The following is a 55,905-nucleotide window of genomic DNA, read 5'->3' as shown; positions in this document are numbered from 1 at the left end:
CCAGTTCGTGATCGCGACAAGCCATTCCTGATGCCAATTGAAGACGTCTTCACCATCACCGGTCGCGGTACCGTTGTAACCGGTCGCGCCGAGCGTGGCACCCTGAAGATCAACTCGGAGGTCGAGATCGTCGGCATCCGTCCGATCCAGAAGACCACCGTTACCGGTATCGAGATGTTCCACAAGCAGCTTGACGAAGCATGGGCCGGCGAGAACTGTGGCCTGCTGCTTCGCGGTCTGAAGCGCGACGATGTTGAGCGTGGACAGGTTGTCGTAGCCCCAGGCTCGATCACCCCACACACCGGCTTCGAAGCTAACGTCTACATCCTGTCGAAGGACGAAGGCGGACGTCACAACCCGTTCTACTCGAACTACCGTCCGCAGTTCTACTTCCGCACCACCGACGTCACCGGCGTCATCACGTTGCCAGAAGGCACCGAGATGGTTATGCCTGGCGACAACACCGAAATGTCGGTTGAGCTGATTCAGCCAATCGCCATGGAAGATGGCCTCGGCTTCGCTATCCGCGAAGGCGGCCGCACCGTTGGTTCGGGCAAGGTCACCAAGATCACCAAGTAGTTCGCTACTAATGATCTAGACCGACTGGTCTGACATAAAAGATCTCCACTACTTCTTTGCGAAGTAGTGGAGATCTTTTTGCTTAACCACGCGTGTAACCTCGCAAGTATATCTAGACAGTGGTCTAATTGGAGGAGTGGATATCCCGTGGTGGGCTCAACTAGTTAAGGGCGAAGTATGTTCTGGTTCATCGTAGTGATGTTGCTCTTGGCGTTGAGCTTTTTCATCGGATATCGAGTCGGTGAAAAGAAGCAGTCCACTGATGCCCAAGCAAAACGCCAGGCCTGGCAAGAGGGCTATAACGCAGCCACCAGCTACGCCGCACGCGAAGCCAAACAAGCGGCGCCGGCAACTGGGCAGGTGCAGCAGCCTGTCAGTAATGCACCGCCAACTACTGGGCCACTCACCGAGTGGACACCGAATGACCAGCTGCAAAGTACGCACGCAGGAGCTTATGCGCAGCCACCGGTTAAGCCTGCTGCTCCGCTAGCGCCAGCGCGTCCGGTCAAGGTGCTCACTGCACGCGAACGCGAACTACGCAATATCAACGTCACCTTGTATGTGGCGGCGCTGCTCATCGTGGCCGCCGCCGCCCTCTTCCTCAGCTTCGCGTTACCACCGCTTCCTAAACTCATCGCCCTGTTTGTGCTCGCCGCAGTGTTTTACGGCGGTGGCCTCTACGTGCATGCGGCAAAGAAAAACCTCAAGCCTGCCGCGAGCGCATTCGCCGGAACCGGTCTGGCCTTACTTCCGCTATCGGGAATCGCCACTTATCAGACGCTGTCGCTCTCTGCCCCGGTCCTCTGGCTGATCTTCTCGGTCATTGGCACGCTCGCCGTAGGTTTTGCCACGGTTCGATTACGTTCGCGGGTGCTCGCGTGGATTGCAGTTTTCGTCTTGGTCTCCACCACCATGGCCTGCGCAGCCACGGTGCAACGAGGCATCTTGTTCTACCTGCTCTTCTTGCTGGTGCTTTCGGTGGTTTTACTCGTGCTGGCCGTACGCAGCGAAAAGGTTCGCTCCTCACTGTTCTATTCGGCAGTTTTTGCCACCGGGCAACTTCTGCCGTTGCTAGTGCTCGGCTTAGCACTGGTCATGTATACCTCGTTGAACCCACGCGATCTGCTCTGGGTCTTCTTCCTGGTGACCGCTCACCTGCTACTCACGATTCGGCTCATAAAGCAGTTCCGGTTCTACCGGCTCTACGCGGCACGAGTGACCTTCATGCTGCTGATTTTTGCTACCGGCAATTACTTAGCGTTGGAAGCACAAACTACCTGGGCCATCAGCGCTGCGCTCTGGGCCGGACAAGCCTTAGCCGTCACATACTTCGCCCGAGGCTACCGCCAGCTCTTCTCGGTCCCCGCCAGCTGGTGGCGAACCGAACGCATTGCACTGTGGGTGCTGGTCGCCGGCTCACTGCTGGTGGCGTTGGCGCAGGTTACCGGACCAGTGGTGCCGTGGGGCTATGCCGTGCTACTGATTCCGTTGCTGCAGGTATTCTCGCTGTCTGCGCTGCATCATCGCGGAAAAATTGAGGCCGTCGCCATCGTGCTGCTGGCGGTGTTAGCCGTAGTAGCCAGCGACCTATTTGCTTGGCGAGTACTGCCAGCGTTGGCAGTAGCTATCCTTGGGCTGACCCTTGCGTTCCGCAACGAAACACAGCGTCAATGGCACCTTGTCTTGGATCTGACCCGCTGGCTTGGCGTACTTGTCTTCGGTGGTTTTGTGGGCCGAGCCCTGCAACAGCTGCTGACCGGGTTTGAGCAACCAACGGGCATTGCACAAGGCTACGGCCGAGATGCAGCGGTGTTCGAATCCTTGAACTTAGCATGGGTGGTGGGTTTATGGTTGCCGCTCTTTGCGCTGTGGTTGATCTCGACCCTTCGTAGCAGACGTCAGCTTCCGCCCACACGAGAACACCTCATTCATTTTGGTGCTTCGGTAATGCTCGCGGTGCTTACGCTGAGCTATGTCCTGTCGCTGCACAACACGGTGACTTCAATTGGGGAAGCGAGCTTCCTGACGCTGAGTGTAGGAACTTGGCTCGCCTTGGGGATCATCCTCGCGCTAGTCAATGTGATACTGGCAGGCTGGCGTCTGGATAACCATGGACAGCAACGAGATGCGCAAATACTGCGCATCATGGTGTTGGTAGCCAGTGCCGCACTGTTGATCTTTAGTTTCCAAAGTTTAGTGCTCATCGTGGCGGTTGTCGCACTGGCAAATCTAAGCTTCTATCTACTCAATGCCCGCAGGGTCCAGGCGCCGCAATGGAAAACGGTTTACGCCGCTGCCGCGCAACTGACCTTCAGCCTGAGTATTTGGTGGTTCGCGAACTACCTAGACGTCGACTTCTCCGGACGCTTTGCGCTGCTGATAGTTTCGGTGATGCTTCCGCAACTGGTCCGCTTGTTCCTGGTGATGCGCGCAAAGCGTGCACTGAGTCGGGAAATGCGTTGGATTACCGTGGGTCTTGTCGCCCTGCTGCCGTTGGTCTTGCTCGTCGGCGACTTCGGCTTCGGGCTATAAGACCGTGGCACCATGCTGTTAGGGATCAGCCTTTGGATTATTCACTCGGTGAAGGGATTCTACGCACTGAGGAAACAAACGACGCATGCAGAGTTCCTGTTATTCGCTACGGTAATTGGGCTGTGCGGGCTGGTCTATATTCAAGGTGTTCAGAGTTTCGAGGCGACTGGGTGGATTCACGGGCCTTGGTGGTCTGTGCAGGTGGCACAAATCCTGCTGCTCGCCGTGGCGCTACTGGCGCTTGCCACGCAATGGCCCTTGCGGAATTCACAAACGCTGCGCTTTGCCCCAGTTTTTGGAACACTCTTTGCGCTGTTCGTCATCACCTTGGTTACCACCGGTGCGGGCTGGACCGCGTTGGTCCTGCTGGTTACCTCGGTACAACTAGCGCTTTTGGTGCATACCAAAAAGATTGCTTGGTTGGCGGCCGGATCCAGTGTGGCACTGTTCGCTGCCATTGGCCAAGGTATTGCCTACTGGCGTGAAGGCACTACCTTTAGCCTGCAGTCGTGGATGGATCTAACTTGGCAACTACTGCTCACCGCGATTCTGTTACTGGTCACTTCGCTACTGCATGGCAGGTTCGCGGACCCTGCGCCGCGCTACCCACGGGACGTGCGCTCTTCCCAAGCCGCTGCTGGACAAGCCGCTCGTATTTATTTTGCTGCAACGATTCTCAGCACGGGGGTCGCTGGCTTACTGGTGCACTATAACGATCCGCGCACCGCGTGGATTATCGCCGGCGCTGTACTGATCTTTGCCGCCGGCGCCTTGACCAGGTACTTCGAATTGCCCACACGCTGGCAGCTGTGGGGGACTGACGCGCTGATAGTGCTCGGCGCATTCTTGGCCTTCAGCAGTTACGTTCAGATACGCCAGATGCCTGTAGCCAGTATCTACTTCCTCTACTTCACGATGATTACGATTATTCTGTCTGCGCGGCACTTCGTGGGCAAACGAGGTCCTGTTGCCCATCGGTATGTGATCATGAGCGCGGTCTTAGCCTCGCTGACCCAGATCAGTACCCTGATAGACGGTAATGGAGTAGCGCAGGTCTTTAGCCTGTTCTTCTTTGCCGCCTTGATTGTCCTGGGGCTCAAGCTTGGACGGAAACGCTACATCTGGTGGGGTGCGATTGCCATTACCGCGGCCGTATTGTGGTTCTTGCGTTATCTGGCCTTCCTCTGGCTGGTACTTGCCGGGATTGGCTTGATCGTGGCCGCGGTGCTGAAGCTGGTCCGGGTGGAACGCAAACCACGCACCGATGAGCAGCGAGGCGAAACCCACGCTGAGTTCGGTCAGGATGAAAATTCACGGCCAGATCAGAAGAATTTGAACTCGTGAGGTCAAGATCACGGCGCCAAATCAGTCCAAAAGATTTGCGCGAGGGCGGTCGACCTGTCAGACTAGATAAGTTGCTTGATTGCAACCCGATCCCCGCGAGGGGTAATCGGAATTGGTTTGTTCGACAGGGATCGACTCTCACGCAGGATAATGCCTGGGGTTCGGGATCGATACAACGGTGACAAACAAAAAGATCTTCGCACAAGGTGAAAACTATGTCGGAATTGTCGTGACTGAAAATTTCACGACACGCCCGACCGCGGGGGTCGGAGCCACCTGCGGGTGAGGAACCCGGATCTCATCCGGATTCAGTCGCAGCGTAAGGCGTGCCGGTTCGCAAGAACCCGTATATAGGCACAGTAATTTTTGATAGTGCTAACAGGAAGAGGCATGACGCCATGGCGGGACAGAAAATCCGCATCCGGCTGAAGTCGTATGACCACGAGGTCATTGACGTTTCGGCCCGGAAGATCGTTGAGACGGTCACGCGCGCAGGCGCAACCGTAGTCGGCCCAGTGCCGCTGCCAACGGAAAAGAACGTGTACTGCGTTATCCGTTCGCCACACAAGTACAAAGACAGCCGTGAGCACTTCGAAATGCGCACGCACAAGCGTCTGATCGACATTGTTGATCCGACCCCGAAGGCCGTAGATTCGCTGATGCGTCTCGATCTGCCAGCGGATGTCAACATCGAAATCAAGCTTTAAGGGGAGGTGGCGAGAAAACTATGACCGCAACCCGCAATGTAAAGGGCCTGTTGGGCACGAAGCTCGGCATGACCCAGGTTTGGGATGAAAACAACATTCTGATCCCAGTCACCGTCGTGCAGGCTGACAGCAACGTTGTCACCAAGCTAGTCAATGCAGAACGTGACGGCTACACCGCAGTTCAGATCGGCTACGGCCAGATCGACCCACGCAAGGTCACCAAGCCACTGGCTGGTCACTTTGAAGCTGCCGGCGTGACCCCACGTCGTCACCTGGTGGAACTGCGTACCGAAGACGTCGCAGAGTACACCGCAGGACAGGAACTATCCGTAGAGCTGTTCAACGCTGGCCAGAAGGTCGATGTTGTTGGCACCTCGAAGGGTAAGGGTTTCGCTGGCGTTATGAAGCGCCACGGATTCCACGGTGCTCCTGCATCCCACGGTGCTCACAAGAACCACCGTAAGCCAGGTTCCATCGGCGGCGCATCGACCCCAGGTCGCGTCTTCCGTGGACAGAAGATGGCTGGTCGTATGGGTGCTGAGCGCGTAACCACTCAGAACCTGACCATTCACGCCATCGACGCTGAGAAGAACCTCCTGCTGATCAAGGGTGCCGTTCCAGGCGCTCGCGGTCGCGTCGTTCTCGTACGCACCGCCGTGAAGGGAGCATAAGTAAATGACTAAGGCACTTAACGTCGAACTGCCAGAGAGCATCTTCGCCGTACAGACCAACGTCCCACTGTTGCACCAGGTTGTTGTTGCACAGTTGGCTGCTGCCCGTCAGGGTACCCACAAGACCAAGGACCGCTCGGAAGTTTCCGGCGCCGGTCGTAAGCCGTTCAAGCAGAAGGGTACCGGCCGCGCCCGTCAGGGTTCGATCCGTGCTCCACACATGACCGGCGGTGGCATTGTCCACGGTCCAACCCCACGCGACTACTCGCAGCGTACCCCGAAGAAGATGAAGGCTGCTGCACTGCGCGGCGCTTTGTCTGATCGTGCACGCTTCGATCGTGTTCACGTGATCGAGAACCTGGTTTCTGGCGAAACGCCATCGACCAAGGAAGCTCTGGCTACCTTGCGTTCGTTGACCGAACGTAAGAACCTGCTCGTCGTCATTGATCGCGCAAACGATGTTGCTGCCCTTTCGGTACGCAACCTTGATTCTGTGCACGTTCTATACGTCGACCAGTTGAACACCTACGATGTTCTGGTTTCGGATGACGTAGTCTTCACCAAGGCTGCCTTCGAAGCACTGGTCCAGAAGGAGGAAGCCAAGTAATGAGCATCTTCTCAAAGGCTCCGCACGACGTGGTCATCGCACCAGTCGTTTCGGAAAAGAGCTACGGCCTAATCGATGAAGGTCAGTACACCTTCTTGGTTGACCCACGTTCAAACAAAGCGGAAATCAAGAATGCCGTTGAAGCTATCTTCAACGTCAAGGTTGAGTCCGTAAACACCATGAATCGAACCGGTAAGCGCAAGCGCACCAAATTCGGGTGGGGTGCACGCAAGGATACCAAGCGTGCAATCATCACTTTGAAAGAAGGATCGATTGACATCTTCGGCGGTCCGCTTTCCTAAGCGGAGACCACTTTAACGAGGAATATAAATAATGGGAATTCGTAAGTACAAGCCAACTACCCCGGGCCTTCGCGGCTCGTCGGTAGCTGACTTCGCAGAAATCACCCGATCGACTCCGGAAAAGTCACTGGTTCGTCCACTCACCAAGACTGGCGGCCGTAACAACTCCGGTAAGATCACCACCCGACACAAGGGTGGCGGACACAAGCGTGCCTACCGCGTCATCGACTTCCGTCGTCATGACAAAGATGGCGTTCCGGCAACCGTTGCTCACATCGAGTACGATCCGAACCGCACCGCACGTATCGCTTTGCTCCACTACATTGATGGAACCAAGCGCTACATCGTGGCACCGAACAACCTCAAGCAGGGCGACAAGGTCGAGGCCGGCCCAGCAGCGGATATCAAGCCAGGTAACAACCTGCCGCTTCGTAACATCCCTGTTGGTTCAGTTATCCACGCTGTCGAGTTGCGCCCAGGCGGTGGCGCCAAAATGGCTCGCTCCGCTGGCTCATCGATCCAGCTTGTAGCTCGTGAAGGCCGCTTCGCGCAGTTGCGTCTGCCATCCGGCGAAATCCGCAACGTTGATGTGCGCTGCCGCGCAACCATCGGCGAAGTTGGTAACGCTGAGCAGATCAACATCAACTGGGGTAAGGCTGGCCGTATGCGCTGGAAGGGCGTTCGCCCAACCGTGCGTGGCGTTGCCATGAACCCAATTGATCACCCGCACGGTGGTGGCGAGGGTAAGACGTCCGGTGGACGTCACCCAGTCAACCCGAACGGTAAGCGCGAGGGTCGTACTCGTCGTCCAAATAAGGAAAGCGACAAGCTCATTGTGCGTCGTCGCAAGACCGGCAAGAACAAGCGATAGGAGCCTGGAAACATGCCACGCAGCCTGAAGAAAGGCCCCTTCGTCGATCAGCACCTCTTCCTCAAGGTCGAAGCTGAGAACGAAAAGGGCACCAAGAACGTCATCAAGACGTGGTCCCGCCGTTCGATGATCATCCCGGACATGCTGGGACACACCATCGCCGTGCACGACGGTCGTAAGCACATTCCTGTGTTTGTTACCGAATCAATGGTCGGTCACAAGCTCGGAGAGTTTGCATTGACCCGCACGTTCCGTGGCCACGTGAAGGACGACAAGAAGGGCAAGCGTCGCTAGGTCCCGCAAGGGATCTAGAGATGCTTAGCACTTCTTCGAAAGACGAGAGAAGGAAAGCAATGGAAGCCAAGGCAATTGCGCGCCATATTCGCGTGACGCCTATGAAGGCCCGGCGCGTCGTCAACCTTGTTCGTGGTCTACAGACGAACGAAGCGCTGGCTATCTTGAAGTTTGCCCCACAGGCAGCTTCGGAGCCAGTGTACAAGGTTGTCGCATCGGCAGTGGCTAACGCCCGTGCCGCCGCGGACCGCGCAGGTGAAGCATTCAATGAGGACGAGCTGATCATCAGCGAAGCGTTTGTTGACGAGGGACCGACCATGAAGCGGTTCCAGCCGCGAGCTCAGGGTCGCGCATTCCAGATCAAGAAGCGCACCAGCCACGTCACCGTGGTTGTTTCAACCCCGGAGAAGGGTGGGGAGAACTAAATGGGACAGAAGGTAAACCCGAACGGTTTCCGTCTCGGCATCACCACTGACCACGTTTCGCACTGGTTCGCCGATAGCAGCAAGCCAGGACAGCGCTACGCAGATTACGTAAAAGAAGACGTAAAAATCCGCGCATTGCTGTCTACCGGAATGGATCGTGCAGGCATTGCCCGCGTAGAGATCGAGCGTACTCGTGACCGTGTTCGTGTGGATATCCACACCGCACGTCCGGGCATCGTTATCGGTCGCCGCGGCGCCGAAGCAGATCGCATCCGTGGCGCACTGGAGAAGATGACAGCTAAGCAGGTTCAGCTGAACATCCTCGAGGTCAAGAACCCTGACATGGAGGCCCAGTTGGTCGCCCAGGGCATCGCCGAGCAGCTTGCTTCACGTGTGGCTTTCCGCCGCGCGATGAAGAAGGCAATGCAGTCGGCAATGCGCGCTGGTGCCAAGGGCATCCGCGTTCAGTGCTCGGGTCGACTTGGCGGTGCAGAAATGTCCCGCAAGGAGTTCTACCGCGAAGGTCGTGTGCCACTGCACACCCTGCGTGCGAACATCGACTTTGGTAAGTTCGAAGCCAAGACCACCTTCGGCCGTATCGGCGTAAAGGTTTGGATCTACAAGGGTGACGTAACCGCCAAGGAACTTGCTGCACAGCAGGCCGCTGCCGCTCCGGCACGCGGTGGCCGTGGTGGCGCTGGCAACGATCGTCCACGTGGTGGCGAGCGTCGTCGACGTCCAGAACGTAGCAAGGGCGCTGCAGCTCCGGCTGCGGAAGGAGGACAGGCTTAAATGCTTATCCCACGTCGAGTAAAGTTCCGTAAGCAGCACCACCCAAAGCGCTCCGGCGCTGCCAAGGGCGGAACCACTGTTTCATTCGGTGAATACGGCATTCAGGCTCTTACTCCTGCTTACGTGACCAACCGTCAGATCGAGGCAGCTCGTATCGCGATGACCCGTCACATCAAGCGTGGCGGTAAGGTCTGGATCAATATTTACCCAGACCGTCCACTAACCAAGAAGCCAGCCGAAACCCGCATGGGTTCCGGTAAGGGTTCACCGGAGTGGTGGGTTGCCAACGTAAAGCCAGGACGCATCTTGTTTGAACTTGATGGCGTCTCCGAAGAGGTAGCTAAAGAGGCATTGCGCCTAGCAATCCACAAGCTGCCATTGAAGGCACGTATCGTGCGTCGTGAGGGTGGTGAATAGGGATGGCTATTGGTTCTAAGGATCTAAGCGTCGAGTCCCTGGACGGCTTCGATAATGCTCGTTTGAACGAGGAATTGAAGAAGGCCAAGGCAGAACTGTTCAACCTGCGTTTCCAGTCGGCTACCGGCCAGCTAGAGACTCACGGCAACTTGAAGTCCATTAAGCGCGATATCGCACGCATTTACACTGTAATGCGTGAGCGTGAACTGGGTCTTCGTCAGGAAGTCGTTGTCCCGGTTGAAGAGACCAAGAAGGGCAAGGAAACCAAGTAATGAGCGAGAAGGATAACGTCGTGGATGCAGCTGTAGAGCGCAACGACCGCAAGACCCTCCGTGGTTACGTGGTTTCCGACAAAATGCAGAAGACCATCGTCGTTGACGTTGAGGACCGTGTTAAGCACGCCCTTTACGGCAAGGTCATGCGTCGCAACAAGAACGTGAAGGCTCACGACGAGAACAACGAAGCCGGCATTGGCGACTTGGTTGTAATCGCAGAGACTCGCCCATTGTCAGCAGACAAGAACTGGCGTCTCGTTGAGATCGTTGAGAAGGCTAAGTAAGCTTTCTTAGTGATTTCACGGATTACGTGATTATCTGAAAACGCCCCGAACACTTCGCAAGAAGAGTTCGGGGCGTTTTTCTATGTCCGGAAGTGTGAATTTTTCGGCAGGGGAAAGCAAAATACGAGTTGTCCTGGCACTGAACGTTCCCTGGCGTAAATCTTCCACGTACCCGCTGCCCGGCCCGCAAGGCAAAGTTATCTAGGGCTTCCATGATGGAAGCAGCGGCCCAAATCTTCCGGACCTTCACCGTAGGCGTTCGCTTGAGCTTCCCGATAGCTTCCAAGGAAGCAATGGCAGGCCAAAGTCAGCGCGCTGCGACGAGCACAAGTAGCTCTGAACGCTGCCGGGGTTGATTTGAGCAAGGTGATTTCGCGGAATCTTCTGCAAGTTGACGGTGTCGATATATCGCAGGCTTATGGAACCGTCGCCATCAATTTGGCTTCACCAAATCCACCAGTTGCCACGGCGAGCCTCGTTTCAGCCTTGATCGAAATCAGCGCGGTCGCGGCATATTTCTATTGGTCCGGTGATGTCATCGGTTTCTAGTCCAAAGATCCCGCTCGATAGGCGCTGGGAGTGAATCCGAGTACTTGCCGAAAATCTTTAGTCAGGTGCGCATGATCCGCATATTCGAGCTCTGCCGCGATCTGCGTGATGGATATTTCTGGGTTTTCACGCAGTCGCTGGGCTGCCTCTTGCAACCGGTATCTGCGGATAACGGTCAGCGGGCTAAGCCCGACATACTCAGCGCAGAGCCGCTGCAGGCTGCGTACCGACAAACCAAGTGCGTCGGCCAGCTGAATCACGTTGACGATCTCCCGTCTCTCTGCGACCAAGGACAACATTTTATTGGCGATCAACCCATGTTGGTCTGTGCACGTCACCTTTTGCTCAATCCATCCAGCGAGCAAGTCAACAGCTGAGTTTAGTTGTTCCTGCGGAGCGGGCGCGTCCATCAATTGGCGTACCGGTTCTAATAACCCTTCCGCTGCAAGCGTTACTTCACGGCCTAAGACAGAGCGTGGTTCAAAACCGAAGCTCCGGGCGGAGGAAGGTAACAGCAACGCGGCCAGCACCCATCCGCTACCGGTTAAATCTCGATGAGATGCCCCGGTGGAAACTCCGGCAAGAGTGACCCCCGTCGGTTGGATGACGAGGTTTATGCAGGGGAAGGCAAGTAACTCTTGGCGTGAGGTCCGGCCCGGGGCAATATTCCAGCGGGCCATCCAAAACCAACCGACCCGGTCGCGCAAATGCTGGGGAGCGAGGATGCGTTGGAACTCTGGCAATTTAGCAGGATACAAAACGCCTCGACGATCGTCCGTGCTGTCCACCGATGACGACCTTTCAAAGTTGGCGTGAATCTACAAGTCCAAGGGTGCCACAGCTTCGTAGAGTGAAGATATGGAAAATCAAGAAGAAAATACCATCGGGGTCACCGGTACATACACGGCCGACGGGATCCCTCGCGGTTCGACATCTTTGACACCTTTCTTGGCTATCAAGAACGCGGCGAATGCAGTCGAGTTTTATCGAGACGTTTTCGGTGCTCGGTTTGTGGACTGTACCGAGATTGGCGGCGTGATGGTGCACGCGGATCTAGATTTTGGCAATGGAAAACTTCAGCTGGGGGAGCCGAGCCCCGATTACGGTCTGGTGGCGCCACCCGAGCCGCCGAGCGCCTGTTACTCCATGGCGCTGTATTGCTCGAACGTTGATGAACTCGTAGCTCGGGCGCAAGCAGCCGGTGCCACTGTACGAGAGCCAGCAGCCACCTTCGTTTCCGGGGACCGATTCGCGTCAATTATTGATCCTTTCGGGGTGCGCTGGTCACTTTTGAGCAGAGTGATAGACCTTTCCGAGGATGAGAGCAGGCAACGCGTTGCGCGGTGGGCTGCAGAACAACAGCGTTAGCCGATGTTGAACCGATAAAGTCGACATATGAGAATAGACGGTCAGCAACAACAGAAGCACACTTTCTCGATTCTGCTGATCGTCATCTCAGCGCTCATCGCCGCCCTGCCGTATGTGCCTTGGTTGGCCGGAGGAATCGTTCCTAAGGTTCAAGCCTTTGCCAGTTGGTTGTTACTCGTCCCGCTCGGGGCTATGATTTTCACTCTGTTGAAGAGGAAACGCAGGACCGCGATAGCAATTGGGGTTCTCTTGATCATTGGCCTTATTCCGCAGGTGCACTTCGCGCCAACTGGGCAAAGCGAAACGACGGGTGAGTTACGCGTGCTGAGCTTCAACGCTTACCGCGCCGAAGCAAGCAGCAATGAACTGGCCGCGCTGATCAAAGAGGAACAACCTGACCTTTTGATCTTGGTGGAAACCAACGAGAGACTACATCAGGACTTAACTTCTCTTGGTGCGTTAGATGGCCTGGACTTCAGGACGGCGCCGGCGCCAGCCGGGGGAGTGCGTGACACCGTGATCTTCTCCAAGAACCCGATGACCGAGATTGATTCGGGGCTCAGTGAGCAAGACACCGGATGGTTTGCCATGCCAACCGTTGAGATCGAGGTGGCCCAGCAACGTGTACTGGTTGCCGGGGTGCACGTCTACCCGCCACTGAACGATGCAAAGCAATGGCGCAAAGGCTTGTCGGCAATGGATACGTGGGTTCACGAGCATCCGCAATCCCCAATGATTCTTGCCGGTGATTTCAACTCAACTACTGGACACCGACTGTACCGAGATGCAGTTGCGGGCTTCACCGAGGCAAGTGGCTTGCTTCCTCAATCAACGTGGCCCCAGACAATGCTCCCGTTCCCGGTCATAGAGATAGATCACATTATCGGACAGGCCGTGACGTTCTCTCAAGCGGGTGCGACGCCGGTCTCCGGTTCGGATCATCTTGCGGTGCATGCGACCGCGCGGTTCTAATCCCCGAAATTACGCGGTAGATCCCGGGTTGGTGTGACCAACGACGCTCAGTTACGCCCTACCACACCATTTCTAAATGATGCCAATCTAGGCTAGACTTGAAAACCTGTGCGCGCTTCATTCGGGGACTATCCACCTTCGGTGTAGTGCAGTGCGGCCTGACACCGTCTTGCCGCGCAGTACAGCCTCGGTATTTTACGCCTCGGCCCTGCCAACAATTGGGATCAGCATTCGGTGCGCCCGCGTCGGTGGGGGTAAGCGATACGTATCGTGGAGACCATATCCGTTCCGCAAGGCTCATTTATGAGAACCAGCGAGACGACAGGAGTAAGCAGTGATTCAGAAAGAGTCGCGACTTAAGGTTGCCGATAACACTGGTGCTAAGGAAATCCTTACCATCAACGTGCTCGGTGGCTCCAAGCGTCGCTACGCAAGCATTGGTGACACTATTGTCGCCACCGTCAAGGATGCAATCCCAGGCGGCAACGTAAAGAAGGGTGACGTCGTCAAGGCTGTCATCGTTCGCACCAAGAAGGAAATCCGTCGTGCAGACGGTTCCTACATCAAGTTCGACGAGAACGCTGCAGTGATCCTCAAGGGTGACGCCGCAGATCCTCGTGGAACTCGTATCTTCGGCCCAGTGGGCCGCGAGCTTCGTGACAAGAAGTTCATGAAGATCGTTTCCCTGGCTCCGGAGGTGCTGTAAGCATGGGTGCAAAGATTAAGAAGGGTGATCTGGTTCAGATCATCTCGGGCAAGGAACGTGGCAAGCAGGGCAAGGTCCTGACTGTCATCACCGCCACTTCGCGCGTACTTGTTGAAGGCGTTAACCGCGTCACCAAGCACACCAAGGCCGGCCAGTCCGAAAACGGAACCACCTCCGGTGGCATCGAGGTTGTTGAGGCACCAGTTCACGTTTCTAACGTGGCAGTGGTTGACCCAGAAACCAAGAAGCCAACCCGCGTTGGTTTCCGTGAGGAAACTGTCGAAAAGAACGGTGTGTCCAAGACTGTGCGCGTCCGTTACGCCAAGGCTTCCGGAAAGGATCTGTAATGACTGAGACAGCCACCAAGATCCAGCCACGTCTGAAGGCTAAGTACGCCGCAGACATCCGCCCTGCATTGCAGGAGCAGTTCAGCTACGGCAACCCAATGCAGGTTCCAACCCTGACCAAGGTTGTTGTGAACATGGGTGTCGGCGAGGCCGCTAAGGATTCGAAGCTTATCGAAGGCGCCGTTCGCGATCTGACCGCAATTACCGGTCAGAAGCCAGTGGTTACCAAGGCTCGCAAGTCGATCGCACAGTTCAAGCTGCGCGAAGGCATGCCAATTGGTACCCACACCACCTTGCGCAATGATCGCATGTGGGAATTCGTTGATCGTTTGATCACCCTGGCACTGCCTCGTATCCGCGACTTCCGCGGTCTGAGCGACCGTCAGTTCGATGGCAATGGCAACTACACTTTCGGTCTGACCGAACAGTCGATGTTCCATGAAATCGATCAGGACAAGATCGATCGCGTGCGCGGTATGGACATCACTGTGGTGACCACCGCCAAATCTGACGATGAAGGCCGTGCCTTGCTCAAGGCTCTGGGCTTCCCGTTCAAGACCTCCAACTAATCTCACTACGTTACAGGTCCGCTAAGGAAACCGTAACGAGGAAGGGCTGAAGCCCACATGTCTATGACAGATCCAGTCGCAGATATGCTGACTCGACTGCGTAACGCTAACTCGGCATACCACGACACTGTGTCGATGCCATCGAGCAAGCTCAAAGTACGCATTGCTAACATCCTCAAGGAACAGGGCTACATTGCCTCGTTCGAGGAAGTTGCAGCAGAAGTCGGCAAGACGCTGACCATCAACCTGAAGTTCGGCCCATCGCGTGAGCGTTCAATCGCTGGCGTACGCCGTATCTCCAAGCCAGGCTTGCGTGTATACGCAAAGTCCACCAACTTGCCTCACGTGCTCGGTGGTCTTGGTATCGCAATCCTGTCCACCTCCTCCGGTCTGCTTACTGACCGTCAGGCTGCAAAGAAGGGCGTAGGTGGGGAAGTCCTCGCCTACGTCTGGTAACGGAAAGGGAGCAACAGACAATGTCACGTATTGGACGTCTTCCGATTACCGTCCCAGCAAACGTTGAGATGACTGTGGATGGCCAGAAGGTCACCGCTAAGGGCCCGAAGGGTGAGCTTACGCACACCGTTCAGGCACCTATCACCGTTGCCAAGGATGAGAACACCGTTACCGTGTCCCGCCCGAACGACAACCGCGAATCGCGCTCGTTGCACGGCTTGAACCGCACCTTGATCAACAACATGATCATCGGTGTGACCGAGGGATACGAAAAGAAGCTTGAAATCCACGGTACCGGTTACCGTGTGGTTGCCAAGGGCTCAGACCTGGAGCTTGCTCTGGGTTACTCGCACCCTGTCAAGGTAAACGCCGTTGATGGCATTACCTTTACCGTCGAAGGCAACAACAAAATCACCATCGCTGGTATTGATAAGCAGCACGTCGGTGAAGTTGCCGCCAATATCCGCAAGCTGCGTAAGACCGAGCCTTACAAGGGCAAGGGCATTCGCTACGCTGGCGAGATCATCCGCCGCAAGGTCGGAAAGGCTGGTAAATAATTATGGCTATCGGAATCAAGGGCAAGAGCCGCTCCGCTTCACGCGGACGTCGCCACATCCGTGTGCGCAAGCGCATCGTTGGTACCTCGGTACGCCCACGCCTGGTCATCAACCGCTCGGCTCGTCACATGTTCGTACAGATCGTGGACGATTCACAGGGTCTTACCCTGGCCAGCGCTTCGACCATGGAAGCAGATCTTCGCGCAAGCGATGCAGACAAGACCGCCAAGTCCAAGCGCGTTGGTGAGCTCGTTGCAGAGCGCGCCAAGGCTGCTGGGATTGAAGCAGTTGTCTTCGACCGCGGTGGCAACCGCTACCACGGTCGCGTGGCAGCTATTGCTGACGGCGCACGTGAAGGTGGGCTGGCACTGTGAGCGAAGCTACTAACAAGAAGGAAACTCAGGTGTCTGAAGCTACTGAAGCAGCCTCGACCGCTGCAGCTCCTGCCACGGAAAAGACCGGCGCCGCTCGCGGCGAAGGACGTGGACGTGGTGGAGAAGGCCGTGGCCGTGGCGAGGGTCGTGGCCGTGGCCGCGATTCGAAGGACAGCCGCAACGACGACAAGGACAAGTTCCTTGAGCGCGTTGTAGCTATCAACCGCGTATCCAAGGTCGTCAAGGGTGGTCGTCGCTTTAGCTTCACCGCACTTGTCGTTGTAGGCGACGGCGACGGAATGGTCGGCGTTGGCTACGGTAAGGCCAAGGAAGTTCCAGCAGCTATCGCCAAGGGCGTTGAAGAGGCTAAGAAGTCCTTCTTCCGCGTTCCACGCGTTGGCGGAACCATCCCACACCTGGTCAAGGGTGAGGCCGCCGCTGGCGTCGTCTTGCTCCGTCCAGCATCCCCGGGTACCGGCGTTATCGCCGGCGGTCCGGTGCGTGCCGTGTTGGAATGTGCTGGTATCCAGGACATCCTTTCGAAGTCGATGGGTTCAAGCAACCAGATCAACATCGTGAAGGGCACCATTGCCGCGCTGAAGGGTCTCGAAGAGCCTGCAGCAGTTGCAGCTCGCCGTGGTCTTCCACTGGACGAAGTTGCTCCAGCAGCTATGTTGCGTCACATCCAGACCCAGAAGGCTGGTGCTTAATCAATGGCTAAGAACATTGTTCCAAGCGACGTCACTCTGGAAATCACCCAGATCAAGTCCATCATTGGTGGTAGCCAGGTTCAGCGCGATATCGTTCGCTCGCTGGGTCTGAAGCGTATCGGACACACCGTTGTCCGCACCGCTGACCCTGTGACCGTAGGTATGGTCAACAAGGTCCCGCACCTGTTGAAGGTTGAGGAGGCTAAGTAAAGATGGCTATAAAAGAATCCGCACTTAAGATCCACCACCTGCGTCCCGCTGAAGGTGCCAAGAAAGCTAAGACCCGTGTTGGTCGTGGCGAGGCATCCAAGGGTAAGACTGCAGGCCGTGGTATGAAGGGCACGAAGGCTCGTTACCAGGTCAAGGCAGGCTTCGCAGGTGGACAGCTTCCGCTGCACATGCGTCTGCCAAAGCTGCGAGGCTTCAAGAACCCATTCCGCGTCGAGTACCAGGTTGTAAACCTGGACAAGATCTCGGAATTGTTCCCAGAGGGTGGCGAAGTCACCGTCGAGGCACTTGTTGCTAAGGGCGCAGTTCGCAAGAACCAGCCAGTCAAGGTGCTTGGCACCGGCGACCTAACGGTCAAGGTTGACGTGAAGGTTAACGCCTACTCGACTTCCGCAACCGAGAAGATCGCTGCTGCTGGCGGCCAGGCAGAAACCCTCTAAATCAGGGTTTGAGCTTAAGCTAAATCCCCGGTGAGCTTGTTTAGACAAGCTCACCGGGGATTTTCTTATCTTTCATCATGCGAACTATGACGCGAAGTAAATCCACGTAACACGCCGATTTTATGCCAATAACGCTAAAAAACGGCTGCTGACTGTGTGGCGTATTTGGCACGATAGTACATTAGACGGCTAGAATCATTAGGTCATAGCAAGAGTCTTTATCGAGACTCAGGCACATACTTCAGGAGGACGCTTGTTCAGCGCCATAGCCCGAGTTTTTCGGACGCCTGACCTGCGCAACAAATTGCTTTTCACCCTCGGGATCATTGCGATCTATCGAGTCGGCGTTTTCATTCCGGCCCCGGGTGTCGATTACAGCAACGTTCAGCAGTGTCTGGCGATGGGTTCAACCACCGGTGGTCTTTATCAGTTCGTTAACCTCTTCAGCGGCGGCGCCCTGTTGCAGGTATCGATCTTTGCCATGGGTATCATGCCGTACATTACGGCCGCCATCATTGTGCAACTATTGCGTGTGGTGATCCCGCACTTCGAAGAGCTGCATAAAGAAGGCCAAGCAGGCCAAGGCAAACTGACCCAGTACACCCGCTACCTGACCATCGCGTTGGCCCTCCTTCAGGGCACCACGTTGATCACCTTGGCGCGTACCGGCGGACTTTTCCCGAGCTGTACACTTCCGCTGATCCCAGATGATTCCATCATCGTGATCTTGCTGATGATCTTCGCACTGACCGCAGGCACCGGCCTGATCATGTGGATGGGCGAAATGATCACCGAGCGCGGTATCGGCAACGGCATGTCCATCCTGATCTTCATCTCGATCGCTTCGGGCTTCCCATCCGCCATGGGTGCTATTCAGCAGTCGCAGGGTTGGGGCACCTTCCTTGGTGTTATCGCCGTGGGCTTGTTGGTGATTGCACTTGTGGTGTTCGTGGAGCAGTCTCAGCGCCGCGTTCCGGTGCAGTACGCCAAGCGCACCATCGGGCGTCGTACCGTGGGTGGAACCTCGACCTACATCCCGCTGAAGGTCAACATGGCGAACGTGATCCCAGTGATCTTCGCCAGCTCGATTCTTGCGTTGCCGCAGATGATCGTCTCGTTCAATCAGAACGATGACGGCACACTGCCAGAATGGGCGATGTGGTTGCAGACCCACTCGGCGTCCTCCTCGCCGTGGTACATGCTTGTTTACACGCTGTTTATCATTGGCTTCACCTACTTCTATGTCGCGATTACCTTCAATCCAGTTGAGGTCTCGGACAATATGAAGAAGTACGGTGGTTTCATCCCAGGCATTCGTGCCGGTAAGCCAACCGCAGATTACCTGCAATTCGTGATTTCACGAATCACTTTTGCGGGCGCCTTGTATCTGGCGTTCGTTGCGTTGATCCCGCTGATCGCATTCGTGCTGTTCAACGCAGACCAGAACTTCCCATTTGGCGGCACCTCGATCCTCATCATGGTTGGTGTGGGTCTGGAAACCGTCAAGCAAATCAATGCTCAAATGCAGCAACGAAACTACGAAGGGCTACTGCGATGAGTCGACTGCTAATTATTGGTCCGCCAGGTGCCGGCAAAGGCACCCAGGCAGTGAAGATCTCCGAGCGTTTGGAGATCGTCGCGATCTCCACCGGTGACATCTTCCGCGCCAACGTCAAGGGCGGCACCCCACTGGGTGTCGAAGCCAAGAAGTACATTGACGCCGGCAACTTCGTCCCAGACTCGGTCACCAACAACATGGTTGAAGATCGTCTGGCACAAGAAGACGTAGCTAACGGCTTCTTGCTTGATGGCTACCCACGCACCAGCGCACAGGTTGATGCTTTGGATGCAATGCTCAAAGCTCAGAACGTTGAGTTGGATGCAGTCTTGCAGCTCACCGCAGATGATGATGAGCTCGTAGCTCGTCTGCTCAAGCGTGCAGAAATCGAAGGCCGTGCAGATGATACCGAAGAGGTCATCCGTCACCGCCTGAGCCTGTACAACGAAGAGACCCGCATCGTGGTTGAACGTTATGAAGAGCGTGGCATTGTCCGCAAGGTAGATGGCCTCGGTGCCATTGACGAGGTCACCGAGCGCGTGCTCGCAGCCTTGAACGTCAGCGCCTAGCAAATACCAGTTCACACATAGGGACCGTGCCACAACCAGCCTGTGCAGGCCGTGGCCCGGTCCCTATGTAGTTTCAGCGAACTAAGCAACCCGCACTGCGGGGTATAAAGATAAGAATTAAGGAGCATTACCTTGGCTCTAGGTCAGCCGCGAATTGAGTACAAAACCAATTCGCAGATACTAAAAATGCGCGAAGCCGGTCTGGTTCTCGCCGAAGCACTTGATGAAGCCAGTGCTGCCGCCCGTCCGGGTGTCACCACCAAGTCGATTGACGCGATCTTCGCGAAGGTTCTGGAACGCCACGGAGCGACCAGCAACTTCTTGGGTTACCACGGCTTCCCGGCTTCCATCTGCGCCTCGGTCAACCACGAGGTTGTCCACGGTTTCCCGAGCGACTATGAACTCAAAGATGGCGACGTGCTCAAGATTGACGGCGGCGCGATTATCGACGGCTGGCACTCGGACTCGGCTCGCACGGTATTGATTGGCAACGTGGATCCTGCCGACCAGCGTTTAAGCGAGATCACCGAGCAGGCCATGTGGGCCGGCATTGCCGCGTTCTCCAAGGCGCGCTTCATCGGTCAGATCGGCGAAGCCATCGATGACTTTGTCACCGCTCAGCCAGGTGCCCCACTGGGAATCCTGGAAGACTACTGCGGCCACGGTATCGGTTCGGCCATGCATATGGCTCCGGATGTACTGAACTACAACACCGGCCACCGCGGCCCACGCATCAAGCCGGGCATGGCTTTGGCTATTGAACCGATGCTGGTTCGCGGCCAGATCGGCACCTCGGTGCTGGAAGATGATTGGACCGTCGTCACCGACGATAAGGCCAACGCTTCGCAGTGGGAGCACACCGTGGCGATCCACCTGGGTGGCATTTGGGTACTCAGTGCCCATGATGGGGGAGCGGCCGGACTGGCACCATTTGGCGTCACTCCATCGCCCATCACAGCGTAATTCGTAGTTCCGGTACCCACGAGGTGCCGGAACTAACATTTTTAGTGCGCCCTTGGATTTGTCCTTGGCTCTGCTGATGGCGTATTCTTAATTTTTGGTTGTCTATTTAATGCGCCTAAAACTCTCAGGAGCTTTGGCGAAGTTGAAACAATCAGAACCAATTACTTGTTAATGGAAAATCATTGGCAACAAAAGTTAGCGGGGAAAATGGGCAAGAAGGAAGGCGTCATCCAGGTAGAGGGCTCTGTGTCCGAAGCGCTGCCGAACGCGATGTTTCGCGTAGAGCTGCCAAACGGTCACGTAGTACTTGCAACTATCTCGGGTAAGATGCGTCAGCACTACATTCGTATCCTCCCAGAGGATCGTGTGCAGGTTGAAATGAGCCCATACGACCTCAACAGAGGCCGTATCGTTTACCGCTACAAGTAAATCTGCAGTCCATAGACATTTTTGACGGACGTTGACGAGAGATCGTTGCTAACGTCCGTCTGACTAATGTTCTTGGGACAAGCTGTTTGTTTACTGCTCCACACAATAACTGCAACCGCCAAAGGACAAAGCCTTGAAGGTTAACCCTAGCGTGAAGCCGATCTGCGATAAGTGCAAGGTGATCCGTCGTAATGGCGTGGTCATGGTGATCTGCGAAAATCCACGCCACAAGCAGCGTCAGGGCTAATTCCGTTCTTCGGAATTTCCCACGCGTAGTCATATAGGCAGTACCGTATCGAGAAATCGATGCATACCCCCGGGTTCGGAGGCCGGGGCCAGGAGAAATCATCCTGGGTGGTACTGTTCCAGACCTCCGTTGGTTGAAAGGTAGCCACTTGGCTCGTTTAGCAGGCGTGGATATTCCACGCGAGAAGCGCGTAATTATCGCGCTGACTTACATCTACGGCGTGGGCAAGACCCGTGCAGAAGAGACCCTCGCAGCGACCGGCATTAGCCCGGACACTCGCGTGAAGGATCTCAGCGACGCTGAACTCGTTCAGTTGCGTGACTTCGTCGAAGGCACTTACAAGGTAGAAGGTGACCTGCGCCGTGAGGTTCAGGCTGACATCCGCCGTAAGGTCGAGATCGGATCCTACGAAGGTATTCGTCACCGTAAGGGCCTGCCGGTCCACGGTCAGCGCACCAAGACGAACGCACGCACCCGTAAGGGACCGAAGCGTACCGTCGCAGGTAAGAAGAAGACTCGCTAAATCTTAGCGATCTAGTTCAAATACTTTTTTCGTAGGAGAAGAAATGCCCCCTAAGACTCGTGGAGCGGTACGTAAGCCGCGTCGCAAGGACAAAAAGAATATCGCGATGGGACAGGCGCACATCAAGAGCACCTTCAACAACACCATCGTATCGATCACCGATCCGACTGGCGCTGTGATCTCGTGGGCTTCGGCCGGCGAGGTAGGCATGAAGGGTTCACGCAAGTCGACCCCATACGCCGCTCAGATGGCTGCTGAATCTGCCGCTAAGCGCGCGCAGGAGCACGGCATGCGCAAGGTTGACGTTTTCGTCAAGGGCCCGGGCTCGGGACGCGAAACCGCGATCCGCTCGCTGCAGGCTGCTGGCCTTGAGGTTGGATCCATCTCGGATGTTTCCCCAAGTGCTCACAACGGTTGCCGCCCATCAAAGCGTCGCCGCGTCTAATTGATTCGCTAGGCTGAGCCTGAAGAAGTCACCGAGCCATTCGAGAGAATGGGTCGGTGACGTTCTTGGACTCTCTTGCCTGCAACAGACGAACGGCCAACTGGCTACCGTCGTTTCCACCCCCGTGAGGCGTCATATAGCGGACGCTCGCTGAAAGGAAATGTAAGTGCTCATTACGCAGCGCCCAACCCTGACCGAAGAAGTAGTTTCCGAGAATCGCTCCCGGTTCGTCATTGAACCGTTGGAGCCAGGCTTTGGTTACACCCTAGGTAACTCACTACGTCGTACCCTGTTGTCCTCGATCCCTGGTGCAGCTGTCACCAGTGTTCGAATCGACGGAGTACTGCACGAGTTCTCTACCGTAGCCGGCGTCAAGGAAGACGTCACCGAATTGGTTCTTAACATCAAGAACCTGTCGGTCTCTTCCGAGCACGACGAGCCGGTCGTCGCCTACCTGCGCAAGCAGGGCCCAGGCGTCGTTACCGCAGCGGATATCACCCCACCAGCGGGTGTAGAGTTCCACAACCCTGACCTGCATATCGCTACCTTGAATGCCAATGGCAAGTTCGACATGGAACTGACCATTGAGCGTGGCCGTGGCTATGTGTCAGCAGCTCAGAACAAGAACGTTGACGCAGAGATCGGTCGAATCCCAGTTGATTCGATCTACTCGCCAGTTCTGAAGGTAACTTTCCGTGTGGAAGCTACCCGTGTTGAGCAGCGCACCGACTTCGATCGTTTGATCGTAGACGTTGAGGCCAAGTCATCGATCACCCCGCGCGATGCTGTTGCATCCGCAGGTACCACTCTGGTTGAGCTGTTCGGTTTGTTCCGCGAACTGAACACCGCAGCAGAAGGTATCGAAATCGGCCCATCGCCAACCGACGCAGCTTTGGCTGCCGACATGGCGTTGCCGATCGAGGATCTGGAACTGACCGTTCGCTCGTACAACTGCTTGAAGCGTGAGGGCATCCACTCTGTGGGCGAACTCGTAACTCGCTCCGAGGCAGACTTGATGGACATCCGTAACTTCGGTGCGAAGTCCATTGACGAAGTCAAGGCCAAGCTGGTTGAACTAGGTCTAGCTCTGAAGGATTCCCCTCCAGGCTTCGACCTTGCCGCTCGTAGCGCCATGGAAGATGGCGACGACGTCTTCGACGACGGTCTGTAAAGACTTTAGTCTCGCGACACACTACTTCACCCGATCTGCCGGTATAAACCGACAGGCTCGGTCATTCATCTAGGAGAATTACCATGCCTACCCCTACTAAGGGTCCGCGTCTCGGCGGCAGTGCAGCACATGAGCGATTGATCTTCGCTAACATGTCAGCACAGCTCTTCGAGAACAAGAAGATCACCACCACCCTGACCCGCGCCAAGCGTCTGCGTCCACACGCAGAACGCCTGATCACCTTCGCTAAGCGTGGGGATCTGGCATCGCGTCGTCGCGTCCAGGCCGTGATCGCATCGCGCTCGCGCACCAACAAGTCGATCGTTCACGAACTATTCGCGAACATCGCACCAGCAATGGCTGACCGCCAGGGTGGCTACACCCGCATCACCAAGATCGGTAACCGCAAGGGCGACAACGCTCCTATGGCAGTTATCGAACTGGTTATGGAACCGGTTTCGCCAAAGCAGGCCGTAGTCAAGGAAGCCACCAAGGCTACCGAGACCGCTGCTGAGCCAACCACCGAAGAGGCGTAAGCTTTAGCTTATAAATCTTCGCCGGTAACTCGGTGATAAGAAATCCCCGGACACTTCCTCGCGGAAGAGTTCGGGGATTTCTGTTTAACAAAGCTGCGTCGAGCAGAGGCCGAATGCCTCATAGGTTTTCAAGCCCGGGGCACAACTTACCCATGTTTTCCGATCGCGCACGAGTTTCTTGGGTGTCTAGCAATGACATCTTCGTGCGCATCTGCTGCATGTCCAGCGAGTCATCGGTGATGACGGCGAGCAACGCGTCGGTATCCTCTGCGAAGGCAGTGAGCTCGGTTGCGAGCTCTGGTTCGGCTTTCTGAGCCACATCATGAAATATTGATGAGACCTTCTGGCCCTGGTTCACCATGGCGCCTAAGCTCGCCGATGAATTCATATCGAGTTTCTGCTCTTTGGCCTGGTTGATGATCTCTTGGCATGCTTCTTCATTTGAAAGTGACTTTTCTGAGCAGCCGCTCAAGCCGACGGTGGTTATCAGGGCTGAAAGAGTCATGGCGGCGATGCGGTTGAAGTTCATGGGTGCTCCGAACAGTAGCGATTGATGATCGTTAGACTCAAAACGAAACAGCTGTGAAGAGTCTGCGCTGTCAATTATAGAGAGTCGTTAGCCTTATTACGTGAACGTGGAACGACTACTGTGTTTGATAAACGCTGAAAGAAGTGTTTTTGCTAGCGTTGGCGTATGGTGAAATCGTTGTAATTTTGACTACCATCTCTAAGGAAACCAACTATGAGCGAAGCCCGCATTGAAAAGTTGGAAGAAGAGATCTCAAGTCTGCGAGAGCTGCTAACTTCTATCACGCTCAGCGTGCATTATCGGAAAGATATGGCGTTTGAAGCTTCGTTGTCCTACAACCAGATTGCGGGGCAGGCGCGAACTGCATTGACGCTGGTACTAGGTTCCATCCAAAGCCGAGCTGAAGAAGAAGCACCTAATCAAGTCAGGCATCCCGAGATACTTGAGCGCTTTCCTGTGATCGCTGAAGCTCAAATGGTGGGAAGCATCGACCTAGCCGAAGCAATCCGGCTGGTTGCTCGGATTGTAGGAAATCAAGAGCGGGCATATCAATTGCTCAAGGCGCATCAAGAAAGCGGTTTCGGCGTCCAGGCCTATAAGAAACTCGGTCTTGGGCTGGACTGATCTTGGTTTGCCCGTGAAGCGAACCACCAGATTCGTTGTTGCCGTTGATCCTTGCGCATAATTGAATACATGAGTTTGCAGTCTGACAATATTGATCCCTTCGGAACTACCGCTCTGGGTACCAGTGACAAGCCAGCCCTGATCCGCATGCGGATGGTGCTGGGTTATGACGGTGCCGCCTATAACGGTTGGGCTCGTCAACCAAACGTCACCGGAGTACAACAGCTTGTTGAAGAAGCATTGGAAACTCTGATTCGGCGTCTCGTTCGCGTATTTGTTGCCGGGCGTACCGACGCCGGGGTGCATGCACGCCACCAGGTCGTGCACTTCGATTTAACCGAAGAAGAATACCTGGGCCTGCCGCGTAATTCGGATCTGGAACCAGGCCCGGCACTGTTGCGACGTATCAATGGCCTATTGGGCCGGCAGCAAGGTGCCGTCTGGGTGCATGAGGTCGACCGTGCCGCCGAAGGCTTTGATGCCAGATTCTCAGCTCTGGCCCGGCGCTACTCATACCGGATAGCCGATGGCATTCACCGCTGGGATCCGCTGAGCCGTCAGTTGACCATGTGGTACCGCGAAGAGATCGACATTGATCTGTTGAATGCCGAAGCCCAATCGGTGCTTGGACGACACGACTTCTTATCTTTCTGTAAGCCAAAGCCCCGAGCCACCACCATTCGTACACTGCAAGAATTTGTATTTAGCCGTGCCGAAGATGGAAACATTGTGGTTCATCTAAAGGCCGACGCGTTTTGCCACAATATGGTGCGTTCGCTCATTGGTGGCGCGCTACGTGTTGCCAGTGGAAGAGAAAAGCCCGGATTCCTCGCCGAGCGGTTGGCGCTGATGGTGCGCGATTCAAAGTCGATTCTTGCTCATCCTCACCCACTAGTCCTCGAAGAGGTCTATTATCCTGATGATGACGAACTTGCCGCGCGTGCTGCGCTCACCCGCGCAAGACGCGATGTTTCGCAGACAGATTCATTAAAAAGCCTCGATTAACGACACTCTGGGTGTTGTTGCTCACCAAGAGGTACCTTTGTTTTGGTCGTCTGACCGTTAATCGGCTAAACTTTTATGAGTTGTGTATGTCCACGTTCGACACTACACGCCCAAGCGTGACGGCTTAGTTGCATAGTCGCTGGTCTGCTGGGTGTGCGAACAATATATGGACGGCCGGTCATCTCAGTCCTCACCTGACGTACTGGTCTAGCACAAGAACAACACGACAGTGCTCGACACTGGGGGATCTCACCGCCTTCAGCCAAGCGACTGTTTGACCAGAAACGAATCAACGTAAGGCAATTACTGTGCGTACGTACACCCCTAAGCCGGCTGACCAGACTCGTCAGTGGTATGTCATTGACGCCACCGATGTAGTACTCGGCCGTCTCGCGGTTCAGGCCGCAACCTTGCTGCGCGGCAAGCATAAGCCAACCTTTGCAGCTCACATGGACATGGGCGACCATGTCATCATCATCAACGCCGAGAAGGTCGCACTGACCGGCAAGAAGCTGCAGGACAAGCGCGCTTACCGTCACTCGGGTTTCCCGGGCGGCCTCAAGAGCGTTAACTACGCAGAGCTCCTCGAGAAGAACCCAGTTCTTGCAGTCGAGAAGGCTATCAAGGGCATGCTTCCAAAGAACAAGCTTTCCGATGCTCAGGTCTCGAAGCTGAAGGTCTACCGCGGCGCGGAGCACCCTCACGCAGCACAGGCTCCAAAGGCACTGGAAATCACCCAGGTCGCTCAGTAGTACTGGCCTCGAGAACAAAGACTTAATAGGAGAATATCGTGGCTGAGAACACTGAAGAGACCACTGAATTCGAAGGCGAAACCCCTTCGACTTACACTACCGAGACCTCTGCATCGGCCGTTGTTGCCGATACCGAGCGCGCTCCACTAACCGTCCCAGGCGGTGCCGTTGGTCGTCGCAAGCAGGCTATTGCCCGCGTGCGTTTGATCCCAGGTTCAGGCAACTGGATCGTCAACGGTCGCACCCTGGAAAACTTCTTCCCTAACAAGCTGCACCAGCAGGATGTTAACGAGCCTTTCAAGGTTCTGGGTCTAGAAGGCGCTTATGATGTTATCGCTCGTATCCACGGCGGCGGCATCTCGGGTCAGGCCGGCGCATTGCGTCTTGGCATTGCCCGTTCATTGAACGAGATCGACCGCGATGCAAACCGCGCGACCTTGAAGAAGAATGGCTACTTGACTCGTGACGCTCGCGTCATCGAGCGCAAGAAGGCTGGTCTTAAGAAGGCTCGTAAGGCTTCGCAGTTCTCGAAGCGCTAAACCTTACCCACAGGTTTCCCATTGGCTCCACATCTTCGGATGTGGGGCCTTTGGCCGTTAAAATCCCAAATGTGACTTCAAAGGCAATGAACTTTGTTGATATAGCGTCCTAAAGCTCACAATCGCGCCGGTAAATCGATGCGTAGGGCTTATGATTAACGATGATGGCAAGGTTATTTGGGACCGATGGGGTCCGAGGAAAAGCAAACGAGTTGTTGACTCCCGAGCTGGCGCTAGATTTAGCGCAGGCAGCTTCGGTAGTACTTGGTTTAAGTCAGTCGGAAGACGGCCGTAAACCGGTAGCAGTGGTAGCGAAGGATCCGCGTATCAGCGGCGACTTCCTCTCCGCGGCTATCGAGGCCGGCCTGGCTGCCTCTGGCGTAGACGTTAAGGATGCGGGTACTTTACCCACTCCGGCTGCTGCATTCTTGGTAGGTGATCTCAACGCAGACTTTGGCGTGATGATCTCTGCCTCGCACAATGCTGCACCGGATAACGGTATTAAGTTCCTGGCACGTGGTGGTAAGAAGCTTGATGATGCGTTGGAAGACGCCATCGAAGCCTGCCTCGACATGCCAAACCCACGTCCTACCGGCGGGGCAGTAGGACGCATTTCGCGCTTTGCTGACGCCGAAGACCGTTACATTCTGCACCTACTGGCAGCTATGCCAAACCGCCTTGATGGGGTCAAAGTCGTTCTCGACTGCGCCCACGGTGCGGCTTCAGGCTGTTCACCACAGGTCTTCAAGAATGCTGGCGCAGAAGTTATCGTCATCGGTGCCGAGCCAGATGGCATCAACATCAATGACGGCTACGGTTCCACCCACCTAGAAAAGCTCCAGGCTACCGTGCTTGAACACGGTGCAGATCTTGGTATCGCCCACGACGGTGACGCGGATCGTTGCCTCGCGGTAGACCACGAGGGAACCGTTGTAGACGGTGACCAGATCATGGCAGTCATGGCTCTGGACCTCAAAGACCGCGGCGAGTTGAAGGACGACACCCTAGTCGCCACCGTGATGAGCAACCTTGGCTTAAAAATTGCCATGGAAAAAGCTGGCATTACGCTCAAGCAGACCGGAGTGGGAGACCGCTACGTACTCGAAGGCATGCGCGAAGGTAACTACTCGCTTGGCGGCGAGCAGTCCGGCCACGTCATCTTCAGCAAGTACGCCACCACCGGTGACGGTGTACTCACCGGCCTGCTCTTGGCAGCCCGCGTGAAGGCCACCGGAAAGACCCTGAAGGAACTAGCTTCGGTACTCACCGTGCTTCCACAGGTTCTGATCAACGTCCGTGGCGTCGACAAGGCTGCCGCACCAGAGTGCGAACCACTGCTCTTGGAAATCGCTGGCACCGAAGCTCGTCTGGGTGACACCGGACGCGTGCTCTTGCGCCCCTCGGGTACCGAACCAGTTGTTCGCGTGATGGTCGAAGCGGCCACTCATGAGCAGGCTCAGCTAGAAGCAGAGCTGCTGGCAGCTGCCGTCGCAACTCACCTGGCACTGTAAAGCATCCTCTCAGTAAACATCGAGAAAACTCACACCCCCGTACCGCGTTCCAGTAAGGAACATGGTGCGGGGGTGTGGCATTCTAATGAGTAGTTATTGGGTTAGAGATCTGGGGAGTAATTCTTCGTGACATTGCGTATCAGCGTCATCGGCACCGGCTATCTTGGTGCAACTCATGCCGCATGTATGGCAGAACTTGGCTACGAGGTCATTGGCCTCGACGTCAATGCAGAAAAACTTCAGGCACTGAGCGCAGGAATTCTTCCATTCCATGAGCCGGGTTTACCAGAGCTACTGCGTAAGCACGTGGCCAGTGGCCGGCTACGCTTTACCGACTCCTATGAAGAAGTCGGGAAGCACGCTGACATCCACTTCGTGACCGTGGGTACTCCGCAGCGCGCGGACTCGCAGTCGGCGGACATGAGCTACGTAGACGCAGCGGTTGATTCTCTCGTGGCAAATATTTCCGGTGAAGCACTCATCGTTGGCAAGTCCACCGTTCCCGTAGGTACCGCACGTCGGCTCAGCGAACGCATCGAAGCAACCGCCAAGCCTGGCAGCAAAATCAGTTTGGCGTGGAACCCAGAGTTCTTGCGTGAAGGATTCGCGGTCAAAGACACGCTGACCCCAGACCGGCTGGTCTACGGCATCCAAGACGATACGTCCCTAGCCAAGCTACGGGAGGTCTATGCGCCGATCCTTGCCTTGGAGACCCCAGAGGTCGTCACCGACCTAGAAACCTCTGAGCTGGTCAAGGTAGCGGCCAACGCTTTCCTTGCCACCAAGATTTCCTTCATCAATGCCTTTGCCGAAGTGACCGAGACCGTGGGCGGCGACATCAAGACGCTGGCAGACGCTATCGGCCATGACGCTCGAATTGGCCGTAAATTCCTCAACGCAGGAGTCGGCTTTGGCGGCGGTTGCCTGCCAAAGGATATCCGTGCATTACAAGCGCGCGTCAGCGAGCTGGGCTTGAGCCAAACCATGGGATTCCTGGATGAAGTGGACCAGATCAACTTGCGTCGCCGTGACCGCGTAGTTTCACTGGCTTCCTCAATCCTTGGCAACCAGCTGGCAGGTAAGCGTATCTGTGTGCTGGGCGTGACATTCAAACCAGATAGTGATGACGTACGTGACTCACCGGCCTTGGATATTGCCGTGCGGCTCTACAACTCGGGCGCCGAAGTTTCGGTCTATGACCCGGAGGGCAATAAGAATGCCGCAGGCCGCTTCCCACGCTTGAACTACGTTGAGTCCTGGCGCGAAGCCGCGGAAGAATCCGACCTGGTTCTGTTACTTACCGAATGGAAAGAATTCCGGGCCTTGGATCCGCAAGAGCTTGGCGAAGTGGTTAGCTCTCGTGTCTTGATTGATGGCCGTAACGTATTGGACCGTCCATTGTGGCGGGATCAAGGTTGGGTTATGACCGGTCCGGGCGAAAAGTTTGATCTTGCCGAGGAATAAGAAATAAAACAGATGCGGTTCATGTGCGAGGATATCGCGCATGAACCGCATCTGTTTTTGGGTCGGTATTTAGCTAGAACCCAAAGTCTTTCATTACTGCGGGCAGCTGATCAATCAAGCGCGAGGCGCTGACCGTGCCCTGCCGGGCAGTGACTCGGCCTAGCTGGCCGTGAATGACGGCAGCGCATGCAGTCAGTTCCATCAGGCGGCTATTGCTCACCGTCTCAAGGCCGTGAATACCGGTCAGTGAGCTGTCGGAGAGCATATAGCCGAGAATGCCTGTAAGGACATCTCCAGAGCCAGCAGTGGCTAGCTGAGCCGCTGCATGGCAGACGACTAGGTTTGCACCATTCGGCGCCACCACGTAACTGGTTGGGCCCTTCAACAACACCACAGCGTTATAAGCCAACGCGACCCAGCGGGTCCAACGAATTGGGTCCTGACGAACTTCTTCGGTGGTGACACTTACGCCGGCACGGCGCAGAAGCATCCGCAATTCTTTGGCATGCGGGGTGAGCACCCGTGGCTGCTCACTCGGGCCGGTAGGAACTACCTCTAAACCACTGGCATCAATAACCGCTGGCTGGCGGCTATCAAAGACGTTGGCAATCACTCCGGTTGGGGGAGTGCGACTATCAATTCCAGGGCCAATAGCCCACGCCGAAATCTTGGCTCCGCGACCGTGCAGGTGACGGCGAGCCAATGAGAGTGCTTCGGTGATTTGTTCATCATCCAGCGGCACGGTTTCCGGGGCAGCCAAGGATAGTAGAGACTGTACTTCTTCCGGAACGTGAGTGCGCAACAATCCCACACCACAGGCCACCGCGGCGCGCGCGGTCAGCTGGGCAGCTCCAGGGTAGAGAGCAGAGCCTGCAATAAGACCCAATACACCGCGCTCATACTTGTGCCTTCCGGCGTCTCGCCAGCTGCGATGAACATTCAGTAGCTCTTGAGCCGAGTTTTCATCGACTAGATGTGTTTTTGGGGTAATCGAGGAGAAATCAAAATCCAGAGTCGCAACTTGGATTTCACCGGTAACCAAAGGTGCATCCTGAGTAATAAGTCCCGTCTTCATCGCGCCGAAGGTCACGGTCCGCTCGGCGAGCAACACGTCATCATCAGCACTACCGGTTTCGCAGTTCAGTCCCGAAGGCACATCGCAAGCTAGTACTCGGGTACCAGCAGGAAGCTTTGGTAGCTGTGCTCCGGTGCGGTAGCCAATGCCGTAAATTGCATCAATAACCAACGAGGCTGACGATAGAGCTTCTTCGCCCTCGGACAGAGACTTCACGGTGCCAGCAACGGAGGCATAAGCCTTCAACGCTTCTGGATGACCGGTTTCGGTGCACTGCAGGGCAAGAGTCTGATAACCGCGTTGAGCTAGCTCGGTCAGCGCGTAGAGACCGTCGCCACCGTTATTACCTGGACCAATCAAACCGATGATCAGAGCATCGGTGGGGGAGGCGGTCTGGGCGAGCATCGCTTCGGCTGCGGCAGCTAATTCGCTGGCGGCAGCGCGCATCAGCGATTCACTTCCACGCTTAGAGATCTCTTGGGCCTCGACCGCACGTACTTGCGCAACACTGTAGACAGGGATCATAAGACAAACTTTACTCACCTATCCGGGGATACGTCCGTTTTAATAGCGAACGTGTCGTTTATCGTTCAGCGACTACCATCGCAATGGCCATGTCCCCGTCATGTGACAAGGTCAAATGCCAGGAAGTAATTCCACGCAATTCGCTGGCGGCAGCTACCGTGCCACGAATCAGTACCTGCGGATCTCCGGCTTCGTCTTTAGCAATAGTGCAGTCTTGCCAGTTCATCCCAACCGGGACACCAAGTGCCTTGGCGATAGCTTCCTTCGCAGCGAAACGTGCAGCCAGGGAGCGCAACGGCAGATCACGTTCTATGGAAGTAAAAAGACGTTCACGCAAGCGTGGGGTTCGTTCGAGTTGGCGGCCAAAGCGTGGCACGTCGACAATGTCGACACCGATACCTGCAATCATGGGTTCCAGTCTATCTAGGCTTGCTTCAACACTGTAAATTGAGGCGACCATACAACGCGGGCCATACGTATTGCATTATTGATTGGTAGATGATGGTTAGAGATTTCTGATTTCTCGACTTTGCCTGAAGTGCTAAGTCGAGCACGGTATCCGAAATGCTGGACGGCCAACCGTAAGACTCTTTGAGTTAGAGAAAGCGGAAATGAGTTTGGCCATCGTGGCAGGCCAACCACAAGTGACAGCTATAGTTCGCAATGGATGAGTCTTGATAGCCAACACGTTGTGTAAGAAGTTAAACAAATGCGGGCAGCCTTTCCATCAAAAAGGGTGCCCGCAAAAGTTCGAAGATCGTGGATTACTCCACGGTCACCGACTTAGCCAAGTTACGTGGCTGATCAACATCAAAGCCCTTCGCCGAGGCAAGCTCGCAAGCGAAGATCTGCAGCGGTACGGTGGCCAGTAGTGGCATCAGCAGAGTTGGAGTCTCAGGGACGTAGAAGACCCACTCGGAGAAGTCCTTGACCGAGTCATCGCCGTCTTCGGCAATAACGAGGGTCTTGGCACCACGGGCGCGGACTTCCTGAATGTTCGAGACAACCTTAGAGTGTAGCGAGTCACGACCACGTGGGGAAGGAACCACTACGAAGACCGGCTGGCCATCATCAATCAAGGCAATCGGACCGTGCTTCAGCTCGCCAGCGGCGAAACCTTCAGCATGGATGTACGCGATTTCCTTCAGCTTCAGGGCGCCTTCCATGGCAACTGGGTAGCCTACGTGGCGACCCAAGAAGAGTACCGAGGAAGCATCCTCCATGGAGCGAGCAAGTTCCTTGATTTCATCCGAGCGGTCCAAGATGTCCTGGATCTTCGAAGGAATCTTTCCAAGGTCAGCCAAGATGTCCTTGATCTGGCCCTGGAACAGGTTGCCACGCAGCTGAGCCAGGTACAGGCCAAGCAGGTAGGTGGCGGTGATCTGTGCAAGGAAAGCCTTGGTGGAGGCTACTGCGATCTCTGGGCCGGCGTGGGTGTAAAGCACCGCGTCAGATTCGCGAGGAATGGTAGACCCGTTGGTGTTACAGATCGACATGGTCTTCGCGCCCTGTTCCTTGGCGTAACGCACGGCCATCAAGGTGTCCATGGTTTCGCCGGACTGGGAGATCGAAACGATCAAGGTGTTCTCGTCAACGATTGGCTCGCGGTAACGGAACTCGTGGGACAGCTCAACCTCAACAGGAATACGGCACCAGGACTCGATGGCGTACTTGGCAACGGAACCGGCGTAGGCGCTGGTACCACAGGCAAGGACAACAATCTTCGAGATCTTGGTGAGTTCTTCTGCATCAATACGAAGCTCATCAAGGGTCAGGCGGCCATCGGCGTCCGAACGGCCCAACAGGGTGTCGGCCACGGCGGCTGGCTGGTCAAAGATTTCCTTTTCCATGAAGGATGGGAAGCCACCCTTCTCGGCGCTGGCTGCATCCCAGTCAACGGTGAATTCTTTGCCTTCGGCAGGGTTGCCGTCAAAGTCGGTGATGGTGTGGGTCTCTGGGGTGATCGTGACGATCTGGTCCTGACCCAGTTCCACGGCGCGACGGGTGAAATCGATGAAGCCGGAGACGTCTGAACCGAGGAAGTTCTCGCCATCGCCCAAGCCCAGTACCAGTGGGGAGTTGCGGCGAGCTGCCACAACGAGACCCGGGTGGTCCTGGTGTACTGCCAAGAGGGTGAAAGCACCTTCAAGGTGCTTTACTGCAAGCTGCATGGCTAGGGTGAGGTCCCCATTTGCTTCGCCGTACATCTTGCCCAGCAACTCGGCGGCAACTTCGGTATCGGTATCAGAAAGGAACTCTGCGCCTTCAGAGACCAGCTGCGCCTTGATGCCAGCGAAGTTCTCAATGATGCCGTTGTGGATCATTGCAAGCTTGCCGCCGTCGGCGAGGTGTGGGTGAGCGTTCGAGTCGCTCGGTCCACCGTGGGTGGCCCAACGAGTGTGGCCAATTCCGGTGTAAGACTGGGGTAATGGTTCTTCAGCGATCACGTTTTCAAGGTTGACAAGTTTGCCAGCCTTCTTCCGTGAGTGAATGGCACCATCGGCTACTACGGCTACACCAGCCGAGTCATAACCGCGGTACTCCAACCGACGTAAACCTTCAATTAGAACGTCAAGGGCGCCGTGTTCGGCGACTGAGCTTGAGGCTCCTGCATATCCAACAATTCCGCACATAGGAAAAAGCGTACCGGTTGATTCCCCAATGATGGGAGAAATCGTGGCACATCACTCAAAAAGTTGCGTGTCATAGGTCACCGCGAAGAGCTAATTTGCTGAATTTCCAATGAACTCTACAAGTTGAATTTGGGGTGTAGACCATATTCTTGGCACAATTTGACCTCGTGGAACCACAAGGAACGTTAGAGACACCTATAACCCCTTTTGTTGAGCTTGAGCGAGACACCTGGGCCAGACTTTCTAACAAGATGGAACAACCCCTCAATGAAGAGGACATTATTCGGCTTCGTGGTCTAGGCGATGGCCTAGACCTAGATGAGATCCGAGATGTCTATCTACCATTGAGCCGTTTGCTGTACCTCTATGTACAGGGCGCCGGTGCTACACACCGCGCCACCACCACGTTCCTTGGGGAACAAACCCGGCAGACTCCGTTCGTTATTGGCGTGGCAGGTTCGGTAGCAGTTGGTAAATCCACTACTGCCCGTGTGTTGCGCGATATGTTGCGCCGTTGGCCAGAAACGCCCGACGTCCAACTAATCACCACCGACGGATTCCTTTACCCGAACGCGGAACTGAACCGCCGTGGAATTATGGACCGCAAGGGTTTCCCAGAATCTTATGACCGGCGTGCGCTGCTGCGCTTTGTCTCTGCGGTGAAGTCCGGTGTTCCGGAAGTTAGTGCGCCAGTCTATTCACACTTGACTTATGACATCATCCCGGGTGAACGTAACGTCATCCGTGCGCCTCAGGTACTTATTGTTGAGGGCCTGAACGTTTTGCAGCCGGCGCGTACTCGCACCGATGGCAAGGTGGGTCTTGCGCTCAGTGACTTCTTTGATTTCTCCGTCTACGTTGATGCTCGGACCAAAGATATTGAAGAGTGGTACATCAGCCGATTCATGAAACTACGTTCCGGGGCGTTCTCTGACCCGGCCAGCTATTTCCACCGCTACGCGCAACTTTCCGATGAGCAAGCGCGCGAAACCGCGCACGATATTTGGACACGAATTAACGAGCCGAACCTCGAAGAAAACGTGTTGCCTACCCGGGGCCGGGCGCAATTGGTCCTCCGTAAGAGCGCTGACCACTCCGTTCACAGAATGCTGCTTCGTAAGATCTAGGCAATTGTCCAAACGGGAGCGGAATTTCTCACAAAATTTAAGTTTTCCACCCAAATGTCCTGCTTTGCTATGTTTTCCCTGTGTATGCTCAAAACATGCTAAAGGGATTCCGCGATTTTATAATGAAGGGCAACGTCGTCGATCTGGCGGTTGCCGTTGTCATCGGTGCTGCCTTCGGCGCCGTCATCACCGCCCTGGTAGACAATGTGCTGATGCCATTGATCGCTGCCTTGGTCGGTTCGCCATCATTTGATGGCTTCCTACTACTTACCATCAACGGGGTTGACATCAAGTTCGGTGTCTTCCTCACCGCGCTGGTCAACTTCCTGTTGATCGCCGCAGCAGTCTACTTCGCACTGGTTATGCCAATGCAGAAGGCTACCGAGCACATGAACCGCCGCCGCGGTATCACCGAAGAAGAAGCCGAAGTAGATCCACAGGTTGCACTGCTTGAGCAGATCCGTGACGAACTGCGCACACTAAAGTAATCAACTCCCAATAACCACTTAGAGCCTGTTCTCGCAAAGAAAATTTGCGAGAACAGGCTCTTTACTTTTGCCCTAAATGAAGCTCACGTTCCCTATCGTTGTCGTAGCGCGGCAAGAGAGTGCGAAAAGTGCGAAGATGTATAGGTGAACTCTGAATCTCTTGAGGAAATCAACGCGCCGGAAGCCGGTGACACGGCTCCTTACATTGGTTGGGAACGTCGCGCTGTCATTGATCTCTCAGCAATCCGCAGCAACGTCAAACAGGTTATGGACCTGGTGGCCCCCGCGAAGGTCATGGCAGTCGTCAAAGCAGACGGCTACGGACATGGAGCCGTACAGGTAGCCAAGGCGGCTCTAGAAGGTGGCGCCCGCTGGATTGGTTGCGCACACGTTGCCGAGGCCCTGGCGCTACGCGACGCAGGTATTGAAGCTCCTATGCTCGCCTGGTTGCACACCAACGACACCCCATTTGAAAAAGCCATCTCTGCAGGTATTGATTTAGGTGTCTCAGGATGGGACTTAGACTTAATCGCAGCGGCAGCCCAGGCAGTGCAGACGCCTGCGCGTATTCATCTCAAGGTTGATACCGGGCTGGGACGCAACGGCTCCACCATGGCTGATTTCCCGGGCTTGATTGAGCGTGCCGCTAAGTATCAGTCTGAAGGACTGCTGCGTGTGGTCGGAGTGTTCTCCCACCTTGCTGTCGCCGATGAGCCGGACCGCCCCGAAACTGACATTCAGCTTGCCGCTTTTGACGAGGCCATCGATATGGTCGAAGCTGCAGGCTTCGATCTGGAAATGCGCCACATTGCCAATACTCCGGCCATCTTGTCCCGTCCGGACACCCACCACGAAATGGTGCGGCTCGGTTTGGGACTGTATGGCCTGAGCCCGTTTGAGGGGGAGAGCCCTGCAACTTATGGTCTGCGTCCGGCAATGCGGCTGATGACTAAGGTTGCCAACGTCAAAAAGGTCACCCTCGGGCAAGGAGTCTCCTACGGGCTGCGTTACCAAACGACCGCAGAGACCTACCTGGCGCTGGTCCCGATGGGATACGCCGACGGGCTGCCACGAGTTGCCACCGGGGCACCGGTAACCATCAACGGGAAAACCTACCCGGTACGCGGAACTATCGCCATGGACCAGTGCGTGATTGATCTAGGCCCAGATATCAACCCCAACGAATTCTTAGGTGCCGAGGCAATCATCTTTGGTGAAGGTGGAGAATCGGTAACCACTTGGGCGCACGCAGCAAACACCATCAACTATGAGGTTGTCACCCGGATCTCTCCACGAGTTCCACGCTTCTATGTTGAAGGAACCTGGGGCGAAGCCGGTGAATGAGCACATCAAAGAATTCTCTTGCCAGCTGGCGGACCTCACGGTCACTGAAGCTCTGGGCGAAGCCTTGGGCAAGCAGCTGAGTGCAGGGGACTTAGTGATCCTCACCGGGGCGCTGGGAGCCGGGAAGACCACCTTGACGCAATCGCTCGGGCTGGGCCTGAACGTCCGCGAGGGAATCATCTCGCCCACCTTCGTGTTGGCACGCCAGCACCCCTCGCTGGGCGATGGGCCGGCACTAATCCACGTGGATGCTTACCGGCTAAACGGGGAACACGACGTGGATACCCTCGATCTCGAATCCACCTTGGCTGACTCGGTCACCGTGGTGGAATGGGGTCTGGGCAAGGTGGAGCACCTGTCCGACTCCCGCCTGGAAATCCAGTTGGACCGCGAGATCTGGGCCGCACCTAGCAGCAACCCGTGGGAAGAATCCGACGAGGAGCTCGATGAGCCAAGGCAGTTCACACTCAAGGCCATCGGACCACGCTGGGACGAAGAGAATTTCACCGAACTGAAAAACGCCTTGCTGCAGGCCACCGGGCTGCAGCACTCGGGAGAACCACATGCCTAACTACCTGTCCATCGACACCTCGGCGCACGCCTCGGTGGCTTTGATCGACTCACAAACCGGCGCGGTGCTCGGCGAACGCACCTCACCACGCGGTAACGACCAGACCGAAACCCTCGCCGGGTTTGTCCGCGACCTGCTGGCAGAGCACCAGCAAGTTGGCGCGGAGCTTGCCGGCATCATTGTCGGTGTGGGTCCTGGGCCCTACACCGGACTGCGAGTGGGACTTGTTGCGGCACGGACCTTCGGCTTCGTCTGGCAGGTCCCGGTGCATGGGGTGATGTCCCTGCACGCGCTCGCCGAACGAGTGTTGGATACCGAGCACGTACCGGCAGAATTTGTGGTTGCCTCCGACGCGCGCCGCAAGGAAGTGTACTGGGCCAAATACGATGCCTCGGGCGAATTGCTGGACGGTCCCCATGTGGCGACCGCCGCAACCCTGCCTGCCTTGCCGGTCTACGGCGTGGGTGCCTCGCTGTATCCAGAGCAACTGGCCGAAGCAGGAGCACATGGCGTCGAAGAGTCGCTGGACTGGATCGCACAGGCCGCAGAGCTGGGCTGGCGCGGGATCAAGGATCTTGCCAAGGGTGTGGACCTGTCCGATACCTCACCGCAGTACCTGCGTGAATCAGATGCCCAGGTCCCGGCATTCATGAAGAAGGACAAGGCATGAGCATCACCCTCCGTACGATGACCACTGACGACATTGCCGCAGTCCATATTCTGGAAACGCAGTTGTTCCCCGAAGATGCGTGGCCGCTGGCCGGATTCGAAGCTGAGCTGGCCCAGCTGGAAACCCGGAAATACTGGGTCTATGAGGATGCCGACAAGATCATCGGCTATGCCGGGCTCTGCACCGTGCTGCCCATTGCAGACGTGCAAACCATCGCGATCATCCCCGAATACCAAGGTCAAGGTCTGGGCAGGGCGCTGCTGACGGAACTGATCACCACTGCACGAGCCAACCGCGCCTTAGACCTGATGCTCGAGGTGCGCTTCGACAACCCCACCGCCATTGGACTCTATGAGTCCATGGGATTTGAGACTATCCATCGACGCCCGCGCTATTACAAGGGCGGCATCGATGCGCTGATCATGCGTCTGCGACTGGACGAGCTAGACACCCCGGAGGCTTCCGAATGAGCACCCCACAGCACCCGCTAGTACTGGGCATTGAATCCTCCTGTGATGAAACCGGAATCGGGATCGTGCGTGGCACCCAACTGCTGGCCAACACCGTGTCCAGCTCCATGGATGAGCATGTCCGCTTTGGCGGCGTGATCCCGGAGATTGCGGCACGCGCGCACCTCGAAGCGTTTGTGCCCACCTTGGAGCAGGCGCTCGCCGAAGCCGACGTGACCTTGGAGGAAATCGATGCGATTGCCGTGACCAGCGGCCCCGGGCTAGCCGGGGCACTGATGGTAGGCGTGGCCGCGGCCAAGTCACTGGCGCTGGCCACCGGTAAACCGCTGTACGGCATCAACCACTTGGTGGCTCACGTGGGTGTCGGGGTGCTTGAAGGTACTGCGCTTCCACCGACCTTCGGTGCGCTGCTGGTCTCCGGTGGACACACCGAAATTCTGAAGGTCACCTCGCTGACCAACGATGTGCAGCTTCTTGGCGCGACCATCGATGACGCGGCTGGCGAAGCCTATGACAAGACCGCCCGCTTGCTGGGTCTGGGGTATCCGGGCGGACCGGCCATCGACAAGGCTGCCAAAGACGGAGACAAAAAGGCATTCCGTTTCCCCCGCGGGCTGTCGCTGCCGAAGTTTGTGGGCTCTGCCGAGGAACCGGGCAAGCACCGGAACAACTTCTCCTTCTCCGGTCTGAAGACCGCCGTGGCTCGCTGCGTGGAGCATTTTGAAGCGGCGGGGGAGCCGATCCCGGTAGCGGATATTTCCGCATCTTTCCAGGAAGCTGTGGTGGACGTGATCACCTCCAAGGCAGTGCGCGCTATGCAGGAGAATGGCCTGAAGACTTTGCTATTGGGTGGGGGAGTCGCGGCGAACACGCGACTGCGAGAGCTACTGGCAGCGCGCTGCGCTTCGGCCGGCATCACGTTAGTGGTTCCGCCGTTTTCGCTGTGCACGGATAACGGTGGAATGGTTGCCGCTCTCGGCGCCCAGCTGGTGGCCGCGGGCGCCGAACCTTCGGGCCTGGATTTTGCTACAGATTCTTCGCAACCGGTCACTAATATTGTGCTGAAGCCACGCGGCTAAGAATCTGGCTAGAGATGCAGTAAGCGTCCGTACCCTTCTGGGTGCGGACGCTTATTACGTTGGATATATAGAGGAGTAGGAACCTGCAATAACCCGGTTGCGGAGTTCGGCAATTCCCGCAACACAGCAGAAGACCTCATCCGGGGTGATCTGGCGAGCTTTAGCAGGCCGGCCAGTCAAAACGACGGTACCCGGGCGCAGCACTATGAACGAACGATGTTGATGCATTAATACGAGCGAGATTCTGGCAAACGGTTGACAACGTATTAACGCAGCGGGGGCGAGGTGCTGTAAGTCTCTATAGCAACCCGCCCCGCTTGAACGAACGCTCAGTTAGGCGTCAACAGCAGTTTTTGAGTGACGAATGAATGGGTCACCCATGACTTGCTGATCGTCCTTTTTCAGCGCAAAGAATCCATAGACTCCAGCAAGCAGCACTACCAGCGAGATGGTGATGAAGGTCTGGCGGTAGCCCACCTGGTCGTGGAGCATGCCCAACGGTGTGGAGAGCAAGACGTTACCAATCTGCGAGGATACTTGGAACCCCACCATGTACAAGGTTGCAGACAACGCCGGGTTGAAGTGCAGGGTGAAGTAACGGAACACCGGAAGAATGAACAATGGCGTTTCGATGGCGTGCAGCATCTTAATTGCGGAGACGAGCAGCGGATCATCAACGAGCGCGCAGCCCAAGATGCGAACGAACATGATGGCGACACCGATGAGCAGTGCAGAACGCACGCCCACGCGGCGCATGAGCAGAGGTACGAGTCCCAGCATGGCCGCTTCAACGAAGACCTGCACCGAGTTGAGGATGCCATATACCTGCTGACCGGTTTCTTGGTCTTCAAAGAGTCCGGTGTAGAAGTCGGGGAACATTTGCTGGTCAAAGACCGTGTAGAACGTCCAGGACAGCATCACGAATACGATGATGAGCCACAGGCTAGGTAAACGGAAAAGGCCCAGCATTTCACGGAAGCCCGGTGTAGATGCTGGAGACAGTTTTCCGTTGCTTGGGAGAGGAGCTACTGGTTTAGCTTCGAAGCGCCAAAGCAACAACAGCAGCAGGTGGATTACTCCGAGTACCGAACCGATCCAGAAGTTCAGCATTGGGTTGATGGTAAACAGGAAGCCTGCAGCCAGTGCCACGACGGCGTAACCGAATGATCCCCACATGCGCGCTTGCCCATATTCGAAGTTAAAGCGGCGGCTGTAACGTTCGGTGAGCGCTTCAAAGAGGCCTACGCCTGCAAGGAATCCAACGGAGAATACGACTGCGCCGGCAATAACACCCATCATGAAGTGGGACTGCAGTAGCGGCTGGTAGACCCACATGCAGAATGGTCCGGTGAGCGCGGTCACCGCGGCAATCACGACCGCAAGATGCTTTCGCAGACCTAGCCGGTCTTGTAGAGCACCGTAGCCGAACATCAAGAACAGCGTCACGAGCGAGTTCACCGAATAGACGGTACCGACCTGTGCGCCGCTGAGCCCCAAACCGTTGGATTCGCTGGTGAGCCAAATTTGGAAGAATGACCACCAAATTCCCCATGATGCGAAGAACAGCAGCATCGAGAAGGAACTGTGAAGGTAGGTAGGGTTTCTAAGAGTTGTGCTTAGTCCAGTCATCTTTGCCCTGGTTTCTTTGTCATCGTTGGAAAGTTCTTAGTGAGCTAAGGCGCGGGAGAAATCGTTGAACCACGGCGGATTTGCACCGGCCTGTGCCACGGTTAGTGCTGCCGAAGTTAGTGCGTGGTGCAGCGCTTGCCTGATATCAGCTGGTTCGCAGGCGGTTCCGGTGCGTAGCGCTTGCGCTAGTTCGGGTAGCGCGAGCACACCGTAAAGCAGTCCGGACATGAACGCGTCACCGGCACCGATGGTGTCTTTGAGCTCTGTCGGCAAGGCCGGGATGTCATATCGATTTCCGTGGGCAACAGCTAGGCAACCCTCCCCACCTTGGGTCATCACGGCAAAAGCCGGCCCGAGGCTGGAAACATGCGCCAGTACGTCCCACAGGTCCAGCTCAGGGTAGAGCCATTGAGCGTCCACATCGCTGAGCTTAACGATATGACTCAGTCTCATCAGCAATTCGATTCGTTCGATGGCTGCTTCGCGGTCTTCCACCAGATCTGGACGAAGATTTGGGTCGTAACTGCGCAGTGAACCAGTTGCAGCATGAGTGAAGGCATCAACGATGCACTGCCCCGAGGGCTCAATCCACGCGGCAATGGATCCGGTATGCAAAAGTTCGGGGACGGCGTCTACTGCCACTGGTGGAATCTGCTGGTGGATATCAAAGGTGTAATGGGCGTTTAAGTGCTCATCAACGTGAACCTGAGCCACCGAGGTGGCCCGCTCAGTGACCGAGCCGGAAGCCACCTTCACACCCGCTTGCAACAGATGCTCGGCGATTTGTTGCCCATGAGCATCTTGACCAAATTCGGTATGGAATTGCACAACATGTCCTAGGCGCGCGAGTCCGACGGCAACGTTTAGTGGTGAACCACCGGGGTGGGCCAAACCCGAGACGACGTCCACTAAAGATTCTCCTATGACGGTAATACTGCTCATGCGCTGCGCTCCAAGCTCTTTTCACTCAATGGCAGGACACCAACAACTGCGCCCGTGCTGCCGGAATACTGGAGTACCCCATAGGCTGGCGCAGCTTCGCCGGTGAGCTGATCGGTCAGTGAGCGGCGGCCATCCGCGCCCAGGATTTCAATGGAACCATGATCCAGAAGAACCTGGATGACTAGCTCGGTGGAATCCTCCGGTAACGGCATGCGTTGGCTGGAAGCGTAGAGCTCATGGGCAACCTTGCCTGCGCCGCGGTGGTGCTGAATCAGAGATGGCTCAACGCTCACCTCGCTCATCACGCTGTGATCTGCGCGGTGCAGGAGTAACCGTGCCCGGCCGGTGAAGTCACCGGGGAGGCTCAGTTCCACAAGAGCCGGTTCATTGAGTTCAATGCGCGTCTCGCCGGTCAGCACCGCGCTGGTTGGTACAGGGGAGTCGGGCAAGCCGCTCAGGCGTTGACGAATTTCAAAACCGCCGTCGCCAAGCTGCACCAAGTCCAGGGTGCGAGCTGCGCTCATGGAACCGCGCCAGCCGTCGTGGGGCAGATCGCGGGCGTAGTCCCAGTTGCTCATCCAGGCGATGATGGTTTGCTGCTCCACCGGCATGCCGTGGAAGCTGACGCCGGCGTAGAAGTCGCGACCCCAGTCCAGCCAGCTGCCCTGGCTTAGCTGCTCGAAGGCCAGTGAATCATTAGCTTCCTGCTGCTTGTCGGGGGTGAATATGAAACCGTCAAATTCTCCCACGAAGTATTGGGTGCCGGAGCCACCTGCCACGCCTCCGGGATTCAGTGAAACGAGCAGGACCCACTTGAGCTGGTCGCTGCCGGCGACCGGCAGTTGGATGAGGTCCGGGCATTCCCAGATGCCGGCGGTGGCAGCCTGCGGGCCGAAGCTGGATGCCTCGGTCCAGTCGATGAGGTTTTCCGAACGGTAGATCAGCACACGGCGTTCGATGGCTTCTACAACCACCATGACCCAGCACGGGCCCTGCGCGGATTCGTAGCGGAAGACCTTGGGATCACGGAAGTTCTTAGAACCACGGTCCAATACCGGGTTCTGTGCGTACTTGGTGAAGGTTGCGCCACCGTCCAGGGAATAGGCCAGCGCTTGGGACTGGTTGCTATCGTCCTTGGCTGCCGCGGTGTACAGCGCGATGATCGGCGCGGTGCTTCCGTCTCCGAGGCCGCTGGTGTTCTCCTGGTCCACAACGATGGAGCCGGAGAAGATGTCTGCAACATCCCCGTGCAGGATGGCGATGGGAAGTTCGGTCCAGTTCACCAGGTCGGTGCTGACCGTGTGTCCCCAGGACATGTAGCCGTGGCCAACTCCGTGGGGGTTGTGCTGGAAGTACAGGTGGTATTGCTCGCCATCAAAGAACAAACCGTTGGGATCATTGATCCAGTTTTTCTTGGGGGAGAAGTGAAGCTCTGGTCGCATGACCGCGACTTGTTGTAGTTCGGGCAACGCCGCCATCCTTAATCAAAATATGCTAAATGGATTTAGCATAAGACTGTAACAGCGTCAGGACGTCCCTGCAATAGGCTAGGCTCGAATAATTGCAGGTACCCAGTCGCAAGAAGGACACGTGAATACGCAAAAAGCCAAGCGGGTAACAATAGCTGACGTCTCAGAAGCTTCAGGGATGTCAAAGGCCGCAGTCAGTTTGATCCTGAACAACAAGCCTGGGACCAGGCTTTCCGCAGAGGCCACCGAGAGAGTTCGCGCGGCAGCCAAGGAACTGGGTTACCGTCCAAATGCTGCCGCTCAGTCATTGCGCAGTGGCAAGACTCGAACCCTGGGGCTGATTTCTGATCAGGTCACGGTCACACGTTTTGCTTCCGGCATGATCACCGGCATTCTTCGCGCGGCCGAAGAACGCGGCCATACGGTGCTGATTGCAGAGACCTTCGGGAAACCTGATCAGCTAGCTGAAGCCATCAAGCAGATGGCTCATCGGGACGTTGATGGTCTCATCCTGGGATTTATGGATTCACGGAAACGTGACTTAAAAATCCCAGCCACGGGTCTGCCCACGATCTTGGTTAATGGACTTGATGACAGCCCCTGCACCGCGGTGCTGCCGAACGAGCTGGATTCCGGTACCAGTGCGGTGCACCGAGTTCTGGAAACCGGTGCTAGAAGTGTCGCGCTGATCGGGGCGCATCAAAATGCTGAGAATGACTCGATGAGCTATCCGAGTATCACCCGCCGTTTCACTTCGCTGCGCAACGCCTTGGGCGAATCGAAACTTGAAGTACTTGGCGAATGGGTTCTCGAAGACTGGAATCCCACCGACGGCTATGCGGCGACCGCTCAAATGCTCACCGATGGGCACAAGCCTGATGCTGTCATCTGCGCGAATGACCGCGTGGCTATGGGAGTCTTCCAAGCATTGGCCGAACAAGGACTAGTTCCCGGCAAGGATCTTTCGGTTCTTTCCTTTGACGATGAGATCATCGCTAGCTACCTGCGTCCGCAGCTGACATCGATCAGACTTCCTTATGAAGAAATGGGAGCGCTTGCCGTTGAGCTACTTCTTGATGGGAAGCTGGATCCTGTTGAACATCAGGTGGAGATGCCGCTGATTGAGCGCGATTCAATGAAGGACCGCTGAACCAAAGCTGACCGAGTTTGGGAGCTAAATATTCTTAGGGCTCGAACTGTAGGGAAGTACCACAGCCTCGCAGCATGACTCATGAAGCTTCTTTGCCGAGAGGCGAATTGACTAGCCTCTTCACCTCGTCTGATCTTCAAATTCCTGGATACCCAGAATAGTTTCTGGGTCGTTCCGTGCGCCCAAATACCGTGCTGCGGGGGATGCCAGTTCTGTCGAAAGCGCGCGATCTTCGCAGAGATCTGCATTTATGCGCAAATAAGAATTGACTGCTTGACACCCGCAAGTGATGTGCGTTACCTTATTTCTCAGCGTAGTAACGCGCGTTACTGAATCGTGTTAGCAAATCTGCAACACGGCCAGTTTCGCATTGATCTCAAGGGGGAGGAGGGGAAATGACGCAGCAATCCGTGACCATGGCCGATGTCGCCAAGGCGGCCGGCGTAAGCCGAACAACCGTCTCATTTGTGCTCAATGGCCGGATGGAAGCAAATATCCCCGAAACCACGAGAGAGAGAATCAACCAGACGGCGCGCATGCTGGGCTACCGCCCCAATGCGGCCGCACGAACTCTGGCTAGCAAACGCAGCGCCTGGTTCGGTCTGGTGACCGAGATTGCTACATCACCCTTTGCTACCGACGTGATCAAGGGAGCACAACGCTCGGCATGGAAAGATGGAAACTTTCTGCTCATCGCACCCAGCGATGATGACCCCGGCATGGAAATGCTCGCGGTGGAGAAGCTCCTTGAACAACAGGTAGGCGGGCTGATCATTGCAACCACCTGGCACCGAGAAATCATCGTGCCGGAGAATGCAAAATCGGTTCCCTGCGTTTTGGTCAACTGCTTCGACGCCGCCGGAGAATTTCCATCAATCGTCCCGGACGAAGTGGCAGGCGGTTACGCCGCCGCCGAGATCCTCGCACGGGCTGGACACACCAACATTGGCCATATCACTGTTGCCCAAGGAATCCCTGCTCAGATCGGGCGCCAAACCGGTATGAAGCAGGCTCTGCGTGATCATGGACTTAGCCAAGAAGAGTCAAAGATTGTTGCCGGTGACGGTACCGCCGATAGCGGATATCACGGAACTCAAGAGTTACTGGCTCAACCAGATCCGCCAACCGCAATTTTTTGCGGTAATGACCGGATCGCCATGGGAGCCTATGACGCAATCAAGGAACTCGGTTTGCGAGTGGGGGAAGACATCTCAATCGTCGGTTTTGATGATCAAGAGATTCTGGCACCACATATGCGACCAAAACTGACAACCATCGCCCTGCCCTTTGAAGAAATGGGTATGGCAGGGGTGTCATTACTGAATCAAATGGTAGAGGGCTCACCGATTGAGAATCGCCAAATTACCATCGGCTGCCCTCCACGCATTCGTTCATCTGTGGCCATGCACGGCCAAAGATGAGCTTCCCCTCCGCTACACATCACATGAATGGATGAGGAACTTCCATGATAGTCAAATACTTACGCCGCGCGCACCTTGCCGTGGCTGCGACCGCAGCGGTCGGCGCACTCGCGCTGACCGGATGCGTCGCATCAAACCCAGGCGGAACCGAAGCTGACGGAGCAACAACCAGCTCAGCGTTCCTCACCATCCCGCGTGAAGACATGGGTACCTTCTCCAAGAACTTCAACCCGTTCTCGCCCAACGCCGCGCCAATGACCGGCCAGTCCATCTATGAGTCCATGCTGGTTTACAACCCTGCCGGCGGCGACACGGTGCCTTGGCTGGCCACCGACTGGGAAGCGGGCACCGACGGCAAGTCGCTGACCTTTAATCTGCGTCCGGGAGTCAAGTTCTCCGATGGCACCGAGCTGACCTCCGAGGACGTGAAGCTTTCGGTGGAACTGCAGAAGGAACTGCTCGGCGGCTACGACTACCTGAAGTCCATCAAGACCCCGGATAAGACCACCGTTCAGTTCACCTTCAAGAAGGCCTTCGCCCCGGCACTGTACGAATTGGGGCAACAGGTCATCGTGCCTGCGCACATCTGGTCCAAGTTCGACAAGCCAGGCAACGAAGAGAACCCGACCCCGGTCGGCACCGGCCCATACACCGAGATCGCCAACTTCCAGGCCCAGTCCTTCGAGCTGCAAAAGAACCCGAACTACTGGCAGCCCGAGAAGCAGAAGCTTGGCGGCATCCGGATGCTTGCCTTCGCCGGCAACGACGGTGCCAACCTGGCCGCCATCTCCGGCGATGTCGACTGGACTCAGACCTACATGCCGGACATCCAGACCACCTATGTCGACAAAGACCCAGAACACCGCCACTACTGGTTCCCAACGACAGGCTCCGAGATCAATTGGCAGCTGAATACCACCAAGGAAGAATTCTCCGACGTGCGGGTGCGCAAAGCACTAAGCATGGCCGTTGACCGTGAACAGGCGGTCAAGGTTGGCATGAGTGACTACACCGTTCCGGCCGACTGCACCGGACTGTCGGGCAACTACGACAAGTGGCGTGATGCCTCGGTCGTAGAGAAGTGCGACTGGACCAAGCGCGATCTTGAAGGCGCCAAGAAGTTGCTGGATGAAGCTGGCTACAAGGAAAACGCCCAAGGACAGCGCTCCACCCCAGAGGGTAAACCTTTCACCTTCGACATCTCCGTGGGTTCAAGCTCCACTGACTGGCTGTCGGTAGCAAATATTATCGCGCAGAACCTTCAGGACGTGGGCATCAAGGCCACCGTTGATTCCCCTGACTGGGCCGCGGTGACCGCAGCCTACGAGACCGGTGAATTTGATACCGGCATCGTCTGGACTGCTAACGCTCCGACCCCGTATCAGTACTACCTGAACCTGATGGGAAGCGAAAACGTCAAGCCGGTCGGCAAGCAGACCTTTGACAACTACCACCGCTTCAGCGACAAAAAAGCAGATGACCTGCTGAACAAGTTTGTGGCTACCGGTGATGAAGGCGAGCAGAAGCAGGTCATCAATGACTTGCAGTCGCTGTATAGCGAACTAGCTCCGGTTGTGCCGTTGTTCCCTGGCCCGGAGTGGGGTGCCTACACCACCGAGAACTTTGTTGGTTGGCCCACCGAGGAAAACCCTTACGCGACTCTGAGCAACCGCGCACCGACCACCGTGCTGGTGCTCACCAACCTAGAACCCGCGAAATAGCATCAAGCTCCCACGCGGTGGGCGGCCTCTGGCTGCCCACCACGACGCGATCTTTCGTGAAGGACACATATTATGAGCTTCCTCTTCCGGCGTCTGGGCTTTTACCTGCTAGCCTTCTGGGCGTCCATCACCCTAAACTTTCTGCTGCCGCGGCTGATGCCCGGTGACCCGGTCACCCGCATGCTTTCCCGCTCGCAGCAACGCCTCGAACCACAGCAGGTCGACGCGCTACGCACCATGATGGGCGTAGACGGCGGCCCGCTCATCCCCGAATACTTCAGCTACCTCGGCCGCATCCTCACCGGCGATTTCGGAATGTCGATATCCCGTTTCCCCACGCCAGTCTCCGAAGTTATCGCCTCTCAGCTGCCGTGGACCCTGCTGCTAGGCATCACCTCATTGGTGATCGCGGTGATCCTCGGCAACCTGCTGGGTATCCTGGCGGCCTGGCGCCGTGGCGGTTTCCTGGACTCGGTGGCTCCGCCGCTGCTGGTATTCATCGGTTCCTTCCCGTACTTCTGGCTCGCCATGGGTGCGCTGTACATCTTTGGCATCAATATGGGTGTCGCCCCGATGCGTCACGCCTTCTCCGTGGGTCTGGTCCCCGGATTCAACCTTGAATTCATTTTGGATGTGGCAGCTCACCTGTTCCTGCCGGCACTAACCATTGTGCTGGTGTCCTTGGGCGGCTGGATGCTGGGCATGCGCAACACCATGATCGCAACCAACTCCGAGGATTACATCCTGATGGCCGAGGCCAAGGGTCTGCGCCCGCACCGCATCATGCTGAACTATGCCGCACGCAACGCCATGCTGCCCTCGGTGACAAGCATGGGCATGAGCATCGGGTTTATCGTCGGTGGAGCCTTGCTCACCGAAGTAGTGTTCGCCTACCCGGGCGTTGGCTACCAGCTGCTCGCTGCAGTCCAAGGTCTTGACTACCCATTGATGCAGGGCATGTTCCTGACCATTACCGCCGCGGTGCTGATAGCGAACTTCCTTGTAGACCTGGTCTACGTCCGACTTGACCCTCGTGTGCGGAAGGGCTGAACCTCATGAGCCAGATAACCACAGATTCCCTGACCTTGACTCCCGAGGACCCGGCGGCAGAAAGTGCCACGGGCCGCGCTCGACTGGGTGCCACACGCCTGCTGCGTACCTTGCTGCGCAACGGCAAGGCGGTGGCCGGGCTGAGCATCATTTTAGTGTTCATTGCGCTGGCCCTGCTGGCCCCGGTGTTCTTCCCGGGAGAGCCGGCACGCATCACCTCTGCCGGCGCCGCAGCTCCCAGTCTGGAACACTGGCTGGGCACCACCACTAAAGGCCAAGACGTCCTCGGCTTGACCTTGTGGGGCGCGCGCTCCTCACTATTTGTCGGCTTTGCCGCCGGTATCTTGTCCACCGTGATCGGCGTACTGATCGGTTTGAGCGGTGCCTACTTCGGCCGTGGTCTGGACGAGGCGCTCTCGCTGGTGACCAACGTGTTCCTGCTGGTTCCGGGTCTGCCGTTGTTGGTCATCCTGGCAGCATTCATGCCGCCAGGACTTGGAACGGTCATCGTGGTGCTGGTGATTACCGGTTGGGCCGGTAGCGCCCGCGTCATGCGTTCTCAAGCCATGTCCATTCGGGGCAAGGATTATGTGGCGGCCGCTCAGGTATCCGGTGAACGTCCACTGCGCATTATGGTGCGCGAGATCTTGCCGAATATGGCCTCGGTGGTCATGACCACCCTGCTGGGCTGCATCATCGGTTCCATTGGTGCCCAGGCCGGACTCGAATTCCTGGGTCTGGGAGACGTCAACACGCTCTCCTGGGGCACCAACCTGTTCTGGGCTACCAGCGATGGTTCGCTGATGCTCGGCCAGTGGTGGATTTTTGTTCCATCGGGTCTGGCTATTGCATTGGTGGCCTTCGCCTTGGCGTTATGCAACTACGCGGTAGATGAGATTACCAACCCGCGCCTGCGCCGGCCTAAGCACGCAACGAAGAGCACCGCGGCAACCACCGTGGCGCGAAAGGAAGAAAAATGAGCGTCCCGGTATTGGAAGTTCAGGATCTGACCGTCGAATACGTCAGCGACGAGCGTGCGGTCCGCGGTGCGGACCGGGTCAGCTTCACCATCCAGTCCGGTGAGATCTTTGGCCTCGCCGGCGAGTCCGGCTGCGGCAAGTCCACGATCGCGAACTCGATCATGCGTCTGCTCAAGGACCCTGCCCGGATCAGCAACGGCAAAGTCCTCTTTGACGGCACGGACGTGCTGGGCATGGATGAGGCAGCATTGCGTGCCTGGCGTTGGAATAACGTGGCCATGGTGTTCCAATCGGCCATGAACTCCCTGAACCCGGTCACCCGTATCGGTGAGCAATTCATCGACGTGATCCGCACCCACCGTGGCGGTAGCCGGGCTGCCGCGCTGCATCGTGCCCACGAACTGCTTAAGATGGTGCGCATCGATCCGGTACGGTTGCGCGCTTATCCACACCAGCTTTCCGGAGGCCAGCGCCAACGCATTGTTATCGCCATGGCCTGCGCTTTGAACCCGCGGCTGTTGATCCTTGATGAACCTACTACTGCGCTAGATGTGGTGGTGCAACAGGAGATCTTGGAGCAGATCCGTGAACTGCAAAAAGAACTCGGCTTCGCGATTCTGTTCATCACCCACGACATGTCGTTGATGCTTGAACTCTCTGACCGTATTGGCATCATGTACGGCGGTCGCATCGTGGAGCTGGCTCCGGCAACAACACTGCGCCATGGTTCCCGGCACCCCTATACTCAAGCGCTGCTGGGAGCTTTCCCACCTCTGCATGGCCCACGGGTTAAGCTCACCGGGCTGGCCGAAGGCACCAAATTCACCAACATCCAGGATCTGGAAGACACCGGCGAGGGCCATTGGGTGGCTCCCTCGGATCAGCCTGTGCTGTCGCAAGGAGAACTGCTATGACTTCAACTGCTACCCAGCGGACCGCAGTGGGTCCGGCCGTGCGAATCCGTTCGCTGAGCAAATCGTTTACCAGCTCCGCGCTATTTAGTCGAAAGAAAATTCCTGCTTTGCGGGATATCGATCTGGAGATGCAACGCGGGGAAATCGTGGCACTGGTGGGCGAGTCGGGATCCGGCAAGTCAACGCTGGCCCGTTGTCTTGCTCTGCTTGAAACTCCGGATTCCGGTGAAGTTCTTGTTAATGGAAAAGATATTGCGGGGCTGAAGGGGGCAGCGGTGCGCAAGTACCGCAGCGACGTGCAGATGGTCTTTCAAGACCCCTTCGGTTCGCTGAACCCTACCTTCCGCGTGGAGCATATTTTAGAACGCGCCTTGGCTCTGCACCAGCCAGAAATTAAGTCAAAGCGCAGTGAAATGGCAAAGCTGGTGAGTACCGTGGGCCTCAGCCCGGATGTGCTCTCCTCCTTCCCGCATGAGCTCTCTGGCGGACAGCGTCAGCGCATCGCGATTGCCCGAGTGCTGGCGGCTAAGCCGAGCATCATTCTGGCCGACGAACCGACCTCAATGCTAGACGTCTCGGTGCGCATTGGTGTGTTGAACCTGCTGCATAAGCTGCGTGACGAGCATGGGATCACCATCTTGTACGTCACCCACGATCTGGCTTCGGCCCGTTACCTCTCGGATCGAATTGCTGTGCTCAACGAGGGGCGAATCGTGGAATCGGGAGAATCCGTGCATCTGCTGGATAACCCGAGTCATCCATATACTCAGCTGCTCGTGGGTGCGGTGCCTGACCCTGACCGAGACAGTAGCCTCGACGCACCAAAGCGTGCGGCTCTACGCGAACAAATCCAGCGCTGGTCCGCCAGCGACAACCTGCAAAAGCACATTATCGATGAATCAAGCCAGCACTGGGTGCTGGCGGACGAAAGCGAAATGACATGAGCGAGAAAAAAGACATGACCAATGGCGGGCCGTCCAGACGAAGCATTGTTGCCACCCTGGCCTCGGCCACTGCATTGACCCTGACCGGGCTAGGCACTGGGGCGGCCGTTGCGGCCCCATCAAAACGGGGAAAAAATGAAAAGAAGGCCTCTGCTGCGATGAGCTACCGTCCCAGTTATCACTTCAGCGTTCCGGATAATTGGAAAAATGACCCGCAGCGTCCGGTGTATCTGGACGGTGAATACTTGTATTACTACCTTTACAACGAGGACTACATCCTCGGTGGCAGCGGTACGAGCTGGCGTTTGGCGACCACCACGGACCACGTGAACTTCACCGACCACGGTGTAGCCATCAGCAAGCATGAAAGCCCTAACGGGGATTGCTGGTCCGGCTCAATTGTTATCGATGAAAAGAACACCGCGGGCTACGGGAAAGGAGCGTTGATTGCTCTGGTCACCCAGGCACCGGGCGGGGTGCAAGCCCAATACCTCTGGTACTCCACCGATAAGGGACGCAGCTTTAAACCCGGTGGAACCAAGCCGGTCCTGGCTAACCCAGGCGTGGAAGCTTTCCGAGACCCGAAGATGATCTGGCATGAGCAAAGCTCACAGTGGGTCATGCTTAATGCTGAGGGGGACCGCATCGGGTTGTATACCTCGGTGAACCTGAAGCGGTGGAAAAGAACCAGCGAATTTGTGCGCACCACCTTGGGCACCCTCGAATGCCCGGACCTGTTCCAGATCCAGGCTTCTGACGGAACCAAACAATGGGTGCTTGGCACCAGCGCCAATGGCAAGCCACATGATCTGCCCGCCACTTACGCATACTGGGTGGGCGACTTTGATGGAAAGGCCTTCACCACCAAGGATGATGATCCGCAATGGCTTGACTGGGGCTTTGACTTCTATGGTGCGGTGACCTATCCGGACCATCGTGCCGACGGAAGTGAAAATCCCAAACTGCGCCGTGTCATTGGGTGGAACAACTTCTGGGATTACCCACACAATGCCCCAAGCATGGCCACGGATGGCTACAACGGTGATGACATGATTGTGCGCGAGGTGCGGATGATCGCCGGCGCTGAAGGCTACTACCTTGCCTCGGTGCCGGTAAAGCAATTGGACAAGCTGGCCGGTCCGGCGAAAAGCTTAGGCAGCCCGGCGGTATCCGGGGAGCAGGTCTTGGATTTCTCGAGCAGCGCCTATGAGCTGGAATGTGAATTGAGCTGGGATCCGGCCAATCCGCCGGAGAACGTGGGATTTGAGCTGTGCCGGGCAAAAACCGGCACGCGTCACGTGGCCACCGGAATCTATCTGGCCGGAGGTTTCGCCTATGTGAACCGCAAGCCAAGCTTCCACCCCGGGGATAAGAGCGAAACCAAGAGTCCATTAGAGGCACCAAGCGGAAGACTCAAGACACGCATCCTGGTGGACCGCTCCAGCGTCGAAGTGTTCTTCGGTGATGGACGGATCGTCCACTCGCACCGGGTATTCCCGCTGGCTTCGGATTCCGGGATCAAATTGTTCGTTTCGGGCGGGACGGCAACGTACAAGAACCTCACCGTGCGTAAGCTGGCATTCGCATAGAAGTTAGTCGCAGGCTCGGGCAAGACTGGTATGGCGCTAGTCCAGTTCCCGAGACCAGTTGCTGGCCCGGGGAACCTTGTTTCCCCGGGCTGGGTGCCAAACCACTGGCGTTGGCTGCTGGGACTTGGCATAACTGGAAAATCGAGGCCCTACGCAAACGCTCGCTGATCGATTATGATCATTGAGTTTTGCTCGGTGGGAGATTTAGGAGTTACGTATCTGAAGGGCGCCGTTTGGCAGTGAGCGACTCTCAAAGCGGGTTTTGTTCGGGCTCAAAGTTCTCCGTACCTTATTTTGTAGGATTCGTTCTGCTCTTTGAGTTCTTTTATTTGTGCCGCCATCATGTCGTGCCTTTTGAGCCGTTCCATGATTTCCAGTCCTAGGTTGACGCTTGAAGCGAACTGCAGATCGATGGCTGTCGTTTCACGTAAATTACCTGTGATTACGTATTCGATTTGTCGAATCTTCTCGGCGGGTATCGAGGTTTCTCCTGATTCCCATCGTGAAATTGTTCGTGATGAAGTGCCCAACAGGTTCGCTAAGTCTTGTTGCGTAAGTCCAGTGCTTTTCCTTAGTGATAGTGCCGTCTTCGCGCTTTTTTCTCGTGAAATGTCCATTTCACCCATCTTGTCACGTCTAGACATTGTAAACATCGGAATTGTGCTTAATGGTTAGTGGGGGATGCGGTGTTCCGTAAATACGTGTTTTTCCTTAAACATCAAGGTCTCTTGGCTCGGGGCCTCCGTCTGTGTTGGACTGTATGCTTCTTCCGTCATAAGTTCCCAGCTTTTCACGCCTTAACGTTTACTAATTCCGCGTCTGATCATTCACGGGTGGATAAACAGACGCGGATCAGATGAAGATGTCGAGAATAGATGAGCCTACGTCCAGTCCCGCTCAGCAGGCGCGCCATCTCTGCAGTGCGGGACCCCGCCGATAGGATGAGATGGTCCGGTCTATTAGCTTGTGTACCAGGAGAATCCTCTATCTTGTCAGTCCATTCCAGTTTCGTGTGGAGCGTCGCCGACACGCTTCGCGGCCCTTATTCAGAGGCCGAGTACGGTTCGGTCATTCTTCCATTCACCGTGCTGCGACGCCTAGAGTGCGTCATGGAGCCGCATCGCAAAGCCATGGCCGAGATCGTCGGGTCCTACGAGGGCGAGCAACAACGGCGCACTCACCTGAAGATCCGCACGCGCAGCGAAGACAGCGCTGGGCTCCCGTTCTGGACGACCAGCGACTACACGCTAGAGAAAGCACTGCAGGATCCAGATAACTTAGCGGCCAACCTGATCGACTATGTTGGTGGGTTCTCCGCGAACCTAGATGTGTTTAAGTCTTTCGACTTCGAGAATGTCATTCGGACCTTGGACTCGCGCGACCGGCTCGCGCAGGTGACCCGTCACTTCGAGCGGATCGATATGTCTCCAGAGGCAGTGTCCAACGCGGACATGGGAGACCTTTTCGAGAACCTCATCTACCGGTTCGCGGAGTCGGCCAATGACGGGGCCGGCCAGTTCTACACGCCGCGCGACGTGGTGCGCCTGCTGGTCGACCTGATTTATGACGAGGACACCAACGCGTTGCGCGATCGCGGTACCGTTCGGTCGATCTATGATCCGACGGTTGGCACAGGCGGCATGCTCACTGTCGCCGAGGAGCACCTGCACGATCTCAACCCCGAGGCCTCGATGGCGCTGTTCGGTCAGGAGATCAACCCGCGCACCTACGCCATCTGCAAAGCCGACCTGCTCATCAAGGGACAGGACCCGAGCAATGTCCGTCAGGGAGACACCCTCGTCGTAGACCGGTTCGAGGACCTGCGATTCGATTACGTGCTTTCGAACCCACCATTCCCTCCAAAATGTCCGTG

Annotated in this window: 66 protein-coding genes and 1 pseudogene (1 of these 67 only partly in view); 58 read left to right on the top strand and 9 right to left on the bottom strand. The window is 56.4% G+C overall.

Going from position 1 to position 55,905, the window contains the following annotated elements; genetic code table 11:
• The 15 genes from tuf to CIK74_RS14380 all read left to right on the top strand — a co-directional run.
• On the top strand, positions 1–579 hold the 3' end of the coding sequence (tuf, locus tag CIK74_RS14450) for an elongation factor Tu (RefSeq protein ID WP_096256906.1). Its footprint begins 612 nt before the window's first position; the window shows 579 of its 1,191 coding nt (coding positions 613–1,191); its start codon lies off the left edge, out of view; its stop codon occupies positions 577–579.
• Between the two features lie 177 nt (positions 580–756).
• Positions 757–3,111 (top strand): hypothetical protein, encoded by a 2,355-nt coding sequence (locus tag CIK74_RS14445; RefSeq protein WP_096256905.1) that lies wholly within the window; start codon positions 757–759, stop codon positions 3,109–3,111.
• Between the two features lie 48 nt (positions 3,112–3,159).
• Positions 3,160–4,455, top strand: a complete 1,296-nt coding sequence (locus CIK74_RS14440; RefSeq protein ID WP_205738294.1) for a hypothetical protein — start codon at positions 3,160–3,162, stop codon at positions 4,453–4,455.
• Positions 4,456–4,853: 398 nt separating this feature from the next.
• Complete coding sequence (gene rpsJ / locus CIK74_RS14435; protein WP_013349689.1) at positions 4,854–5,162, top strand: 30S ribosomal protein S10; 309 nt, start codon at positions 4,854–4,856, stop codon at positions 5,160–5,162.
• 20 nt (positions 5,163–5,182) lie between these two features.
• The gene (rplC, locus tag CIK74_RS14430) at positions 5,183–5,833 is read left to right on the top strand and encodes a 50S ribosomal protein L3 (RefSeq protein ID WP_096256903.1); all 651 of its coding nucleotides are present in this window, start codon (positions 5,183–5,185) and stop codon (positions 5,831–5,833) included.
• Positions 5,834–5,837: 4 nt separating this feature from the next.
• Positions 5,838–6,440, top strand: coding sequence for a 50S ribosomal protein L4 (gene rplD / locus CIK74_RS14425; protein ID WP_096256902.1), 603 nt, complete (start codon positions 5,838–5,840; stop codon positions 6,438–6,440).
• Positions 6,440–6,742: a 50S ribosomal protein L23 gene (rplW, locus tag CIK74_RS14420; protein WP_096256901.1), complete on the top strand. Its 303-nt coding sequence runs from the start codon at positions 6,440–6,442 to the stop codon at positions 6,740–6,742. The genes rplD and rplW overlap by 1 nt, the downstream gene beginning before the upstream one ends.
• Positions 6,743–6,773: 31 nt before the next feature.
• Positions 6,774–7,613 (top strand): 50S ribosomal protein L2, encoded by an 840-nt coding sequence (gene rplB / locus CIK74_RS14415; RefSeq protein ID WP_096256900.1) that lies wholly within the window; start codon positions 6,774–6,776, stop codon positions 7,611–7,613.
• A gap of 12 nt (positions 7,614–7,625) precedes the next feature.
• Positions 7,626–7,907 (top strand): 30S ribosomal protein S19, encoded by a 282-nt coding sequence (gene rpsS, locus CIK74_RS14410; RefSeq protein ID WP_096256899.1) that lies wholly within the window; start codon positions 7,626–7,628, stop codon positions 7,905–7,907.
• A gap of 59 nt (positions 7,908–7,966) precedes the next feature.
• Positions 7,967–8,332, top strand: coding sequence for a 50S ribosomal protein L22 (rplV, locus tag CIK74_RS14405; protein ID WP_096256898.1), 366 nt, complete (start codon positions 7,967–7,969; stop codon positions 8,330–8,332).
• Positions 8,333–9,124: a 30S ribosomal protein S3 gene (gene rpsC / locus CIK74_RS14400; protein ID WP_096256897.1), complete on the top strand. Its 792-nt coding sequence runs from the start codon at positions 8,333–8,335 to the stop codon at positions 9,122–9,124.
• Complete coding sequence (gene rplP / locus CIK74_RS14395; protein WP_096256896.1) at positions 9,125–9,541, top strand: 50S ribosomal protein L16; 417 nt, start codon at positions 9,125–9,127, stop codon at positions 9,539–9,541.
• A gap of 2 nt (positions 9,542–9,543) precedes the next feature.
• Positions 9,544–9,813: a 50S ribosomal protein L29 gene (gene rpmC, locus CIK74_RS14390; RefSeq protein WP_096256895.1), complete on the top strand. Its 270-nt coding sequence runs from the start codon at positions 9,544–9,546 to the stop codon at positions 9,811–9,813.
• Entirely contained in the window at positions 9,813–10,100 is a 288-nt protein-coding gene (gene rpsQ, locus CIK74_RS14385; protein ID WP_096256894.1) for a 30S ribosomal protein S17, read from the top strand. Before rpmC ends, rpsQ begins: the two co-directional genes overlap by 1 nt.
• A gap of 357 nt (positions 10,101–10,457) precedes the next feature.
• Positions 10,458–10,649, top strand: a complete 192-nt coding sequence (locus tag CIK74_RS14380; protein WP_141392969.1) for a hypothetical protein — start codon at positions 10,458–10,460, stop codon at positions 10,647–10,649.
• On the opposite strand, the gene CIK74_RS14375 is transcribed toward CIK74_RS14380, so the two are convergent.
• Complete coding sequence (locus tag CIK74_RS14375) at positions 10,646–11,437, bottom strand: helix-turn-helix domain-containing protein (RefSeq protein WP_096256892.1); 792 nt, start codon at positions 11,435–11,437, stop codon at positions 10,646–10,648. The two genes, CIK74_RS14380 and CIK74_RS14375, sit on opposite strands and share 4 nt — an antisense overlap.
• Before the next feature lie 70 nt (positions 11,438–11,507).
• On the opposite strand from CIK74_RS14375, the gene CIK74_RS14370 reads away from it, so the two are divergent.
• The 20 genes from CIK74_RS14370 to rplQ all read left to right on the top strand — a co-directional run bounded on the left by CIK74_RS14370 (position 11,508) and on the right by rplQ (position 23,817).
• Positions 11,508–12,017, top strand: a complete 510-nt coding sequence (locus CIK74_RS14370; protein WP_096256891.1) for a VOC family protein — start codon at positions 11,508–11,510, stop codon at positions 12,015–12,017.
• A 27-nt stretch (positions 12,018–12,044) separates the two neighbouring features.
• Positions 12,045–12,989 carry an endonuclease/exonuclease/phosphatase family protein gene (locus CIK74_RS14365; protein WP_096256890.1) on the top strand — a complete coding sequence of 315 codons (945 nt, stop codon included), beginning with the start codon at positions 12,045–12,047 and terminating at the stop codon, positions 12,987–12,989.
• A 334-nt stretch (positions 12,990–13,323) separates the two neighbouring features.
• Entirely contained in the window at positions 13,324–13,695 is a 372-nt protein-coding gene (gene rplN / locus CIK74_RS14360) for a 50S ribosomal protein L14 (protein ID WP_096256889.1), read from the top strand.
• Between the two features lie 2 nt (positions 13,696–13,697).
• Entirely contained in the window at positions 13,698–14,042 is a 345-nt protein-coding gene (rplX, locus tag CIK74_RS14355) for a 50S ribosomal protein L24 (protein WP_096256888.1), read from the top strand.
• Positions 14,042–14,611, top strand: a complete 570-nt coding sequence (gene rplE, locus CIK74_RS14350) for a 50S ribosomal protein L5 (protein WP_096256887.1) — start codon at positions 14,042–14,044, stop codon at positions 14,609–14,611. The genes rplX and rplE overlap by 1 nt, the downstream gene beginning before the upstream one ends.
• Positions 14,612–14,668: 57 nt before the next feature.
• A complete protein-coding gene (gene rpsH / locus CIK74_RS14345; protein ID WP_096256886.1) occupies positions 14,669–15,067 on the top strand; it encodes a 30S ribosomal protein S8 in 399 nt (132 codons plus the stop codon).
• 20 nt (positions 15,068–15,087) lie between these two features.
• Positions 15,088–15,624 carry a 50S ribosomal protein L6 gene (gene rplF / locus CIK74_RS14340; protein ID WP_096256885.1) on the top strand — a complete coding sequence of 179 codons (537 nt, stop codon included), beginning with the start codon at positions 15,088–15,090 and terminating at the stop codon, positions 15,622–15,624.
• A gap of 2 nt (positions 15,625–15,626) precedes the next feature.
• Positions 15,627–15,998 carry a 50S ribosomal protein L18 gene (gene rplR / locus CIK74_RS14335; protein ID WP_096256884.1) on the top strand — a complete coding sequence of 124 codons (372 nt, stop codon included), beginning with the start codon at positions 15,627–15,629 and terminating at the stop codon, positions 15,996–15,998.
• A gap of 29 nt (positions 15,999–16,027) precedes the next feature.
• Positions 16,028–16,708 carry a 30S ribosomal protein S5 gene (rpsE, locus tag CIK74_RS14330; protein ID WP_170947910.1) on the top strand — a complete coding sequence of 227 codons (681 nt, stop codon included), beginning with the start codon at positions 16,028–16,030 and terminating at the stop codon, positions 16,706–16,708.
• A 3-nt stretch (positions 16,709–16,711) separates the two neighbouring features.
• Positions 16,712–16,918, top strand: coding sequence for a 50S ribosomal protein L30 (rpmD, locus tag CIK74_RS14325; protein WP_096256882.1), 207 nt, complete (start codon positions 16,712–16,714; stop codon positions 16,916–16,918).
• 2 nt (positions 16,919–16,920) lie between these two features.
• Positions 16,921–17,376, top strand: a complete 456-nt coding sequence (gene rplO, locus CIK74_RS14320) for a 50S ribosomal protein L15 (RefSeq protein WP_096256881.1) — start codon at positions 16,921–16,923, stop codon at positions 17,374–17,376.
• Between the two features lie 253 nt (positions 17,377–17,629).
• Complete coding sequence (gene secY, locus CIK74_RS14315; RefSeq protein ID WP_096256880.1) at positions 17,630–18,934, top strand: preprotein translocase subunit SecY; 1,305 nt, start codon at positions 17,630–17,632, stop codon at positions 18,932–18,934.
• A complete protein-coding gene (locus CIK74_RS14310) occupies positions 18,931–19,503 on the top strand; it encodes an adenylate kinase (RefSeq protein ID WP_096256879.1) in 573 nt (190 codons plus the stop codon). The genes secY and CIK74_RS14310 overlap by 4 nt, the downstream gene beginning before the upstream one ends.
• A gap of 132 nt (positions 19,504–19,635) precedes the next feature.
• The gene (map, locus tag CIK74_RS14305) at positions 19,636–20,466 is read left to right on the top strand and encodes a type I methionyl aminopeptidase (protein ID WP_096256878.1); all 831 of its coding nucleotides are present in this window, start codon (positions 19,636–19,638) and stop codon (positions 20,464–20,466) included.
• Positions 20,467–20,673: 207 nt separating this feature from the next.
• Positions 20,674–20,895: a translation initiation factor IF-1 gene (gene infA / locus CIK74_RS14300; RefSeq protein ID WP_096256877.1), complete on the top strand. Its 222-nt coding sequence runs from the start codon at positions 20,674–20,676 to the stop codon at positions 20,893–20,895.
• Positions 20,896–21,028: 133 nt separating this feature from the next.
• Positions 21,029–21,142, top strand: coding sequence for a 50S ribosomal protein L36 (rpmJ, locus tag CIK74_RS14295; RefSeq protein ID WP_013349661.1), 114 nt, complete (start codon positions 21,029–21,031; stop codon positions 21,140–21,142).
• A 148-nt stretch (positions 21,143–21,290) separates the two neighbouring features.
• On the top strand, positions 21,291–21,665 hold the full coding sequence (gene rpsM, locus CIK74_RS14290) for a 30S ribosomal protein S13 (protein ID WP_096256876.1): 375 nt from the start codon (positions 21,291–21,293) through the stop codon (positions 21,663–21,665).
• 43 nt (positions 21,666–21,708) lie between these two features.
• On the top strand, positions 21,709–22,110 hold the full coding sequence (gene rpsK / locus CIK74_RS14285; protein WP_096256875.1) for a 30S ribosomal protein S11: 402 nt from the start codon (positions 21,709–21,711) through the stop codon (positions 22,108–22,110).
• Between the two features lie 166 nt (positions 22,111–22,276).
• Positions 22,277–23,281, top strand: coding sequence for a DNA-directed RNA polymerase subunit alpha (locus CIK74_RS14280; RefSeq protein WP_096256874.1), 1,005 nt, complete (start codon positions 22,277–22,279; stop codon positions 23,279–23,281).
• Positions 23,282–23,364: 83 nt separating this feature from the next.
• Positions 23,365–23,817 carry a 50S ribosomal protein L17 gene (gene rplQ, locus CIK74_RS14275; RefSeq protein ID WP_096256873.1) on the top strand — a complete coding sequence of 151 codons (453 nt, stop codon included), beginning with the start codon at positions 23,365–23,367 and terminating at the stop codon, positions 23,815–23,817.
• Positions 23,818–23,935: 118 nt separating this feature from the next.
• On the opposite strand, the gene CIK74_RS14270 is transcribed toward rplQ, so the two are convergent.
• Entirely contained in the window at positions 23,936–24,346 is a 411-nt protein-coding gene (locus tag CIK74_RS14270) for a hypothetical protein (RefSeq protein ID WP_096256872.1), read from the bottom strand.
• Between the two features lie 213 nt (positions 24,347–24,559).
• Between CIK74_RS14270 and CIK74_RS14265 the strand changes: the two genes are divergently transcribed.
• From CIK74_RS14265 to CIK74_RS14240, 6 genes are all read left to right on the top strand, one after another.
• A complete protein-coding gene (locus CIK74_RS14265) occupies positions 24,560–24,970 on the top strand; it encodes a hypothetical protein (protein ID WP_096256871.1) in 411 nt (136 codons plus the stop codon).
• A gap of 69 nt (positions 24,971–25,039) precedes the next feature.
• The gene (truA, locus tag CIK74_RS14260) at positions 25,040–25,975 is read left to right on the top strand and encodes a tRNA pseudouridine(38-40) synthase TruA (protein WP_096256870.1); all 936 of its coding nucleotides are present in this window, start codon (positions 25,040–25,042) and stop codon (positions 25,973–25,975) included.
• Positions 25,976–26,283: 308 nt separating this feature from the next.
• Positions 26,284–26,727, top strand: coding sequence for a 50S ribosomal protein L13 (gene rplM, locus CIK74_RS14255; protein ID WP_096256869.1), 444 nt, complete (start codon positions 26,284–26,286; stop codon positions 26,725–26,727).
• Between the two features lie 38 nt (positions 26,728–26,765).
• Complete coding sequence (gene rpsI / locus CIK74_RS14250) at positions 26,766–27,266, top strand: 30S ribosomal protein S9 (protein ID WP_096256868.1); 501 nt, start codon at positions 26,766–26,768, stop codon at positions 27,264–27,266.
• Between the two features lie 164 nt (positions 27,267–27,430).
• A complete protein-coding gene (gene glmM / locus CIK74_RS14245; protein WP_096257075.1) occupies positions 27,431–28,777 on the top strand; it encodes a phosphoglucosamine mutase in 1,347 nt (448 codons plus the stop codon).
• 126 nt (positions 28,778–28,903) lie between these two features.
• Positions 28,904–30,241 carry a UDP-glucose/GDP-mannose dehydrogenase family protein gene (locus tag CIK74_RS14240; protein ID WP_096256867.1) on the top strand — a complete coding sequence of 446 codons (1,338 nt, stop codon included), beginning with the start codon at positions 28,904–28,906 and terminating at the stop codon, positions 30,239–30,241.
• 73 nt (positions 30,242–30,314) lie between these two features.
• On the opposite strand, the gene CIK74_RS14235 is transcribed toward CIK74_RS14240, so the two are convergent.
• From CIK74_RS14235 to glmS, 3 genes are all read right to left on the bottom strand, one after another.
• Positions 30,315–31,841 carry an NAD(P)H-hydrate dehydratase gene (locus tag CIK74_RS14235; protein ID WP_096256866.1) on the bottom strand — a complete coding sequence of 509 codons (1,527 nt, stop codon included), beginning with the start codon at positions 31,839–31,841 and terminating at the stop codon, positions 30,315–30,317.
• A 58-nt stretch (positions 31,842–31,899) separates the two neighbouring features.
• Positions 31,900–32,250: a holo-ACP synthase gene (locus CIK74_RS14230; protein WP_096256865.1), complete on the bottom strand. Its 351-nt coding sequence runs from the start codon at positions 32,248–32,250 to the stop codon at positions 31,900–31,902.
• Positions 32,251–32,605: 355 nt separating this feature from the next.
• Complete coding sequence (glmS, locus tag CIK74_RS14225; RefSeq protein WP_096256864.1) at positions 32,606–34,474, bottom strand: glutamine--fructose-6-phosphate transaminase (isomerizing); 1,869 nt, start codon at positions 34,472–34,474, stop codon at positions 32,606–32,608.
• Positions 34,475–34,641: 167 nt separating this feature from the next.
• Here glmS and coaA point away from each other — a divergent pair, with 167 nt between their 5' ends.
• From coaA to tsaD, 7 genes are all read left to right on the top strand, one after another.
• Complete coding sequence (coaA, locus tag CIK74_RS14220; protein ID WP_096257074.1) at positions 34,642–35,601, top strand: type I pantothenate kinase; 960 nt, start codon at positions 34,642–34,644, stop codon at positions 35,599–35,601.
• Between the two features lie 95 nt (positions 35,602–35,696).
• Positions 35,697–36,089, top strand: a complete 393-nt coding sequence (mscL, locus tag CIK74_RS14215) for a large conductance mechanosensitive channel protein MscL (RefSeq protein WP_096257073.1) — start codon at positions 35,697–35,699, stop codon at positions 36,087–36,089.
• Between the two features lie 168 nt (positions 36,090–36,257).
• Positions 36,258–37,433 carry an alanine racemase gene (gene alr / locus CIK74_RS14210; RefSeq protein ID WP_229677079.1) on the top strand — a complete coding sequence of 392 codons (1,176 nt, stop codon included), beginning with the start codon at positions 36,258–36,260 and terminating at the stop codon, positions 37,431–37,433.
• The gene (gene tsaE, locus CIK74_RS14205; protein WP_229677064.1) at positions 37,426–38,004 is read left to right on the top strand and encodes a tRNA (adenosine(37)-N6)-threonylcarbamoyltransferase complex ATPase subunit type 1 TsaE; all 579 of its coding nucleotides are present in this window, start codon (positions 37,426–37,428) and stop codon (positions 38,002–38,004) included. The genes alr and tsaE overlap by 8 nt, the downstream gene beginning before the upstream one ends.
• Positions 37,997–38,674 (top strand): tRNA (adenosine(37)-N6)-threonylcarbamoyltransferase complex dimerization subunit type 1 TsaB, encoded by a 678-nt coding sequence (gene tsaB / locus CIK74_RS14200; RefSeq protein WP_096256861.1) that lies wholly within the window; start codon positions 37,997–37,999, stop codon positions 38,672–38,674. Before tsaE ends, tsaB begins: the two co-directional genes overlap by 8 nt.
• Positions 38,671–39,144 carry a ribosomal protein S18-alanine N-acetyltransferase gene (gene rimI / locus CIK74_RS14195; protein WP_096256860.1) on the top strand — a complete coding sequence of 158 codons (474 nt, stop codon included), beginning with the start codon at positions 38,671–38,673 and terminating at the stop codon, positions 39,142–39,144. The genes tsaB and rimI overlap by 4 nt, the downstream gene beginning before the upstream one ends.
• Positions 39,141–40,223: a tRNA (adenosine(37)-N6)-threonylcarbamoyltransferase complex transferase subunit TsaD gene (tsaD, locus tag CIK74_RS14190; protein WP_096256859.1), complete on the top strand. Its 1,083-nt coding sequence runs from the start codon at positions 39,141–39,143 to the stop codon at positions 40,221–40,223. Before rimI ends, tsaD begins: the two co-directional genes overlap by 4 nt.
• A gap of 333 nt (positions 40,224–40,556) precedes the next feature.
• Here tsaD and CIK74_RS14185 read toward each other — a convergent pair whose 3' ends face one another.
• From CIK74_RS14185 to CIK74_RS14175, 3 genes are read right to left on the bottom strand one after another with little or no spacing between them, the layout of a single operon-like run.
• A complete protein-coding gene (locus CIK74_RS14185; protein ID WP_096256858.1) occupies positions 40,557–41,852 on the bottom strand; it encodes an MFS transporter in 1,296 nt (431 codons plus the stop codon).
• A 36-nt stretch (positions 41,853–41,888) separates the two neighbouring features.
• Positions 41,889–42,794: a carbohydrate kinase gene (locus CIK74_RS14180; RefSeq protein ID WP_096256857.1), complete on the bottom strand. Its 906-nt coding sequence runs from the start codon at positions 42,792–42,794 to the stop codon at positions 41,889–41,891.
• Entirely contained in the window at positions 42,791–44,263 is a 1,473-nt protein-coding gene (locus tag CIK74_RS14175; RefSeq protein ID WP_170947896.1) for a glycoside hydrolase family 32 protein, read from the bottom strand. Before CIK74_RS14175 ends, CIK74_RS14180 begins: the two co-directional genes overlap by 4 nt.
• 121 nt (positions 44,264–44,384) lie before the next feature.
• Between CIK74_RS14175 and CIK74_RS14170 the strand changes: the two genes are divergently transcribed.
• The 9 genes and pseudogenes from CIK74_RS14170 to CIK74_RS18570 all read left to right on the top strand — a co-directional run.
• Positions 44,385–45,413 (top strand): LacI family DNA-binding transcriptional regulator, encoded by a 1,029-nt coding sequence (locus CIK74_RS14170; protein ID WP_205738293.1) that lies wholly within the window; start codon positions 44,385–44,387, stop codon positions 45,411–45,413.
• A 395-nt stretch (positions 45,414–45,808) separates the two neighbouring features.
• Positions 45,809–46,834, top strand: coding sequence for a LacI family DNA-binding transcriptional regulator (locus tag CIK74_RS14165; RefSeq protein ID WP_096256854.1), 1,026 nt, complete (start codon positions 45,809–45,811; stop codon positions 46,832–46,834).
• Between the two features lie 44 nt (positions 46,835–46,878).
• Complete coding sequence (locus tag CIK74_RS14160; RefSeq protein WP_096256853.1) at positions 46,879–48,555, top strand: ABC transporter substrate-binding protein; 1,677 nt, start codon at positions 46,879–46,881, stop codon at positions 48,553–48,555.
• A gap of 72 nt (positions 48,556–48,627) precedes the next feature.
• Positions 48,628–49,605 (top strand): ABC transporter permease, encoded by a 978-nt coding sequence (locus CIK74_RS14155; RefSeq protein ID WP_096256852.1) that lies wholly within the window; start codon positions 48,628–48,630, stop codon positions 49,603–49,605.
• Positions 49,606–49,610: 5 nt separating this feature from the next.
• Entirely contained in the window at positions 49,611–50,585 is a 975-nt protein-coding gene (locus CIK74_RS14150; RefSeq protein WP_096256851.1) for an ABC transporter permease, read from the top strand.
• Entirely contained in the window at positions 50,582–51,499 is a 918-nt protein-coding gene (locus tag CIK74_RS14145) for an ABC transporter ATP-binding protein (protein WP_096256850.1), read from the top strand. The genes CIK74_RS14150 and CIK74_RS14145 overlap by 4 nt, the downstream gene beginning before the upstream one ends.
• A complete protein-coding gene (locus CIK74_RS14140; RefSeq protein ID WP_096256849.1) occupies positions 51,496–52,443 on the top strand; it encodes an ATP-binding cassette domain-containing protein in 948 nt (315 codons plus the stop codon). Before CIK74_RS14145 ends, CIK74_RS14140 begins: the two co-directional genes overlap by 4 nt.
• Positions 52,440–54,032, top strand: a complete 1,593-nt coding sequence (locus CIK74_RS14135; protein WP_240520554.1) for a glycoside hydrolase family 32 protein — start codon at positions 52,440–52,442, stop codon at positions 54,030–54,032. The genes CIK74_RS14140 and CIK74_RS14135 overlap by 4 nt, the downstream gene beginning before the upstream one ends.
• Positions 54,033–54,121: 89 nt before the next feature.
• Positions 54,122–54,217 (top strand): annotated as a pseudogene (locus CIK74_RS18570) (IS982 family transposase); the annotation flags it as partial.
• An 87-nt stretch (positions 54,218–54,304) separates the two neighbouring features.
• On the opposite strand, the gene CIK74_RS14130 reads toward CIK74_RS18570, so the two are convergent.
• The gene (locus tag CIK74_RS14130) at positions 54,305–54,658 is read right to left on the bottom strand and encodes a helix-turn-helix transcriptional regulator (protein ID WP_205738292.1); all 354 of its coding nucleotides are present in this window, start codon (positions 54,656–54,658) and stop codon (positions 54,305–54,307) included.
• A 363-nt stretch (positions 54,659–55,021) separates the two neighbouring features.
• Here CIK74_RS14130 and CIK74_RS14125 point away from each other — a divergent pair.
• Positions 55,022–55,905, top strand: an 884-nt coding sequence (locus tag CIK74_RS14125; protein WP_141392968.1) for a class I SAM-dependent DNA methyltransferase, incomplete at its 3' end; no start/stop codon positions are given.

Origin of the sequence: Glutamicibacter sp. BW77, assembly GCF_002332285.1 — a bacterium.
Classification (GTDB): domain Bacteria; phylum Actinomycetota; class Actinomycetes; order Actinomycetales; family Micrococcaceae; genus Glutamicibacter; species Glutamicibacter bergerei.
This window is presented reverse-complemented; position numbering and strand designations above follow the sequence as displayed.

Excerpts from the sequence above, each read along its gene's own strand:
- CIK74_RS14445 (WP_096256905.1), top strand. The coding sequence starts at position 757 with ATGTTCTGGTTCATCGTAGTGATGTTGCTCTTGGCGTTGAGCTTTTTC.
- rpsJ (WP_013349689.1), top strand. The coding sequence starts at position 4,854 with ATGGCGGGACAGAAAATCCGCATCCGGCTGAAGTCGTATGACCACGAG.
- rplC (WP_096256903.1), top strand. The coding sequence starts at position 5,183 with ATGACCGCAACCCGCAATGTAAAGGGCCTGTTGGGCACGAAGCTCGGC.
- rplD (WP_096256902.1), top strand. The coding sequence starts at position 5,838 with ATGACTAAGGCACTTAACGTCGAACTGCCAGAGAGCATCTTCGCCGTA.
- rplW (WP_096256901.1), top strand. The coding sequence starts at position 6,440 with ATGAGCATCTTCTCAAAGGCTCCGCACGACGTGGTCATCGCACCAGTC.
- rplB (WP_096256900.1), top strand. The coding sequence starts at position 6,774 with ATGGGAATTCGTAAGTACAAGCCAACTACCCCGGGCCTTCGCGGCTCG.
- rpsS (WP_096256899.1), top strand. The coding sequence starts at position 7,626 with ATGCCACGCAGCCTGAAGAAAGGCCCCTTCGTCGATCAGCACCTCTTC.
- rplV (WP_096256898.1), top strand. The coding sequence starts at position 7,967 with ATGGAAGCCAAGGCAATTGCGCGCCATATTCGCGTGACGCCTATGAAG.
- rpsC (WP_096256897.1), top strand. The coding sequence starts at position 8,333 with ATGGGACAGAAGGTAAACCCGAACGGTTTCCGTCTCGGCATCACCACT.
- rplP (WP_096256896.1), top strand. The coding sequence starts at position 9,125 with ATGCTTATCCCACGTCGAGTAAAGTTCCGTAAGCAGCACCACCCAAAG.
- rpmC (WP_096256895.1), top strand. The coding sequence starts at position 9,544 with ATGGCTATTGGTTCTAAGGATCTAAGCGTCGAGTCCCTGGACGGCTTC.
- rpsQ (WP_096256894.1), top strand. The coding sequence starts at position 9,813 with ATGAGCGAGAAGGATAACGTCGTGGATGCAGCTGTAGAGCGCAACGAC.
- CIK74_RS14370 (WP_096256891.1), top strand. The coding sequence starts at position 11,508 with ATGGAAAATCAAGAAGAAAATACCATCGGGGTCACCGGTACATACACG.
- CIK74_RS14365 (WP_096256890.1), top strand. The coding sequence starts at position 12,045 with ATGAGAATAGACGGTCAGCAACAACAGAAGCACACTTTCTCGATTCTG.
- rplX (WP_096256888.1), top strand. The coding sequence starts at position 13,698 with ATGGGTGCAAAGATTAAGAAGGGTGATCTGGTTCAGATCATCTCGGGC.
- rplE (WP_096256887.1), top strand. The coding sequence starts at position 14,042 with ATGACTGAGACAGCCACCAAGATCCAGCCACGTCTGAAGGCTAAGTAC.
- rpsH (WP_096256886.1), top strand. The coding sequence starts at position 14,669 with ATGTCTATGACAGATCCAGTCGCAGATATGCTGACTCGACTGCGTAAC.
- rplF (WP_096256885.1), top strand. The coding sequence starts at position 15,088 with ATGTCACGTATTGGACGTCTTCCGATTACCGTCCCAGCAAACGTTGAG.
- rplR (WP_096256884.1), top strand. The coding sequence starts at position 15,627 with ATGGCTATCGGAATCAAGGGCAAGAGCCGCTCCGCTTCACGCGGACGT.
- rpmD (WP_096256882.1), top strand. The coding sequence starts at position 16,712 with ATGGCTAAGAACATTGTTCCAAGCGACGTCACTCTGGAAATCACCCAG.
- rplO (WP_096256881.1), top strand. The coding sequence starts at position 16,921 with ATGGCTATAAAAGAATCCGCACTTAAGATCCACCACCTGCGTCCCGCT.
- CIK74_RS14310 (WP_096256879.1), top strand. The coding sequence starts at position 18,931 with ATGAGTCGACTGCTAATTATTGGTCCGCCAGGTGCCGGCAAAGGCACC.
- infA (WP_096256877.1), top strand. The coding sequence starts at position 20,674 with ATGGGCAAGAAGGAAGGCGTCATCCAGGTAGAGGGCTCTGTGTCCGAA.
- rpsK (WP_096256875.1), top strand. The coding sequence starts at position 21,709 with ATGCCCCCTAAGACTCGTGGAGCGGTACGTAAGCCGCGTCGCAAGGAC.
- rplQ (WP_096256873.1), top strand. The coding sequence starts at position 23,365 with ATGCCTACCCCTACTAAGGGTCCGCGTCTCGGCGGCAGTGCAGCACAT.
- CIK74_RS14270 (WP_096256872.1), bottom strand. The coding sequence starts at position 24,346 with ATGAACTTCAACCGCATCGCCGCCATGACTCTTTCAGCCCTGATAACC.
- CIK74_RS14265 (WP_096256871.1), top strand. The coding sequence starts at position 24,560 with ATGAGCGAAGCCCGCATTGAAAAGTTGGAAGAAGAGATCTCAAGTCTG.
- truA (WP_096256870.1), top strand. The coding sequence starts at position 25,040 with ATGAGTTTGCAGTCTGACAATATTGATCCCTTCGGAACTACCGCTCTG.
- glmM (WP_096257075.1), top strand. The coding sequence starts at position 27,431 with ATGGCAAGGTTATTTGGGACCGATGGGGTCCGAGGAAAAGCAAACGAG.
- CIK74_RS14235 (WP_096256866.1), bottom strand. The coding sequence starts at position 31,841 with ATGATCCCTGTCTACAGTGTTGCGCAAGTACGTGCGGTCGAGGCCCAA.
- CIK74_RS14230 (WP_096256865.1), bottom strand. The coding sequence starts at position 32,250 with ATGATTGCAGGTATCGGTGTCGACATTGTCGACGTGCCACGCTTTGGC.
- glmS (WP_096256864.1), bottom strand. The coding sequence starts at position 34,474 with ATGTGCGGAATTGTTGGATATGCAGGAGCCTCAAGCTCAGTCGCCGAA.
- mscL (WP_096257073.1), top strand. The coding sequence starts at position 35,697 with ATGCTAAAGGGATTCCGCGATTTTATAATGAAGGGCAACGTCGTCGAT.
- tsaB (WP_096256861.1), top strand. The coding sequence starts at position 37,997 with ATGCCTAACTACCTGTCCATCGACACCTCGGCGCACGCCTCGGTGGCT.
- rimI (WP_096256860.1), top strand. The coding sequence starts at position 38,671 with ATGAGCATCACCCTCCGTACGATGACCACTGACGACATTGCCGCAGTC.
- tsaD (WP_096256859.1), top strand. The coding sequence starts at position 39,141 with ATGAGCACCCCACAGCACCCGCTAGTACTGGGCATTGAATCCTCCTGT.
- CIK74_RS14185 (WP_096256858.1), bottom strand. The coding sequence starts at position 41,852 with ATGACTGGACTAAGCACAACTCTTAGAAACCCTACCTACCTTCACAGT.
- CIK74_RS14180 (WP_096256857.1), bottom strand. The coding sequence starts at position 42,794 with ATGAGCAGTATTACCGTCATAGGAGAATCTTTAGTGGACGTCGTCTCG.
- CIK74_RS14165 (WP_096256854.1), top strand. The coding sequence starts at position 45,809 with ATGACGCAGCAATCCGTGACCATGGCCGATGTCGCCAAGGCGGCCGGC.
- CIK74_RS14160 (WP_096256853.1), top strand. The coding sequence starts at position 46,879 with ATGATAGTCAAATACTTACGCCGCGCGCACCTTGCCGTGGCTGCGACC.
- CIK74_RS14155 (WP_096256852.1), top strand. The coding sequence starts at position 48,628 with ATGAGCTTCCTCTTCCGGCGTCTGGGCTTTTACCTGCTAGCCTTCTGG.
- CIK74_RS14150 (WP_096256851.1), top strand. The coding sequence starts at position 49,611 with ATGAGCCAGATAACCACAGATTCCCTGACCTTGACTCCCGAGGACCCG.
- CIK74_RS14145 (WP_096256850.1), top strand. The coding sequence starts at position 50,582 with ATGAGCGTCCCGGTATTGGAAGTTCAGGATCTGACCGTCGAATACGTC.
- CIK74_RS14140 (WP_096256849.1), top strand. The coding sequence starts at position 51,496 with ATGACTTCAACTGCTACCCAGCGGACCGCAGTGGGTCCGGCCGTGCGA.
- CIK74_RS14135 (WP_240520554.1), top strand. The coding sequence starts at position 52,440 with ATGAGCGAGAAAAAAGACATGACCAATGGCGGGCCGTCCAGACGAAGC.
- CIK74_RS14130 (WP_205738292.1), bottom strand. The coding sequence starts at position 54,658 with ATGGGTGAAATGGACATTTCACGAGAAAAAAGCGCGAAGACGGCACTA.